A 57,671-nucleotide genomic window follows, 5' to 3' on the forward strand; every position below is an offset into this window, starting at 1 on the left:
CCCGGCGGCGGGGGCGGCGGTCCCCACGGATTTCCCGGTCCTCCCGGGCGCGGTCCCGGCGGCGGACTCCATGGACGGCGCTCCTGCGCGGTCAGATTCGGCTCATCCGCCTCCCACACCATATATCCAGCGTTTCCGCCCTTCTGTTCGCCCCGAAGTGGTCCATACCATACATCATTTCCAGGAAGATGCGGCTGTATGCTGGTTCCCGCCAGATTCTCTTCTCTTTCTCCACCAGGAGAATCTATTTTCAGGGAATTTTCCACCATCGCCGTTCCTTCTTCTGTGGATACGGTGCCCACGTCCGCCGCCTTTATATAGGTCGTCAGTGTATCCGTCCTTTCCGTTGCAGCCGGATAAACCTTCTGCCATTTTTCCAGTGCCCGTTTTGTCAGTTTTTCCAGAAAGATCCGATCCGGATATTCATCATAGATGGGACTCCCCTCATACTCCAGCTCATCACAGACCGCTTCCACGCAAAGCTGCATCTGCTTACATGCAGCCGGATAAAGACTCTTAAAATATGCAAAATCCTGCATCGGACTGCCATTCCCCCTTAATTCAAGGCTTACATGGTATCCTATGCAGGATTTATGCGTATCATGTTATTCTCACGTACCGTTTTTCACGTTATCCTCTGCACAGCCGAATCAACTGTTCCTCAAATTATCAAAACAGTTTTTCCGGGTACACGCCCTCACGGATCAGCGCCCGGATCGACTCCGTCACGCTCTCCTTATCCTCACGGTAGGTCACACCAAACCAGCAGTCGTGCGTCTCCAGAAGTTTCACCCTTGCGCGCCCGTCGTGGATCATCTGATCGATGATCGTCGGAAGCAGGTACTCCGACTTCACGTCGCCCTCTTTCAGCCCCGCAAGAAACTCTGGAAATCCTTTTTCCAGCTCCTCCACAAAGCCCGGTGTGAGTCCCCACATATTCATCGATACATGCTGGTTCTCCTGAACCGAAACCGGATTCCCCTCTTTGTCCGTCGCCGTCATGCCGTCCGCTGTCTTCTGGATATTGTAGGTTTCGGTTACGCGTTTTAAAATCTCTCCCTCGCCCACCTCACAGACGCCGCGTGTCACGCCGCCGTTCTCGCTGAGCGTATTTGCCAGAATAAAGCCGCCCATGCAGATATCATACACCGGTGCGTTCACGTCCATCTGTTCCACCATGTATGTATGAATCTTTCGGAACACTTCTTTTCCATAATAATCATCCGCATTGATCACCAGGAATGGCTCTTCGACCAGTCCGCGGATGCTCAAAATCGCCTGTCCAGTTCCCCACGGTTTTTTCCGGTCTGCCGGGACACTGAATCCCTCCGGTACATCCGAAAGCTCCTGGAATGCGTATGTCACCGGCGCAATCTTCTCAATCCGGTTCCCGATCACTTCTTTGAAGTCCTCCTCCAAATCATGACGGATCACAAAGATAATCCGGTCAAATCCAGCTTCCAGCGCGTCATGGATAGAGTAATCCATAATGATCTCCCCATTCGGACCCACTGGCTCCAGCTGTTTGATCCCTCCGCCAAAACGGCTTCCGATTCCGGCTGCCATAATGACAAGTGCTGTTTTTTTCATCTTCCCTCTCCTCGTCTGTATATTTGCTGCCATCTGAACATTATGTAAACAACAACATTTTTACTGCAATCGTATGTCCAGTATAGCACAGAACCCCTGTGGTTGCAATCATCCACAGGGGTTTCCATTTCCCCAACAAGGTATCATGGTTACCGTTCACGGGTAGGCACTTTTGGAACTGAAAGTGCCGTAAGAAAACGTGGTGGCAGCAGGAATTTGCCGTATTTAAATGCGAAGCCACGGCAAATTCCGTTACTGGGCACGTATGCGTGAACAGTAACTATCTGGGAGCACTTAATGGAACAGCGCCGTCACATTCGCCACTTCCTCCGCTGCCGCCGCACGCGTCAGGGACGATAAATCATAGAAGCAGTAACCGCTCACCTGTCCGGTTGCCCGTCCAGCCTGCACCTCGCGCTTCATGATATCATGATACCGCTGCCACTCCGGCACCTCGTTGCCGTCCACTGCATCTGTTCCGGTCTTATAGAGCGCCAGACCGACATACAGCTTCACATTGCCCTTCTTTTTCAGCGTCACCCACTCATTCAGGCAGTTTGCAAACGCATAGCCCGCTGCCTGGCCGTTCTGCTTCGCCTCAAATCCCCAGTAAATCTGCGGCATCAGGTAATCCACATAGCCGCTCTGGGTCATCCACGCATCCACATCTGTAAACTGGCGGGTATCTTTTCGGAGGTTCTGTAAATATCCCTCCGGGCTGATACCGAACAATGCCTGCGGACGGATCGACTTGACCGCACTATAAACGCCCCTTACCAGCTCATTGACATTATTCCGTCTCCACGCCGCCACACTCAGCGATGTGCCGCCCGCCTGGTACTCTGGATAATCAAACCATGTTTCCGCCTTGCTGTCATCGAGATTCGGATAGAAATAATCATCAAAATGGATGCCGTCCACCTCATAATTCGTCACGATCTCTTTCACACCGTCAATAATCAGCTGGCGCACCTGCGGAATCGCCGGATTGTAATAATACTCACCATTCTGGCACAATACCCACCGGTCATTCGAACTGTCCCCGTCCTTCGCCCACGCGATCGCCGGATTTGACGCACACAGATCCGAATAACGGTTCAGATACCCCGTGATCCGGTACGGATTGATCCACGCATGAAGCTGCAAGCCCCGCTGATGCGCCGCCTGCACCGCATATGCCAGCGGATCATAGCCCGGATTCTTTCCCTGTTTTCCAGAGGCAAATTTCGACCACGGGAAATACTGTGACGGATACATCGCATCTCCATCCGGGCGAACCTGTAGGAAAACCGCATTTAACCCCTTCTGTACACAGAGATCCAGTGTCTGATCCATCGCTTTCTTATAACCAGCCTCATCCTTCGCCCATCCATTCCAGTCCAGATACGAAACCCAGACACCTCTCATCTCTCCACTTCCAGGACTGCCGCCCGATACCGGACCCGCATACGCCTTCGAAACCGGCAGGAACAACATCCCCACCGCCAAAAGAAATGCTGCCACCCAGCCGATCGCCCTCTGTACCTGCTTTGCCATGCAAAATTCCTCCCCTCATTTCCTCCTATTCTACCAAATATTTCCAATAAATACTTTACTTTTTTCTGTCTCTTTTATTTTTCCAATACACAGGGACGAGCCCGCGAGGTCCGAACCGCCTTTCATATATCTTTGTACGCATCTTGAACACAGGTGTCCGAACAGGGCGGACGCAGTCCGTCATGGGCGAACATCTGTAGTGAAAGCAAGCGAACAAAGGTATATCGAAAGGGCGGTTCGAACCTCGTGGGCTCGTCCCGTCATTTTCACAACTATGTGCAAAAAGCCTCCCCTGACAGCCCTAAAGCCGCCAGAAGAGGCATTTTCATCATCACGAACAAAGCTCCCGCTTCTCCTTATAATGATGCTTCTCCTCCAGCATCATATCCTTCACCTTCATCAGGCGGATCTGCGTGCTTCTCTCATTTTCATCCAGCTTCATCGTAATATATTTGATATTTTTGCGCGCCTCCGGAATAATTACGTGTTCCAGCGCATTGACTCTCCGGCGCGTTTTCTCGATCTCGGCAGCCATGAGCTGGCAGGCTTTCTCTGTCTCGGACAGCCGCAGCATATCCGGCAGAATGTCCGCCAGCGACTTGACTGCCCCGTCCAGATCGCTCGAAGTAAACGCAAATCCATACGAGTAAATATCGTTCTCATCCGCCGTCCGGGTCTTATAATGGAACACCGGAATATCGACGCTCATTACATTTTTCTTGTCTGCTTCCAGATAAACCGCCTGTTTCGGCGCGGCAAGCGCGGTATTTAACGCCTGCTCGGACATCCCGGCTTTGGCGATGACGAAATTCACATTCGCACTCCGGATACCCGCCTCCACTTTCTGGCGCAGCGCCATATTTCCCGGACCAGATCCAGGAACTGCGCATCAGCTCATCCCGCTTATCCTTCAGCAGTTTATGTCCCCGCGTGGCTGTCGCCAGCTTCTTTTTCAGCCTCGTAAGCTCCATTCGGGTCGGGTTGACCTGTGTCGATGCCATGCGTACCACCTCTCTCCTGCAATCACTTTGTCACAACAGATCCGCCAGCTCCCGCAGCCGCGTTATGACACGCCGCTTTCGTTTTCAAGCGCATCCGCCATGCACAGGCATTTTTACTCTTTCCCATAATACAGATCCAGATACTTCTCATCGATACGTTTCAGCTCGCTTCTCGGCAGGATGGAAAGCAGTTTCCAGCCAATCCGCAGCGTCTCCTCGATATCGCGGTCCGTATTGTAGCCCTGGGAAACATATTCTTTTTCAAAGGCGTCCGCAAATTTCGCATAGATTAAGTCAACATCGGACAATGCCGCCTCGCCCAGGATCACCATGAGTTCCTTCGCTTCCTTGCCGCGCGCATACGCCGCAAAGAGCTGGTTTAAGGTGTTCGAATGGTCGGCACGCGTCTTGCCCTCGCCAATTCCCTTATCTTTCAGACGGGACAGCGACGGAAGTACGTCAATCGGCGGTGTGATGCCCTTGCGGTACAGATCACGGCTTAAGATAATCTGTCCCTCGGTAATATATCCGGTTAAGTCCGGAATCGGGTGCGTCTTGTCATCCTCCGGCATGGTTAAGATCGGAATCATCGTGATCGAACCATTCTTGCCTCTCTGGCGTCCGGCTCTCTCATACAGGGATGCAAGATCCGTGTACATATAACCCGGATAACCACGACGTCCCGGAACTTCCTTGCGGGCAGCCGAAATCTCTCGCAGCGCATCCGCGTAGTTTGTGATATCCGTCAGGATAACGAGAACGTGCATATTTTTCTCAAATGCCAGATACTCGGCAGCCGTCAGCGCCATACGCGGGGTCGCGATACGCTCAACCGCCGGATCGTTTGCCAGGTTGATAAACAGGACGGTACGGTCGATCGCGCCCGTCTCCTTAAAGCTCTCGGTAAAGAAATGCGCTTCCTCAAAGGTGATACCCATCGCCGCGAAGACAACGGCAAACGGTTCGTCCGTGCCGCGCACCTTCGCCTGTCTCGCAATCTGGGCTGCCAGATTCGCATGCGGCAGACCGGACGCCGAGAAAATCGGCAATTTCTGACCGCGAACCAGTGTATTCAGACCATCGATCGCGGAAACACCCGTCTGGATAAACTCCTGCGGATAGCTTCTCGCCGCCGGGTTCATCGGCAGACCATTGATATCGCGGCGTTCCTCCGGCAGGATCTCCGGACCGCCGTCGATTGGATTGCCCAGACCGTCAAAGACGCGTCCCAGCATATCCTCCGATACGCCAAGTTCCATCGTTCTGCCTAAAAAACGCACCTTACTATTTGAAAGGTTGATACCCGTGGAACTCTCAAAAAGCTGTACCAGCGCATTGCCGCCGTCGATCTCCAGCACCTTGCAGCGTCTCTTTTCGCCGCTCGCCAGCTCGATCTCACCCAACTCGTCATAGGTAACATTTTCCACGCCCTGCACCAGCATCAGAGGACCTGCAACCTCCTGTATGGTTCTATATTCTTTCGGCATTTAGAATGCCCCCTTTCCAGCCGCATCGGCAACCTCTTTCGCAAGTTCATCGAGGACCGCCTGATACTCTTTCTCCACGTCTTCTGCTTTCGTATATTTAAAACGTCCGATCTGCTCGCGCACCGGCATCTTGATGAGATTCTGGATGGAAGCGCCGCCTTCCAGCGCTTTCTTCGACTGCTCATAGAACGCCAGCACCAGCTTCATCATGCGGAACTGTTTCTGCAATGGTGTATACGTGTCAATCTCATGGAAGGAGTTCTGATGCAGGAAATCCTCACGGATCGAGCGCGCCGCTTCCATTTTCAGGCGGTCGATCGGGGACAATGCATCCATGCCGACCATCTTTACGATCTCCTCCAGCTCTGCCTCTTCCTGCAGAAGGCTCATAAGACCCTGGCGGCAGCTCATCCACTCATCCGATACATTCTCATCAAACCATTTTCCCAGATTGTCCACATACAGGGAATAGCTGGTCAGCCAGTTGATCGCCGGGAAATGGCGCTTGTATGCCAGCGCTGAATCGAGTCCCCAGAATACCTTGACGATACGCAGCGTCGCCTGGGAAACCGGCTCGGAAATATCGCCGCCTGGCGGGGATACGGCTCCGATTGCGGACAGGGCGCCCTCGCGTCCGTCCCTGCCAAGGCAGATGACATGACCTGCACGCTCATAGAACTGTGCCAGACGGCTTCCTAAGTAGGCCGGATAACCTTCCTCGCCTGGCATCTCTTCCAGACGGCCCGACATCTCTCGCAGCGCCTCCGCCCATCGGGAGGTGGAATCCGCCATCAGTGCCACCGAATAACCCATGTCGCGGAAATACTCTGCGATCGTAATACCCGTGTAAATTGATGCCTCGCGGGCTGCTACCGGCATATCCGAAGTATTGGCAATCAGCACGGTCCGCTGCATCAGGGAGTGCCCGGTCTTTGGATCCTTTAACTCCGGAAACTCATTTAAAACATCCGTCATCTCGTTGCCGCGCTCACCGCAGCCGATGTAAACAACAATGTCCGCTTCCGCCCATTTCGCCAGCTGGTGCTGGATGACGGTCTTGCCGCTTCCGAACGGTCCCGGCACGGCTGCCACGCCGCCCTTGGCGATCGGGAAGAATGCGTCAACGACACGCTGTCCGGTGATCAGCGGTTTTACCGGCGGCAGCTTCGTCTGGTACGGACGTCCGCGCCGAACCGGCCATTTCTGCATCATTGTAAGCTCTTTTTCGCCGTTTTCCGTCTCAATGACCGCTACAGTTTCCTCCACCGTAAATTCACCGCTCTTGATCTCTTTGACGGTACCTTTTACACCATACGGCACCATAATCTTATGCTCAATGATCAGCGTCTCCTGCACGGTACCGATGATGTCGCCTGCTTCCACGCTGTCGCCCGCTTTCACGGTCGGCACAAACTGCCATTTCTTATCACGCTTTAAAGACGGAACCTCAACGCCGCGCTTTAAGTTGTTGCTGCCCGTCTCCTTCATGATATCGTCCAGCGGCCGCTGGATTCCATCGTAGATACTCGTCAGGAGTCCCGGTCCCAGTTCAACCGAAAGCGGCACATCCATCGACTCTACCGGCTCGCCAGGTCCTAAACCGGAAGTCTCCTCATATACCTGAATCGACGCTTCATCTCCGTGAATCTCTATGATCTCGCCAATCAGACGTTCGTCGCTAACGCGGACGACGTCAAACATATTGGCATCCCGCATCCCGCTGGCGATAACCAGCGGTCCTGCTACCTTCTTTATCGTTCCTTTGCTCATTGGAAGGTTTCACCCACCTTTCTATCATGCATCTCCAAACAGAATATCCGATCCAACTGCCTGTTCCACCGAATGCTTGACCGACTCCACGCCTTTTCCCGTATTCCCGGAAATCCCCGGAATCAGGATCACGGACGGAAGCGGCTGTTCCCGGTAGCGTCGATGGCTGTCTCAATCCCGGCAGCCGCCGCCTCGGTGATATAGATCACCGCGTAGGAACCAGAAGCCAGTTCCAGAAATACTTTCTCCGTCTCTTTTACATCGGACACCGGAAATGTCTCCAGTCCCAGCGCCGCAAATCCGTAGATGCTGTCGTAATCTCCGACTACTGCAACCTTATACATACATCTCCCTTATCCTTTCTCGAATCTGTTCCTCCTCAAGACCGTTCAGACGGGCGGTCAGGATGATACGGACCGTTTTAATCTCATTTTCCTTCGCCAGCACATAGGCAACCAGCGGTCCCGCCGTAAACGGGTTGTATTTCTGCGGCTTGATCGTCTCGATCAACTGATTGTCACACCACCGCTCAAACGCCGACGGCGATTCCTTTAATGCCTGCGCGCCGCCCGCATAGCGGGTTCCTTCCAGATACTCGCAGATCGCGCCGGCGCCGCCAAGAGCTGCCTGTGACAGGCGCTCGATATTCAAGCTATCGCACGGTGTCATCGCGCGCCGCATAAAATCCAGATGTTTTCCTGTCTTCTGGGATCGCACCGCTATCTTGATATCCGCCACCGCGACCGTCGTCTCGGCATAATCGCGGATGATCGCGTCGGACGCATTCTTTCCGCACTCATAGATAGCTGCGAGCGCCGCCCGGTCAACGATGATATCGCAGAGCTGCCCGTCGCTCGTGTGCAGAAATGTCTCGCTGGCTTCCTTCGCCGCCTCCCGCATATGTGCCGGAAGCGCCTGCCAGTCCTTCTCCGCCACGATCTTCGCCATCCGCACGCCGTCCACCTCGCAGTCGTCAAAATAGACATTGCCGTGGCTGCCCGGCGCCGCCGCATCCTTGATCGCCGCCTTTAAATTGTGGTAGAGATCCCCGTAGGAAAGCACTGCCAGGATCGCGTCGTCGCCCTTCAAAAGGTCGCGGACCGTCTCCCAGGTTTTCGTCTTCTCCCGGGTCAGGATCGCCTCCGCGCTGAGCGGTGTATCTGCATCCCCCCAGCCGTGTTCGGTCAGGAAACGCAGCGCCCCCTCGTAGCTTTTTACGGACAGCAGCTGTTCAATCTGTGCGGAGGAAAAAAGCCCATTTTCCAGTGCCCGGATCCGCGACCGCGTAGGCATATTTTGTATCAGACATATAAGCCCTCCTTACCTTCTCCCGCCGTTATCCAAACAGCATCGCATGTACCTTGTCCGCCAGCTCATCCCGCTGCGACGCAAACAACGCCCCGGCAGAACAATTTTCCTCGACGCCGCCGTACACCAGAACAAAGCCCCCGTCGATCTCCCTCGGTTCTTTTTTCAGTACCAGCTTCCGCCTTTTTCCTGCGCCGCCTTCTCTATCTTTGCCGGAAAATCATCCGGCATCCGCTCTAAATCACGTTTTGAAACATAGATTTCTCCTGCCCGATCCGTCACGAACCGGGAAAGAAGCTGCTCCATCCATGCAAAATACGCCTCATCCGGCTTTGCCAGCAGCTCCCTGTGTGCCGCCGCAAGCATTTCCTCGATGATCGCCTGCTTTGCCGCAAGGATCGCCTGGCGCTTCTTTAGCGCCGCCGAAGAACGAAGCCGTTCCTCATAGCTTTTTTCACGCTGCGCCGCCGATTTCGCCTGCTCTTCCTCCAGCTTTTTTACCTTTTCACCGGCTGCCGCAAGGGTCGTCTCCGCTTCACCGGCTGCTTTTTCCTGAATCGCAAGCGATTCCTGCTTTGCATCGTCAAGGATCTGAGCAATAATCTTATCTAATCCATTCATACGCTTCACTCCTTAACTGATTTTGATTCTTTCCGCCGTGCCAGATTACAGTGCATTGATTGCCAGAATCGAAACCAGAAGTGCCAGAATCGCATAGGTCTCAACCATCGCCGGGAACAGCATCGCTTTACCAAACTGTTCCGGTTTCTTCGCTACGATACCGATGGAAGCAACCGACGTTCTTCCCTGATGTCTCGCCGATACCAGGCCAACCACGCCGATCGGAAGGCATGCTGCCAGATATAAGAGTCCCTGGGAGATCGACATGCTCATGTCAGCGCCGCCGCCAAGAAGACCAATCTTAGAAAGAGCGATGAAACCAACCAGCAGACCGTAGATACCCTGGGTACCCGGAAGCAGCTGGAGCAGAAGCACCTTCGCGAATTTATCCGGATCCTCGGTTACGACTCCGGCTGCTGCCTGACCTGCCACGCCTACGCCGTAGGCTGAACCCATACCTGCAAGAATAACCGCCACTGCAACTCCCAACAATGCAAATACAATTCCGCTCATATTTAATCCTCCTTGATTTCCACGTATTTTGTTATCTGCTTAAACGGACGGAACGCCTTTCCGCCACCCTCATAGAACTTTCCGAAAAACTCGACGTACTGCAGACGGCAGGTATGCACATACGCGCCGAGCAGGTTGATCGCCAGGTTAAACAGGTGTCCGAAGCAGAATACCAGTATAAATACAATAACGCCAAATACATTATTTCCAACCATACTTCCCATCTGGTTGATAACCGATGCGATAACGCCGGTTGCCAGTCCGAGCGCCAGAAGGCGCGAATAGGAAAGCACATCCGACACCCATCCGGTAATATTATACAAATCATATGCGCCAAGCGCCAGCCGCAGGATCGGATTCTTCTTGTCGCGCGCCGACATCACCAGAATTCCCAGCGCGCCCACGATCGCCATTCCCTTTGCCAGCGAATTAAGCACCGGCGGGAATACGATATTCATCTGCGCGATGGAACCAAACAGTTCCGTCGGAAGCAGCATCAGGATCAGCCCCAGAAGCAGGAGGTACCAGAGTACCACGTCGCAGATAAAATCCACAACCTTGCCATCCTTTAAGAGCATATATCCTTTCAGTCCCAGCCCCAGGAATAAGTGAATCACGCCAAATAACATCGAATAAACCAAAAGCTTCATCGGGTCATTTAGCGGGACAAACCAGAGCGCCGGTATCGTCACCGTATGTCCAAAATACGTCCGGCTCACGATGTCCACCGCATCTCCGAAATAACCGCCGAACATGACGCCCCAGAACAGGGTCGAAAGTCCGCAGTACATAAAGAGCCGCAGTGATTTCCGCAGGTTTTCTTCCATCCTTGGAAATTTCTTAAGTGCCAGGAAGCACATCAAAAATACAATAAATCCGTATGCCGCATCTGAAAGCATCAGACCAAACAAAAATACATAGCACGCTGCCATGATGCCGGTCGGGTCCATCTCCCCCTTCGCCGGTAAGCCAAAGGACGCGGTCACGCCCTCCGCCGACGCCGCGAAGGTTCCGTTGGAGAGAAGCACCGGTGCTTCCTCATCCTCCGGCACATCCGAACTTTCCACTGCAAGTTCAAACCGGCTATTCAGCTTCTCCTCCAGTCCTTTCGCATCGCGCTTCGGGATAAATCCCGTGATCATACACGTTTTTTCCGACTGTAAGATCTCGCCGAGCGCCTCATACTTCTGTGCCCTCAGGCGGTAATAGTCGGATAACAATTTCAAATCTTCCCTCGCCGGAGCGCACTGTTTCAGTTCTTCTTCCGTCGCTGCCGCGCGTCCCTCATGCTCTGCCGCCTGCGCTTTGAGTTTCTTAGCGTAAGCTGCCGGAACTTCCTCCACCGGACGCGCCGGACGGGCAAATCCAATCGACCGGAGTGCTGTCTCCAGCTTCTCCTCGTCCTCTTTCAGGCAAATTACCGCAATGCAGGTCTGGTCGGCATCGCTTCCGACAACCTCCAGCTCCCATTTTTCAAGCTGCGGCTCCTGTTTTGCCACCGAAGCGTAAATTTCTTCCTGCGTATAAGCGCCTCCGCCGACCGCGCCAGCTAAGATAGCACACCGTTTCGTCTCCTGATACGCAAGTGGAATCTCCAGCTTCTGCCACGGTTTCAGGCTTTCCGCCTCCGCCAGCAGTCTAAGCGCCGCAGTCTTTTCCTCCGTGATCTGCTTTTGCAGGTTCAAAATGCGTTCCGCCTGACCTAAAAGCGCCTCTGCGTTCGCCTCCGTCTCCCGGTACGCGCCTGCCTTTGCAAGCGGCTTTCCGGCAAGCCCAGCAAGCTCGATGTTTCCTCCGGAACCACCGCGGCAAGCACTTCCAATGCGCGATCCGCCGTCGCCGCATTTCGCTCAAACTTCTGCCGATCCTCCAGCGTGTCCGTCCGCTTAAATACCTCGTCCGGCTCCGCCTCCGCAGAGAGCTCCATCACTCCGGCAGCCTGCAGAAACTCCATCAGGGACTTACGGTCCTTCTTCAGGGCACAGATACATAGCTTTTGCATCTGCAATACTGCCATATCTACATCCCTCCATTCACTAGACCAGTTCCGCTATGAGCCGGTCAACCACCTCCGGTTTCCGTCTGTCCGCCGTCTCTCTGAGCGTCTGACACTCCGCCTCGGCTTCTGCCAGTGCCTGTTTTACGTACTCCTCCCCTCTGAGAGTCAGTTCTTCTTCCTGCTTCACAGCTGCTTCTTTCCCCCTTTTCTGTGCATCTGCGAGCATTCGATCCGCTTCTGCCTCCGCCTCCGCTTTAACGCGGCGTGCATCCTCCGAAGCCTGCGCGACCAGTTCCGATGCCTTCGCCTCTGCGTCCTCGACCGCCTGGATCGTCTCCTTGATCATTGAACCACCACCTTTTCCCCTAATTTTTTTCAACAATAATGCAATATCCTTATTATGTTTCACATCCTCCCATTCCATACAATTCGCTGATTCGAAGCATCAAAAGCACATGGAAAATAAATAAGTTTTCTCGCATTTGTATACTATTATAACTTTTTCAATCAGTTTTGTCTATTAAATGTTTTAATTTTGAAAAGATTATACATACATCTTAATTTATGAAAAAAAATTTCGGTTCTCATGAAAAACAGTGTTTGTTTCCACAAAAAAAGCTGCCAGACAATTGTTGCTCTTCCACAAACCACTGTCTGGCAGTCCCCTATTATATATTTATTTTTATGCGAGCCACCCGATCGAATTAAGGAAATAGACCCACAAAAAGATCGTCACAACCGAGGCGACCGTGCTCAACACGACAAACTGTCCCGCCAGCTCGCCGTCGCCGCCCATGTTCTGCGCCATCGCATAGGACGCCGTCGCAACCGGAGTCGCGTACATTTCAAAGTAAACAAAACGTTCCACACCGGAAAAGCCGAGCAGCGTCGCAACCGCCAGAATCACTGCCGGCAGGATCACCATCTTGACGGTCATCGACGGAACCACATATTTCAGATTGCCGCCGATCGCATTGAAATGCAGCGTTCCGCCCAGTACGAACAGTGCCAGCGGCGTTGTCAGATTGGCAAACTGCTTGATCGGTCCTTCCACGGAAACCGGAAGTTTAATCCCTAACATATGGAAGATAAAGCCCAGGAGCGCGCCGCGGATCATCGGATTTTTCAGGATATTCTTAATCAAAACAGAAACCGGGACCTTGCCGCCCCGGAACAATTCCAGAATCACGACCGCCGTTATGTTGTAGACCGGAATCACGATCGCCACCATCATCGTCGCCAGCAGTGTTCCCTCCTCACCGAACACGCTGGTTGCCAGCGGAATGCCGAACAGGACGAAATTGCTGCGGTAAATCGCCTGGATGATAACGCCGCGCCGCTCATTTTCCTTTACCAGACGCGGAACCACAGCAAGCAGAACCGCCTGCAAAAGCAGCACGCTGATAATGGCGACTGCCACCAGACGCAGATTTAATGTCATTCCCTCCGGAATGGAATACAGGTTGTTAAACATCAGAATCGGAAAGAATGCCTGAAAGATCACTTTATTCAGGCGCTTCATAAAATCCTCATCCGCCAGCCCCGACATCCTGACTCCATATCCAAATGCGATATAGAGCAGAAACGGAAGGACTGTATTAAGTGCAAATAAAAAATTTTCCATATAATTCCTGCCACTTTCTTCTTAATTGCTTTGTTCTGGACGCGGTTTCTATCCAGTCAGACCGCACCCCTTTAATCACCAGATTTATTATATACCCCATCCAAGAAATCGACAAGAAAAATTCAAGCGCGCCAGCCTCATAAACAGTTCCGAAAAAGTTTCGAATTATGTAATACTCGTTTAGATTTATTTTAGATATTGGTCAAAATATGGACACAATTATCCAGTATTATAATGGCATAACATCAATGAGGCAGATGACACTACAAGATGCGCGCAATCGTTATCTGGCTCGACTAACAACAATTTCCTTTATATAGATATTTCTTCGCAGTCTTTTATCCCCCTTCGGCTGTGAAGAACACCCACCTTGGGTACAAAAAAGAGACGGTTTGACGCCGTCTCTTTTTATGTACTCTGCAAACTACCAGGAAAGCACCTCATGGCCATCCTCGGTTACCAGCACCTGAATCTCCCACTGGGCGGATGCTTTTCCATCCTTCGTGTATACACTCCAGTCGTCATCGCCGTCCACGAATACTTCCTCGGTTCCCTCGTTGATCATCGGCTCGATCGTGAACATCATGCCCGGTGCAAACATCATGCCGGTGCCTCTCTGACCAATATATCCAACCCACGGGTCCTCATGGAACTCGATGCCAACGCCGTGACCGCCGATCTCACGAACCACAGAATAGCCATTTTCTTCCGCATGCTTCTGGACCGCTTCCGCCATATCGCCCATGAAGCCCCACGGTTTTACCTGCTCCAGACCTAATTCCACGCACTCTTTGACAACATCCACCAGTTTTTTATGTTCCGGGCTGACATTTCCGATGCAGAACATACGGGAAGAATCCGCATAATAGCCGTGATAAATGGTCGAAACATCCACGTTGATGATATCGCCATCCTTTAATACGACATCTGCTGACGGAATGCCGTGGCAGACCTGAGCATTGATGGATGTGCACACGCTCTTCGGGAATCCTTCATAGCCAAGCGGCGCCGGGATTCCGCCCATGCGGGTCGTCTCATTATATACCCACTGATCGATCTCCTCGGTTGTGACGCCAGCCTTGATATGCTCAGCCACATAATCCAGAACTGCCACATTGATCTTGCAGCTCTCGCGGATCCCCTCGATCTGCTCCGGGGTCTTGATCATGTCGTGATCCGGAATCTGGTGTCCGGCATCCGCCGCCTCCATCAGCTTCTCATCAAATGCCTCATGGCAATGTTTGTACTTCTTTCCACTTCCACACCAGCACAGATCATTTCTTCCTAATTTTTTCATCTTATTTTCATTCCTTTCGCCCTGCACTCCGGCAGCCCGTTTGTCACTCTCTAACAGGCGGGTCAGCCTGCTTCCCTCAATCGGGAGACTGTTTGGAGTTTAACACACTGACGCTGAAAATGCAATGAAATCACCCTTATCCAGCCAGATTCTCAATAATTGTGTTACTGTTTTTATCCCAAATTTTCACGATTTTTTCAACTTTTTAACAGTCTTCCTCTCTATTTTTCAGAAGAAACATTGTATAATAGAAGCATCCATATGAATTTTTTGAAAGGAGACTTTCTTTATTTAAATGAAACATTCAAGTAAATCTTCTGTTTCTGGAACTTCCAATGAAACTTTCCTGAAAACAGAATCAGCCAGCAGCCTTCAAGGTTCAGCCGAACCCAACTCTCCGGACACCAGCATTTCCAATGGTGGCAAAACACATCCACACAAAATTGACGCCTTAAAAAATTGGTTCCGGACCCGCCCGATCGTTGAAAAATTCTGTGCGCTTCCGACATACATACAGAGCTGGGGACTTACCCTGTTTTTCATGGGTACCGCCACGATCATCGCGTTCTGCTTTTTTCATGCGCTCAAAAATCCGACTGCCAACATCGCGCTAACCTACATTCTGGCGGTCTTTTTGGTAGCGCGTTTTACAGACGGATACAGCTTCGGCCTGTTCTCCTCCTTTGTCGGCGTTGTCTGCGTCAATTTTCTGTTCACGTATCCGTATTTCGCGCTGGATTTCACGATGGCCGGCTATCCGATTACCTTCGTGGCAATGTTTTCAATTTCCAGCATTACAAGCGCCATCACAAGCAACATGAAAACACAGGCGCGCGTGCTGGCAGAACGTGAAAAGATGCTGATGGAAGCGGAAAAAGAAAAGATGCGGGCGAACCTGCTGCGGGCAATCTCCCATGACCTCCGCACCCCGCTTACCAGCATCATCGGTTCCAGTACCGTATATCTGGAAAATGGCAGCAGCCTCCCGGAGGTTGAGAAAAATGCGCTGGTGCGCCATATTCTTGAGGATTCCAACTGGCTCTTAAACATGGTTGAAAACCTGCTCTCCGTCACGCGTATCAACAATGAGACGGCAAAGGTAACTAAGACCTCGGAACCAGTCGAGGAAGTTCTCTCCGAGGCGATGATCCGCTTAAAAAAGAGACTTCCAGACGCCAATATCCATGTGCGCGTGCCGGAGGAATTCCTGATGGTCCCGATGGACGCCGTCCTCATCGAACAGGTTCTCATCAACCTGCTGGAAAATGCCGTTGTCCATGCTGAAAGCACCGAGCCGATCGAGTGCTATGTGGAATCACTTTCCGACTATGCGATTTTCCACGTGCGCGATTACGGCGTCGGCATCCCGCCGGAGAAGCTGGCAACCATCTTTGACGGCTCTTCTTCCACGACCAGCACTTCGCCGGATGGACGAAAGGGCATGGGAATCGGGCTTTCCATCTGTAAAACGATCATTCTCGCCCACGGCGGCGAAATCAAGGCAATCAACCACACGCACGGTGCCGAATTTTACTTTACCCTTCCAAAGGAGGACAAATAACATGACACATAAACTTTCTATTTTATTAGTAGAAGATGAAAAAAACATCTGCGACTTCATCTCCACTTCCCTGTCCGCACAGGATTACCGCATTTCCACCGCACACACGGGAAAAGAAGCTCTTCCGATCATCACGTCCCAGTGCCCGGATCTGATTCTCCTCGACCTGGGGCTTCCAGACATGGACGGCATGGAGATCATCCGCCAGGTCCGCACCTGGTCCAGCGTCCCGATCATCGTCCTCTCCGCCCGCACGCAGGAACAGGAAAAGGTACGTGCGCTCGACCTCGGCGCGGATGATTATCTGACCAAGCCGATCGGCACCTCCGAGCTTCTCGCGCGCATCCGGACTGCCCTGCGCCACAGCAACCGCTTAAACACAGCTTCTCCGCTTTATAAGCGCCCATTCCATGCAAAGGGACTGACGATCGATTTTGAAAAACATCTGGTATCGGTTGATGGAAGGGATGTCCATCTGACGCAGATCGAGTTTAAGATTATCTCCCTGCTGGCGCAGAATTCCGGCAGAGTCATGACGTATGATACGATTATTTCGAATATCTGGGGTCCCTATGCGGACGATGATAACAGTATTCTGCGCGTAAATATGGCACATATTCGAAGGAAACTGGAGCAGAATCCGGCGGAACCGCAGTATGTGTTTACGGAGATCGGGATTGGATATCGGATGATTGAGGATGAGATGCAGTAATAGATAGATTGATTGATTGTCGTGATGCGGAAAGAGGCGTCCGGGAATCTGCGCCGCCTGCGTCTCCAATTATCATTGTTCGCTTGCTTTCGCTACATCTGTTCGTCTGGATCGGACAAAAATGTCCGCCCCAGCCGGACAGCTGGCGTGGGATGCGTACAATCGATAATTGGAACGCTGGCTTTTGATTGTCTATTTTTGTTTTTGTCTGTTTTTTTATTCTACTTCGCTTTCAATGACTCCATCGTATAAACCAATTAAGTCTTCATAGCCATCCGTGGATGGAAGGGTCACTACGACCGGCTCGCCCGGGTTCTGGACTTCGGTCTCCATCAGAGTAATGCAGGTCATTGGCTGGTCGAGGACTTCCATGTTGTATACGATATAGTTTGTCATATAGATAATGTAATCGTTGTCATCCAGCACGTAAGCGCCTTTCATTTCCTGGATGTTCATGTCCAGATTGACATCGGTGCCGAGTGTGTTCATCACGGTTCCGAGGGCTTCTTTGACGTTCTTGTTTAGCTTCTTTGGATTTGCCTCATATGCCAGCACACGTTTTCCATTGACCTCGTTTAAGGAAATGCCCTTCATATAGCTGGATTCCATATTGCTGGTGTTGACTCCGGTCTGGACGGAGGATATGATCTGCTCTAATGGCATCGGGTATTTCAGTTTGACACCGTTGGCATCTACGTAATAGTAGCCGTCCGTATAAAAAACCTGTGAATAGCTGTCCTGTCCCAGAATCGAGGAAGCGACCTGTGCCAGGTACTTGAGATCGGTGGTATCCTGCATATCCATCTCTGCATGCATCGCCATATCAACTTTCATCTGACCGTCCGGAATGACATCCTTTGCAAGTATGACCGAATGGACGCCGCTCTGAATCTCCGCGGACTGAATCGTATTGTTCTTCTCCATCACCCGGTCAAATACCTCCGCCGGATTTTCGGCTGCAAATGCGGTTGTTGACATCGTCATAATGGCTGCTGCACTCACAAGTGCGGTTGCTAATTTTTTCATCCCTGTTTCCTCCTGTCTGCTGCCGGGCTTATGTCGTATTTCCCTATATAACTTTCTGCCCTATCTATAACCCATTTTCGAACTGTGTCGGCAACCCAGCTTTTGTTCCTGAAATTCACGTTTCTGGACACGAAAACCACTCCGACTTTATCTTCAGTATATATAATTTGGCATCGCTTGTAAACCATATCGGCGGATACTTTCCCTTACATTTTTATTACATCTGACGGCTCTTTCGATTCCAAAAGTGCCTGCTTTTGAGTATTCTTTCTTTTCCGGTTATTATATACAAACATGAAAATTGCCATCAGGCAGATAATTCCATATCCGAGGAAACTCCAGCCGTCCGGCACCTGCCCGAAGATAAAGAAACCGAGCATCGTCGAGAAGATCAGCTGCGAATAATCGTAGATGGAAATACGGCTCGCCGGGGCATAGCGGTATGCCGCCGTGATCGCAAACTGTCCGCCCGCCGCCGCGCAGCCCGCCAAAAGCAGGATCCCCATCTGCTGCCAGGTCATCGGATGATAGTCAAAAATCAGCCACGGCAGCACAACCACACAGGAAAATACCGAGAAAAACAGCACGATCACCGGTCCCTTTTCTCCTGCCTCTCCCAGTTTCCGCACCATCGTGTACGCCGCGCCCGCGCAGATGCCGCCGAAAAAGCCCAGCAGCGACGGCACAAGTGCCAGATTGGAGAATGTCGGCTTTACCACGAATATACTGCCGAGAAACGCACCGAAGATCAGCGAAAGCTGAATTGGCATAACTTTTTCCTTTAAGATCAGCCAGCTGAACAGCACTGTAAAAAACGGCGACATTTTATTTAGAATCGATGCGTCCGCCAGCACCAGATGATCCACCGCATAAAAGTTACACAGCACTCCCATCGTGCCGAAAATTGACCGCATCAGAAAATACGGCAGATTTTCCCTGCGGATACGAAACGGCTCTCCCGCCCGCAAAAGCAAAACAACCGCTGCCAGCGCCGCCACAAGATTGCGAAAAAAACTCTTCTGCATCGACGGCAGATCGCCCGCCAAATGTACAAACATACTCATCAGCGCAAAACAGAACGCAGACAGCACCAGGCAAGCAATTCCGCGGTATTCCTGCTTCCGGATGTCCGGATGATTTTCTACCATGTTTTCATTCCCCTTTCCGTCTTCCTATCTTCCAGTATACGCACATCCCACATTTTTGTCTATTCTTGACACAAATTTGTTTCCATACTAAAATAGAGAAACCATTAACAACACTATCATTTGTAAGGAGCCTGTTATTTTGCTGAAATTATTCCATTCCCTCGATTTAAAACTAAAATCCTGCCTGATTGCACTGTTTGGAAGTGCATTTCTGGCATTTGGCCTGTACCATGTCCATTCCTTTTCCGGTGTCACCGAGGGCGGTGTCTTAGGAATGACGCTTCTGCTTGATCACTGGTTCCATATCTCCCCATCCGTGTCCGGCTTCATCATGAACCTCGCCTGCTACGCGATGGGATGGAAACTTCTGGGGCGGCAGTTCATCGCCTACTCCATTCTTTCCAGCGCCAGCTTCTCCCTGTCTTACCGGATCTGTGAGCAGTTTCCGCCCCTGTGGCCGCAGCTTGCCGATATGCCGCTTACCGCATCCCTGCTCGGCGCGGTCTTCGTCGGCGTCGGTGCCGGGCTCTGCGTGCGGATCGGCGGTGCCCCGGGCGGGGACGATGCGCTTGCGATGAGCCTTTCCCACGTGACGCACATCAAAATCCAGTGGATCTACCTCCTGTCCGATTTTGCTGTACTGGTGCTTTCACTGAGCTACATTCCGTTAAACCGCATGGTATATTCCATCCTCACGGTACTCCTGTCCGGACAGATCATCGGGTTTGTGCAGACCGCGGGAACACATCCAGTGGAAAATATGGAACTTGATCGTTTTCATACGGTTCTCCCGGTTTCAAACGTGCCTACCCGTGAACAGTAATGAATTTTCTATATTTTTTGATTTTTTTAAAAAAACGCTTGCCAAATCAACCGACCTATGATATTATATAACTCGTTGAAGCGATGCTTCAGAAATGCGCGAGTGGCTCAGTTGGTGGAGCGCGACCTTGCCAAGGTCGAGGCCGCGGGTTCGAGTCCCGTCTCGCGCTCTCTTTATTTTATAGCGGAAACCTTTTCATTTTCATGAGGGTTTCCGCTATTTTCGTTACTGGTCACAGTTACACTTTTTCTTTTCAAGGGAGTATTTTACCATGATACAAAAAGTAAGTTCTTTTCTCAAAAAGGATACCGTTTTAACCATCGCCCTGGCTCTGGCTGTCCTTTCCATGTTTATCATACCACCGTCCGCCGGATACCTGAAATATCTGGATCTGCACACACTGATCCTGCTCTTTGGCCTGATGACAGCAACCACAGGCCTCCAAAACATCGGTTTCTTTCGACAGCTCGGGGAATTACTGCTGCTTCGAATCCATTCACTCAGGCAGCTGGAACAGCTTCTGATTCTTCTGTGTTTCTTTTCCAGCATGCTGATCACCAACGATGTGGCCTTAATTACCTTCGTTCCATTTGCTCTGGAACTACTGCGGATGGTAAACCGCAAAGACCGGATCGTTCCGGTTGTCGTCTGCCAGACACTGGCAGCCAATCTCGGCAGCATGACAACTCCGGTGGGGAATCCCCAGAACCTGTATCTGTATTCCCACTTTGAGCTTTCACTTGATACATTTATCCGGAGCATCGGTCCATTTTCGCTGCTTTCATTGGTTTTGCTGCTGCTCGTCACAATGTTTACACCAAGGGAGACTATCTCACTAGATACAGCCGGTAGAGATACACCTCCGATGAGACCTTTCCTAAACGCTGCCTTTTCTGCTGTCTGGGAATGTTTTTCCTGTGCCTTTGCACCGTAGCCGGTCTTCTGCCGCTTCCAATCCTGTTTATCTGCATTCTGGCGATTGGCTGTCTGGCAGACCCGAAGATCTTCTGTCAGGTGGATTACTCTCTCATCCTGACTTTTATCGGATTCTTCATCTTCATCGGGAATCTGAAACACATTCCTGCGGTAAGCTCCCTGCTTTCCAGTATGATCACGGGACACGAAGTGATAGTCTCCGTTCTGGCCAGCCAGGTAATCAGCAACGTTCCGGCCGCCATCCTGTTGTCCGGATTTACCGAAAAAGGAGTTTCCCTTCTGATCGGAACTAACCTCGGCGGTCTCGGCACCCTGATCGCATCCATGGCGAGTCTTATTTCTTACAAATATATCGTCCGCTCCTGCCCAGAGAAAAAAGGAATCTACTTCCGCTGGTTCACGATTGCAAATGCGGGATTTCTAGCAGTCCTGATGGCGGTATATTTTCTGGTTTTTTATAGCATCTGATAAAAAAGAATGTGCCTTGGCACATCCGGGCGTCTCGCGCGGTCGCTTGCGACATGTTCCTGCTTCGCGCGAGTGCACATCCTCGCGGAGCGTTTTTTGTTTCATAGGACGTAATTTCCTATGAAACAAGAAAGCCCCCAGAGCGGCAACTCTGGGGGCTTTCTTAATTTTAAACAACAAAAAAGCGGGTGATGGGAATCGAACCCACGTATCCAGCTTGGAAGGCTGGTGTTCTACCATTGAACTACACCCGCATGATAAATTATGAAATTGTAATGCCCAGAACCGGAATCGAACCAGTGACACGAGGATTTTCAGTCCTCTGCTCTACCAACTGAGCTATCTGGGCATCCTGAGGAATCCTGTGATTCTCATGTTCGCTCTTGTTCAGCGACATGAGTTATTATACTAGAGAGTCTTTTAAATGTCAACTATTTTTTTCTACTTTTCTAAATTTTTTCAAAAACTTTTTCAACTTGCTGTTCCTGCCGCACAGCCAGCGTCCACATCTTCATCTCCAAATTTTCCGTAAACAATGGAAAAACCGACTCTTTTTCATTTTCCTGCATCTTTTTGATTTTGATGGTTGACAAATCCTTTTGGGTGTGTTTATAATGCATGTAACGAAGAACACAGATAAACCGATGAGGAAGAGGAGTATCTGACCTATGTATCGCCACAGAGAGTTCCGGATGGTGGAAACGGAACGCCTTACCGTCAGTGAATGGACTTCCGAGGGCAGCCTTGAACGATTGTTTCAGTAGGGGCTGACGGGACCCCACCCGTTATCCATCGGGGCACGTATGATGGTACGTGTAAGCGAGTGGACATTTTCACAAATGTCAATTTGGGTGGTATCGCAGAAGTTTACGCTTTTGTCCCATGTATGGGGACAGAGGCGTTTTTTAGTTTCTGGAAACATTCTCAGTAAAATCTTTCATCACGGCGCGCGGCGCCAAACCAAAGAGAATCTTCTTTCCAGACACATTCTTTACTCTGCTCCGGCAAGGCAGACTGATACATCTGCCATCCAAAACAAATATCAAAATAAGAATAAAGAATGGAGAAAATGACTATGAAAAAGAATCTGAAAAAATTATTTGCACTTGGATGCACCGCAGCCCTGACACTGACAACCGCAGGATGCTCTTCCAGCACATCCAGCAACGCTTCCGAAGCAGACACCACCGCCGAAACCTCTCAGGAAGCTTCCGCGGACAAAGAAATTTATAATGTAGCGATTGTCAAACAGCTCGACCACGCTTCCCTTGATGAGATTGCAAATGCAGTCGAGGCAGAGTTAGATAAAATCGCCGAGGATAACAATGTAACCATTCACTACGAACTGTACTCCGGCCAGAATGACCAGACGACCTTAAAGCAGATTGGTGATCAGGCGGTTGCTGACGGCGTTGATGCCATCATCCCGATTGCAACCCTGGCTGCACAGGTAGCGACCGTATCCGCACAGCAGACCCAGACACCGGTTGTCTACGCCGCTGTTTCCGATCCGGAAGCCGCTGAGCTGACCGGCATCGACTATGTAACCGGTACCAGCGATGCGCTGAACACCGAGAAAATCATGGATATGATTTTTGCCGCAAACCCAGATGTTAAAAATGTGGGGCTTTTATATTCCTTATCCGAGGCAAACTCAACCAAACCGATCGCGGATGCAAAGGCATACTTAGACGAAAAAGGCATCTCCTACACCGAGCAGACTGCAAATACCAACGACGAAGTAATTACCGCTGCCTCCTCCCTGGTTGCTGACAAAGTAGACGCTGTCTTCACTCCTACCGACAATGTCATCATGGCAGCTGAGCTGGCTATCTTCAAGGATCTGGCCGATGCAGGCATCCCGCACTATGCCGGCGCTGATTCCTTCGTCCGCAATGGCGCATTTGCCACCTGCGGCGTCAACTACACGGCTCTTGGTACACAGACCGCTGACCTTGCTTATCAGGCAATCACCGAAGGCATGGACGGCATGGAAGACTACTACACCGCAGAAGGCGGCATCGTAACCGTAAATACCGAGACTGCAAAAGCCTGAATATCGACACAGCTGTATTCAAAGATTTTGGCGATGTTGTAGAGGTTAGGACCACCGAGGACTAATACACCCTCATCCGGCAGCACTTTGATTTTCATTTGACTGACTTTCATGTACTCTCAGAGCCGTAAGACAGACCAGACGCCAGCCGCATCCCCCGCTTACCACGCGGCTGGCGCATCTGCCTCATGAACGCCCTGGGAGTACCGATCATTCTACGGAGGTAATTTCCCATGCTTCATATTTTACAAACCGCTCTGGAACTGGGATTTCTGTATGCGCTGGTGCCGATGGCGCTGTTCTTGAGTTTCCGCATACTGGACATCGCGGATATGACGACGGACGGCTGTTTCGTCCTCGGCACGGCGGTATCCGTCACAATGGCTGCGGCAGGGCATCCATTTCTCGCGGTTCCGGCTGCCATGCTTGCAGGCATCTGCGCCGGATTTGTCACCGCATTTCAGCAGACCCGTCTCGGCGTGCCGTCCATTCTCGCCGGTATCATCACCAATATGGGACTCTACACCATCAATCTGATGGTAATGGGCTGGAGTGCCAATGTGAGTCTTTTAAAGACAGAGACCATCTTTTCCCTGCTTCAGAAAACCGGTATCGGGGGTGACTGGTATGAAGCACTTCTGGCAATCTGCGTAACTGTGCTTGCGGGCGCACTGCTCGTCTATTTTCTCGGTACCCGTCTGGGACTCTCCATCCGGGCAACCGGCAACAACATTGACATGGTGCGCGCCTCCTCGATCAACCCGACATTTACCATTACAGTCGGCTTATGCATCGCCAATGCGCTGACCGCACTCTCCGGCGCAATGGTCGGTCAGTACCAGAATACCGCCGACATCAACGGCGGCACGGGTATCGTCGTGATCGGTCTTGCCTGCCTGATCATCGGTGAAACCGTCCTCGGACGCCGCGGCGTAGCAAGAGGTGTCATCGCCACCGTCATCGGTTCGATTATTTACCGTTTTATCTACGCTATCGTCCTGTATACAAAAATCATGCCTGTACAGGGGCTGAAACTGGTCACCGCTGTGATCGTAGCGCTGGCAATCGCATTTCCGACGATCCGGAAATGGGCGGCATTCCAGACACGTAAAAATGCAGCGGCACGCCGGAAGGGAGGACACGGAGCATGTTAAATATTCAGTCGATATCAAAAACCTTTAATCCGGAAACTGTCAACGCCAAACAGGCGCTCTCCGGGCTGTCCCTGCATCTGGATCACGGCGATTTCGTGACAATCATCGGTTCCAACGGCGCCGGAAAATCGACCCTGTTCAATGCGATTGCCGGCAGCTTCTACGTCGATGACGGCTTTATCGAGCTGGACGGCGAGGACATCACCTATATGCCGGAGCACAAGCGCAGCCTGATGGTCGGCCGCCTCTTCCAGGACCCGTTAAAGGGAACGGCGCCGGGCATGACGATCGAAGAAAATCTTGCCCTCGCCTATCTGCGGACCGCAAAGGGGAAATCGCCATTTTCCCGCATTTCCAAGAAAGATAAGGATGCGTTCCGCGAACGCCTCTCCCTCTTAAATATGGGGCTTGAAGACCGGATGACCCAGCCGGTCGGACTTCTCTCCGGCGGTCAGCGCCAGGCGCTCACCCTGCTCATGGCAACCCTCATCACGCCGAAGCTTCTGCTGCTCGATGAGCACACTGCCGCCCTCGATCCGGGAACAGCTGAAAAAGTACTGGAGCTGACGAAAAATATCGTTGCTGAGGAGAAAATCACCTGCCTGATGATCACCCACAATATGAACCAGGCTCTGGAGCTCGGAAACCGCACGCTCATGATGGCAAACGGAAATATCGTGCTCGACGTCGGCGGCGCAGAGCGCGCTTCCATGACTGTCGAGGATCTGATCGCCCGCTTCAAGACCGGCGCAGGCCACGCGCTGGATAATGACCGGATTTTATTGTCGGAATAATTTTAAAAAAGCAAAAAATTCAAAAAGTCCCATCCTTTCAGATTTGAATCTGCATAAGGATGGGACTTTTTTATATTTCTCTTATCCAATTTCTATTTCCCAAGCACATCCGAAAGCGCTGCAAACTGCGCCAGCGTCAGCGTCTCGCCGCGCACGGACGGGGAAAGTCCCAGCGACTCGATTGCGGCTGCGATCTCTTCCTTGCTAAAGGAGAGATCCTGCGCGTTGGAAAGCCCGTTCTGCAGGGTTTTCCGGCGCTGGTTGAAGGACGCGCGGATGAGACGGAACATTAAATCTTTATCCTTTACCTCTACCGGCGGCTTCGCATGGCGGGTCAGACGGATGACCGCTGAGCCGACATTCGGACGCGGAATGAAACAGTTCGGCGGCACATTTGCCACGATGTATGGCTCGGCATAATACTGAACTGCCAGCGACAGGGCGCCGTAATCCTTCGAGCCCGGACCAACCTGCATCCGGTCTGCGACCTCTTTCTGCACCATAACCGTAATATTGTCGATCGGCGCGCCGCTCTCAAACAGCCCCATGATGATCGGGGTCGTGATATAGTACGGCAGGTTCGCCACGACCTTAACCGGACGTCCGCCGCCTTTTTCTTCCGCCATTTTTTTTATGTCAATCTTTAAAATATCTTCATTGATAACAGTTACATTTTCGCAGTCCTGAAGCGTATCTTTTAAGATCGGAATCAGATTTGTGTCGATCTCCACGGCGATGACCTGTCCTGCCGCCTGTGAAAGGCGCTGTGTCATCGTACCGATGCCAGGACCGACTTCCAGGACGGTGTCCTCCTTGGTCATGCCCGCCGCTGAGATAATCTTGTCCAGCACGTGCGTATCAATCAGAAAATTCTGACCGAATTTTTTCTGGAAGGCAAAATTGTATTTCTGTATTACTTCGATTGTATTCTTCGGGTTTCCAAGATCCATTCCGAAAATCCTTTCCCGGAGTCCGGAGCCTGACCGAGACACCACCCAGCCAGATTCCTCCTCTCTTCTTTACATTAACCGGTACAGCCTCCGCGCATTCTCTTCAGTCGCACGGACGATCTCTTCCGGTGTACATTTCTTGATTTCTGCCAGCTTTTCCGCCACATATGGCAGGTTCAGTGAGGAGTTGCGTTTGCCGCGGTTGGGAACCGGAGCGAGGTAGGGGCAGTCGGTTTCGAGTACCAGACGGTCGAGCGGCGCCATCTCGGCTACTTCCAGAAGCTTTTTCGCGTTCTTGAAGGTCAGTACGCCGCCGATGCCTAAGTAAAAGCCCATCTTTAAATACTCTGCCGCCATCTCTTTTCCATAGGAGAAGCAATGAATCACACCGCCTATCTCCCCGGAGTGCTCCTCCTTCATGATATCGAGCGTATCCTTCGCCGCGTCGCGGCTGTGGATGATGACTGGAAGTTTTAATTCCCGCGCCAGATTTAACTGGCGGTGGAACCATTTCTTCTGGGTCCCATGATCCGGCTCTTCCCAGTAATAATCCAGACCAATCTCTCCGATTGCAACAATCTTATCCGACTGTGCCAATACACGGAGTTCGGCAAATTTTTCCTCGTCAAGCTCCGCCGTGCTGCTGGGATGAACACCGGCCGCGCCGTAGATAAAGGGATATCTCTTCGTCAGTTCAATGGTGGTCTTTGTGCTCTCCATATCGGCACCCACATTGACAACCGTTCCGATCCCGCCTGCTGCCAGACCGGAAAGCAGCGCCTCCCGGTCCTCATCAAATGCCTCATCATCATAATGGGCGTGTGTGTCAAATATCATATAACTTATATTTCTCCATTTCCATTCAAGAATGTCTCAATATTCTTGCTGCAAGATGGGAGTCATCTCACATCTGATATTAGCAGATTTCTGCACCCGCCGGCATATCCTTCTCGGTGGTCATCAGAGACAGCTTGCCTTCAGCGTCCTCCGCACAGAGAATCATGCCCTCAGACAGGATACCTGCCAGCTTCGCCGGTTTCAGATTTGTCACAACCATAACTCTCTTACCTACCATCTCCTCCGGAGAATAAGAATGTTTGATTCCGCTGACAATCTGACGTACCTGGCTTCCGACCTGAACCTGGGAGCAGAGAAGCTTCTTGGACTTCGGAACCGCCTCGCAGGAGAGGATCACGCCAACCTGGAACTGCAATTTTGCAAAATCATCGTAGGTAATTTCTGCCTTCGGCTCGATATCGATGCCCTCGGCTTTCTCGTTCTCTTTCTTCTCCGGCTCTGCCTTTGCAGCAGCTACCTTCTTCTGCTCTTCCTGGATAACTTTGACTTTCTTCATCACATCGTCGAGTTTCAGGCGGGCAAAGAGAACCTCCGGCTCCTCAGTTACCTTATTTCCGGACGGATAACGACCAAATGCATCCATCTGTGACAGCTCACGTTTTACGGTATTTAATTCTTTTAAGATCTTCTCGGAGGTCTCCGGCATGAAGGATTCAAGCAGGGACGCACCGATCGTGATAGACTCAACCAGGTTGTAGAGAACAGTCGCAAGACGATCCTGCTTGTCCTCTTCCTTTGCCAGAATCCACGGGGTTGTCTCGTCAATGTATTTGTTGCTGCGGCGGAAAATATTGAAGATCTCGGTGATCGCATCGGCAACACGCAGCTTATCCATCTTCTCATCGACCTTGCGGACTGCTTCCAGCACTACCTTCTTCAGATCCTCGTCCACCGGCTCCGTCACGCCCTTGTCGGCTACTACGCCGCCAAAGTACTGGTTCGTCATCGATACCGTTCTCTTTACGAGGTTGCCGAGGATATTTGCCAGATCCGAGTTCAGTCTCTCTACCATCAGCTCCCAGGTAATAACGCCGTCGTTCTCAAACGGCATCTCATGCAGAACGAAGTAGCGGACTGCATCCACGCCAAAGAAATCAACCAGTGTATCGGCGTAAATCACATTTCCCTTGGATTTACTCATCTTGCCGTCGCCCTGTAACAGCCACGGATGACCAAATACCTGCTTTGGAAGCGGCAGGTCGAGTGCCATCAAAAAGATCGGCCAGTAAATGGTATGGAAACGGATAATATCCTTACCAATCAGATGCAGGTCTGCCGGCCAGTATTTCTTGAACAGCTCGCCGCTCTCACCGTCGCAGTCATATCCAAGACCGGTGATATAGTTGGTCAGTGCATCCAGCCATACATATACAACGTGCTTCGGGTCGAAATCAACCGGAATCCCCCATTTAAAGGAAGTACGGGAAACACACAGATCCTGCAGGCCCGGAAGCAGGAAGTTGTTCATCATCTCATTTTTACGGGAAACCGGCTGGATGAACTCCGGGTGCTCATTGATATAATCGATGAGTCTCTGCGCATATTTGCTCATACGGAAGAAATACGCCTCTTCCTTCGCCGGCTGCACCGGGCGTCCGCAGTCCGGGCATTTTCCGTCTACGACCTGGGACTGGGTCCAGAAGGACTCGCACGGGGTACAATAAAGTCCCTCGTAGCAGCTCTTGTAAATATCGCCCTGATCATAGAGCTTCTTGAAAATCTTCTTTACCTGCGCTTCATGATCCTCGTCGGTGGTGCGGATAAATTTGTCGTAGGATGTATTCATCAGATCCCAGATCGTCTTGATCTCACCCGCCACGTTATCGACAAACTGCTTCGGCGTGATGCCAGCCTCAGCTGCCTTTAACTCGATCTTCTGACCATGCTCATCGGTGCCCGTCTGGAAACGCACATCGTAGCCCTGCGCTCTCTTGTAGCGCGCAATGCTGTCCGCCAGCACGATCTCATAGGTATTTCCGATATGCGGTTTGCCCGATGTATAGGCAATCGCAGTTGTTATATAGTAAGGTTTCTTACAGTTCTGACACATTTATCATGCCCTCCTTATTAAAATTGCGCTTTAAATTGTGTTCTTCACAAAAAAAGCCTCTAACCGCCCATGGTTTTCCATCTGCGATTAAAGGCAAGCCACCTTCTTTTCTCTGCCTTTTCTTCATATATAAATATATAGATTAAGTCTATCTGTTTTGCATCCCTTTGTCAAGTATGGTATACTTGCAGACATATATATTTGTTTTGGAGGTATTATATTATGCAGAAACGCTTTTCCTTCCCGCCCCTGCCGCGCACAGCGCTCGCGATCGCTGCAGCTGCTGCCCTGGCGCTCTCCGGATGCGCTGGTTCTTCCGGCTCAGGAACCCCCGCCGAATCCTACGCCGCTTCCGGGCAGACTGGTTCTCCTTCCAATGCATCGTCCGATGCTGCCAGCGAACAGGCGCGTTTTGATGCGTTTCTGGCACACCAGTTTCAAGAAAGCGTGCAGGACGATCCGCTCTCCCTTCATTTTCTTGTCCGGAATCCGGAAAATTACGGTATCACCGAACCGGAGATGAAATTTCCAGAATATTCCCTGGAACAGCTTCAAAAAGATTCCGAGGAAAACGCGGCCGTTCTTGAGGAACTTTCTTCCTTCGATACCTCTCTCTTGACCTCCGACCAGCTCTTCACCTACCGGATGATGAAGGACACACTGGAGACGGAAGCCGGCTCGAAGGGACTGGAACTCTACAATCAGCCGTTAAGCGCCCTGATCGGCACGCAGGCGGAACTTCCGACCTTATTAGCCGAATATACATTTTACAACCGTGCCGACATCGACCATTACCTGGCACTGCTTTCGCAGATCGACACATATTACAAGCAGCTTGCAGCGTATGAACAGGCGCAGGCAGACGCCGGTCTCGCACCGTCCGACGACACCATCGACCGGATTTTAAAATCCTGTAAAAGCTACCTCATCCGCCCGGAAAACAGCCTGCTGACGGAAACATTTGCCTCCCGCTTAAATGCGGTTGAGGGCTTAAGCAATGCAGAAAAGGCGTCCTACAAAGCAAAACATCTGACCATTTTAAAGGAACACTTTATCCCGGCATATACAAACCTCTCTAAAGCACTGGAATCGCTCAAGGGCTCCCATCCGGAGGCAGGAGGACTTAGCACCTACGAACACGGCAGGGAGTATTATGCCTATCTTGCGGCGGCGCTGACCGGCACAGATTCTTCGGTCGATGCGCTCAAAACGCGGATTGAGAAGCAGATGCAGGCAGATTTATCCGAAATCCGCGTCCGCTTAAAGGAACATCCGGAACTCGTCCGGCAGATGACCGACTCTGCCATCACACTCTCCGATCCGGATGAGATCCTTCAGAATTTACAGACGCAGATTCAGGATGATTTCCCGGCGCTTACAGATACCTCCTACGCGATCAAATACGTCCCGGAAGCGCTGGAATCTTCCCTGTCCCCGGCGTTTTTCCTCGTACCGCCGATCGATTCCGACGGTTCCAACACCATTTACATCAACGAAAAAGCAAGCACTGAGCAGAACCTCTACACCATGCTGGCGCACGAGGGCTATCCGGGGCATCTCTACCAGTCGGCTTATTTCAATGACCGGGAGCCGGTTCCGGTACGGCGGCTTCTTGCCTGCGGCGGCTACAACGAAGGCTGGGGACTCTACAGCGAACTGTACGCCTACTCCTTCGACAACGGACTGCCGGAAGCGGTCAAACCGCTGATGCGCTGCAGCGAAGCCAGCAGCTACGGGCTGTACGCGCTTCTCGACATCTGCATCCACTATGATGGCTGGGATCTCGCCACAACCACCAGTTATCTGGAAAATTCCTACGGATTTACGGATCCGGAATCCGCGCGCGAGATATACCTGGCAATCATTGATAATCCGGGCAATTACCTGAAATACTATACCGGCTATCTGGAAATCCTGACCATGCGCCAGGAAGCCGAGGAGGTACTTGGAAACAAATTCAACGCCAAGAGCTTCCACCAGTTCATCCTGAACATGGACGGCGCTTCCTTCCGGGTCATCAAACCGTATTTTCAAACATGGCTGATGACGGAGAAATTGCACGTATAAGAGAAAAAGAGCGGTATCTCCCTGTATGCATCCGCAGACTTCAGGGATCCCGCTCTTTTCGCATTTTCATGCTTTAGTTTACTTTCTTGTAATTCTTCTCAAAGCTCATCGGACCGTCGCCGATCTTCTCGCCTGCTACGCTCAACTCCAGCGTCTTTGCCTCGTAGTTCTGGATAAATGTATTGGCAATGGCCATGACAACCAGCTTGTCAGAGGACTCCTTTAAGGAGGAGAGATCCAGCGTCAGGGCGCCGTCCTTCTGCTCAAATTTATCCACGGTGATTCCCTCTTCAATGACGCCCACCTCTGCCATCTTATCAAGCAGTTCCTGTGCATCCAGCTCATCGCCGTCAATGCCATCCATATTCTGTTTTAAGCCGCTCTTATCAGATTTTACAGAATATACGCAAACGGTTACCGTCGGATCTGCATCCGTTACCACCATGCTTTCTTTCTCAGCCACGCCGTCTACAGTCTCCTGCTGCGCCGCACCTGCCGGGGCAGTTCCATGTTCGCTGGTTTCTCCTGTATTTCTTGCCGTCGGCGCACATGCGCCCAGAACAGCTGCCATCATAAGACCAGCTGCCATTACCATAAATTTCTTCATAATGTACCTCCTTGTATTCTCCTCGCAGCAGTTGCTTCACGGTTTTCGCAACCGTTTTTGTCTTTCACACCTGTTTCCATCCAGTGCAGACTACATCCATTCTTTTTACCGCTGCCCATCCTTACTCCTAAACCACTGATTCAGCTTCATCAGCGCCTTTACCAACGTCTGCATCTCATCTTCCGACAGATCGCTTGTCAGGCTCTCGATCATCTCCCGGTGGAACCGGGCGTGATGCCCATACGCTTTTCTGCCCCGCTCTGAAAGAGAAATATATACAACCCGCCGATCCTCGAGTCCCCGGCTTCGTTCCACATAGCCTTTTTTGACCAGGCTGTTCATGGCAATCGTGAGCGTTCCCACCGTAACGGACAGTTCTCTGGCAATCGATGACATATTTTTCGGTTCACCAATCCCGATCGCTTCGATCACATGCATATCGTTATTCGTGATGTCTTTAAACTCCGGCGTAATGATTACCTTCTGTTCTATGTCCATCACATCGCGGAACAGCGTCACCAGAAGCTCATTCAGCGTCTCATAATTTCCCACAGTTTTCCCTCTCATCCTTGGTTTCAGCGCGCAAAACGGCAATTTACCCTACCGATTATACAATATTCTGTGCGGCAAGACAACTAGCAAATTTCTTACATCTTCTCTTATACCATAGCACTTGTTACTGTTCACGCACACGTGCCCAGTAACGGAATTTGCCGTGGCTTCGCATTTAAATACGGCAAATTCCTGCTGCCACCACGTTTTCTTACGGCACTTTCGGTTCCAAAAGTGCCTACCCGTGAACAGTTACCATAGCACTACATAAGATACTCGCCACAAGCCCCGCGAACGTTGCAATCAGCGCCCCCGCAAGCGTCCATCGCGTCTTTGAGATCCGCACGGTCAGATAGTAGACACTCATCGTATAAAAAACCGTCTCCGTGCAGCTCTCAAGAACCGACACCATCATGCCGAGCCGCGAATCGGTCCATACGTTTTAAAAATATCTAAGAGCAGCCCCGTCGCCGCCGAACTGGACACCAGGCGCACCAGAAGCAGCGGAACCACCTGTGCCGGTATATGAAGAAATGCCGCCGGTCCCGCCAGCACCCCGGAGAGGAAATCGAGAAAACCGGAGGTCCGAAGCACGCCGACCGCCGCCATCAGTCCCACCAGCGTCGGCAGGATTCCAGCCACCGTTCTAAGCCCCGCAAGCGCCCCTTCGATAAAATCATCAAAAACCGGGCGTTTCTGAAGCACCGCAAACCCAACGATATAAAACAAAACAACCGGAACCAGGTATTCAGAGAGGTAATTGATGCAGCGCATTCGACGGCTCCCGTGTCTATACTTGTTTTATATGTATGGTTTGAATCCGCGTTCTATGATAACGGATCTGTTTCCAGAGCCCCTTATTTTAACAAGGGCATTATAGGGGATAAATTTGTTTTTTGTGTGAAATTTTTCCCCTACATGACGCCAAATTGCGTTTTCTATTTCCAGCCATCCTTTTTTATTGATTTATATTGCTTTCTCCTGCACATCACGCGGCACACCGCCACTCCTGCCAGAGTGCTGACACAAGTCGCCAGGAACGCCGGACCGGCCACTGCCAGCGGGTGCGCCGATCCGTACTGGCTCCGGTAGGCAATCATATTGATAGGAATGAGCTGCAGCGATGAAATATTTACGACCAGAAACGTACACATTTCATCGCTCGCCGTTCCCTGTGTGACCGCCGCCGGATCCCCCGCCGCTCTCCGTTCCTCCTCCAGTTCTTCCAGCTCCTTCATCGCCGTAAGCCCCGCCGGGGTCGCCGCCCAGCCAAGCCCCAGCATATTGGCAATCATATTGGCGGCCATCGAAGAAAGCGCCGGATGCCCCGCCGGAATGCGTGGAAAGAGGAAATGAAGCACCGGCCGCATCCCCGCCGACAACTGCTCAATTAGCCCCGCCCGCCGTCCGATCTCCAAAATTCCCGTCCAGAACGCCATCACACCCAGCATCGTGATTCCCAGCGAGACTGCATCCCCCGCCGCTGCAAGCATTCCCTCCGTCACCGCCCCCAGCGTCCCATGCACCGCCGCCCAGCCAAGCCCCGTAAGCATCATAAACGCCCAGAGTGCATTTAACATGCATCTACCTCCCTGCTGTCATATGGTACGCTCAGAACATTTTATACTCAGACAAGTATAAAAAGACGCCAAACATACACCATCATAAATAGATACAATTATATCGTTTCTTTTCGTCCATTCCGCTTGCATTTCAGAATTTGGATCTTTAAAATAAGAACTATCATCTCCTTCACATGACAGACATTCTTTGAAAAAGGCCATTTTATATGGATTCTCCTGCCAAAAACCGTGAAGACATTGAAATATGATTTAATATTATGAAAACGAGGTATTCAAAATGAAACAATCCGCAGATTTAAAGCGTCTCCTCACCTCCATCGATCACAAAAGCTATCCGGCTTACAAGGACGTGCGCGGCGCTTATGATTTTAATACGTATATTTTATCCATCGACCATGTACAGGGTGACCCGTTTGCGTCCCCTTCCAAGGTCAGTATCCAGGTCCGCCACGCGAAAGCCGGATTTCCGGCAGAGCTCTTTGATACGCCGTGGAAAAAAACAGCGCTTGAAGATTACCTGCTCCGCTGTTTTTCCCGTGAAATCGGTCGTCTTTCTTTCAAGGCAAAAGGTTCTGGAAAAAGTGGTCTGATCGCCACCAGCCGCCCCGGTCAGGAGATCCTCTCCCGGACCGCCTGCGAGATCGGGAGAAATGAGATTACAGCCCGTTTTGAGGTTGGTTTCCCGGCATTCGGGCGCACCATCAACTCCGGTGAACTGATCCGGATTTTCTTTGATTTTCTTCCAGGCTGTGTCGAAAACGTCTTTTTCTACCGCCGCCAGAACACCGCTGAAATCAAAAAACGCATTACGCTGGCAGACGATCAGCATTTTATCCGCAATGAGCTGAAACGCTTAGACCTCATCTCCTTCGTCGCAGACGGCTCAATCCTGCCGCGTGAAACCGGCGTCTCCGACCGTCCGATGAAGGGCAGTGTGGCGTTCCATTCCCCGGATTCTTTAAGAATCACTCTGAATCTTCCGGGACACGGTCCGATCTCCGGCATGGCAATCCACCGCGGCATCACCCTGATCGTGGGCGGCGGCTACCACGGCAAATCCACACTGCTAAAAGCGCTGGAATCCGGCGTCTACAACCATATTCCAGGGGATGGACGTGAATATGTCATCACCGATGAAACCGCAGTCAAGCTGCGCGCCGAGGATGGACGCAGCATCAACCACGTTGATATTTCCCTCTTTATCCGGGATCTGCCGAACAAAAAAGACACCACCTGCTTTTCCACCGCCGATGCCAGCGGCAGTACCTCCCAGGCGGCAGCGTGATCGAAAGCATTGAAGCAGGAACCCGCGCTTTCCTGATCGACGAGGACACCTCCGCTACCAACTTCATGCTGCGGGACGACCTGATGCAGCGCATCGTCAGCCGCGATAAAGAGCCGATCACCCCGTTCATCGAACGCGCCCGCGATCTCTACAAGCAGGCAGGCATCTCCACCGTCCTCGTAGCTGGAAGCTCCGGCGCCTACTTCTTCATCGCAGACACTATTATCCAGATGGATGCATACCGCCCGTTTGATATCACGGAGATGGTAAAAAATGCCTGCGAACAGGAGGCTTCCAAACCCGCCATCCAGGCACCTGGGTTCAAGCTCCCGACGGCTGGACGGAAGCTGGCGGCTGACGGAACAGGACGGGCTGTGGGCGCGATGGCGCTGAATTTTGGCGACAGCCGCGCAGAAGCAGGCGGTGAATCTCAGGAAGAGGGCGAAAACAGCGGTCGTTCCGGACGGTTTGGCAATCGCGGCGGCAGCGCCTCCGATGCAGGACGCTTTGAACGCGGTCGCGGAGGACGCCGCGAAGCTGACCGAAATTCCGACCGGAACACGCGTATCAAAGTCCGTGTCCACGACAAACACTCTTTCCAGGTTGCCAAAGAGCCGGTCGATCTGCGCTTCGTCGAACAGCTTGCCGACAGCGAGCAGACCGCCGCACTCGCCCAGATGGTGCGCTACTGCCTGGAAAAAGGCCTTCTGGAGCGCTGCACCGTACAGGAAACGGTTGCCACACTCTTAAAAGCCTATGAAGCAGACGGGCTCTCTGTGTTCAGCGATGCTTCATATGCCGCCATGGGACTGGCAATGCCGCGCGTGCAGGAAATTTATGCTTGTTTGAATCGTTTTAGGGGATGATTGGATACACAAAAGAGGGCTGCATTTTGCAAGCCCTCTCTTTATATTTTTGCATTTTATATCAAACTATTTGCAAGTTTCATCTTGGCTTATCCCTGAACTCTGCCAAAATCTATGGTGCCAAAATCTATCCTACCCTTCGCACAGCGCCCGCATCACGCCCTCAACCGTCTCTATCTTCTCTGCTCTCCACGCGTTTCCGCCGCAGAAAATCAGAGCATGATCTTCATCACCGCGGGCGGCATTGACGAGTGCCTGCGTGATGCAGTATGGGATCTTCGCCGGATCACAGTGTTCCAGACACTGGTAACAGTGTGTCACTGCCTGTCTTCCTTTTTCCAGTTCTTTTAAGAACGCATTCTTGATCGCGCGTCCCGGCATGCCGACCGGACTTTTGACAATCACGATGTCCTCTTCCTTCGCATCCAGATATGCCTGCTTATATGCCATCGGTGCATCGCATTCCTCGGTTGTCACAAAACGGGTTGCCACCTGCACGCCGTCCGCGCCAAGCTCCATCTGGTGCATCACATCCGCATGGTCGTAGATGCCGCCAGCCATCACAACCGGAATCGATTTTCCATATTTCTGCGCGTATTTTTTAACCAGCGCGATAATTCCCCGCACTTCCTCGTCATATTCCGCCTGATGGAATGTCTCGGCTGCGTGCGGCGTGTCTACCTCCAGCTCGGTCAGCTTCTCACGGTCAAATCCCAGATGTCCGCCCGCCAGAGGTCCCTCAACGACCACCAGATCCGGTGCGGTCTGGTACTTGCGGTCCCACATCCGACAGATGACCGTCGCCGCCTTAACGGAGGAAACGATCGGCGCAATCTTCGTCGCCGTCCCTTTCACATACTCCGGCAGGGAAACAGGAAGTCCTGCGCCCGATATGATCAGGTCAGCGCCCGCCTTGACCGCCGTTTTAACGTACTCCGCATAGTTTTTCGTTGCCACCATGATATTAAAGCCCACGATGCCGCCCTTCGCGATCGCGCGCGCCTTCTGTAACTCTGAACCGATCGCGCGCAGGTTTGCCTCCTGCGGATGTTCGGCAAAATCCGGCTCCCGGAAACCGATCTGGGCAGTGGAAATAATGCCGATGCCGCCAGCCCCCGCCACGGCTCCTGCCAGCGAGGACAGGCTGATGCCAACCCCCATACCGCCCTGGATGATCGGAAGCTTCGCCGTCAGATCACCAATTTTCAGCGGTTTTAACTGTGATAAAATTGTACTCATACGATCTCCTATATTCACAAAGGGGACCGCCGCGCGGCAACCCCCTTTCAATATCTATTTTTTAGATTTTTCTAAAACGTTCATACCGCTGCTCCGCGATCTCATCCGGTGTCTTTTCCGCGCAGGACTGGAAGAACTCACGCATATGGCGGTCGATGATGCGTCCGATCTCCTCGATGTTGTCATCGGTTGCCGGCTCATCCTCGCAGATAATGCGCTCGATCATGCCAAGCTCATACAGATCCTCTGCCGTCATCTTCATGACCTTCGCCGCCTCGCTGGCTCTCTTGGCATCTTTCCACAGAATCGAAGCAAAGCCCTCCGGAGAAAGGATCGAGTAGGTCGCATTCTCCATCATCCATACCTCGTTGGAAACCGCCAGCGCCAGTGCGCCGCCGCTACCGCCCTGACCGGTGATAATCGCCAGAATCGGCACCTTCATATCCGACATTTCAAAGAGGTTGCGGGCAATCGCCTCGCCCTGGCCTCTCTCCTCTGCCTCCATACCCGGGAATGCACCTGGCGTATCGACAAAACAGATGATCGGACGGTTAAATTTCGCCGCCTGTTTCATCAGACGGAGCGCCTTTCTGTATCCTTCCGGAGACGGCATGCCGAAGTTGTGCTTCATGCTGTCTTTCGGGGATTTACCTCTCTCCTGTCCAATGACTGTGACCGGCATTCCATAGAAGGATGCCACACCGCCGATGACCGCCATATCATCGCCATAATACCGGTCGCCGTGGAACTCGGTAAAATCGTCAAACAGGATCCGGATATAATCGCTGGCGTTCAGACGTCCGGCGCTACGGGACTGGCGTACTGCCTCCCAGGCGTCTCTCTCTCGGCCTGCGATCTTATTTAAGGTCTTCTGGCGCATGATACCGGAGAACGGTGCTTTCCGGCTCTTTAACTTGCCTTCCTCCACAGAAGCTGCTTTTTCTGCCTTGGATGCAGATGCCGCTTCTGTGTGGTTCTCCGCCTCGTCGTTCCATTTCTCCCAGCCATGCTCCTGGCTGTGAAGCTTCAAAATCTGTCCCAGAACACGCTTCTGATCTTTTCTTTCCACGATCTGATCCACAAAACCGTGTGTCAGCTGGAACTCGGCTCTCTGGAAGCCCTCCGGGAGCTTCTGGCCGATCGTCTGCTCGATGACACGCGGACCCGCAAATCCAATCAGCGCTCCCGGCTCTGCCAGGATGATATCGCCCAGGGACGCAAAGCTTGCCGTTACGCCGCCGGTGGTCGGATCCGTCATAAAGCTTATGTAGAGAATTCCCGCCTCGGAATGACGTTTTAAGGCTGCGGAAGTTTTCGCCATCTGCATCAGGGAGATCATGCCCTCCTGCATTCTCGCGCCGCCGGAAGCCGCGTAGATGATAACCGGAAGCCGTTCCTCGGTCGCACGCTCTACCGCACGGGCAATCTTCTCTCCCATGTTGTGACCCATGCTGCTCATCAGGAAACGGGAGTCGCAGACCGCAATCACAGTCTCATAACCGTGAATCTTTCCCTTACCAGTGACAACCGCCTCATTTAACTCAGTTTTCTCTCTGGCTGCCTCAACCTTGCCTCATAGCCCGGAAATGCAAGCGGATTGACCACAGACATCTCCTTATCCCACTCTTCAAAGGTACCTTCATCGATCAGCATCTCAATCCGGCGGTACGCATGCATCCGGAAATATCCGCCGCAGCGCGGGCACACATACAGGTTGTCCTTGACATCCTGCACCAGAATCGGTTTCTCACATTTATTACACTTACGCCATAAAGAACGCAGACTTTCCGGCGTCATCGCCGTCGGACGGCTCGGAATCTTCTCCGGTTTTTCCTGTGCTGCCTCTGCCGCCCTTTTATCTGCTTTCGCACTCTCCGCACGGCTTACGCCGGCAGAACCGTGGTCGTTTGTATTGATCGAAGTATACGATTTCTTAAACAGATTTTTAAACATCTCTTATTCAACCTCACTTATTAGCCAATCATAAACGTCAGCTCTGCGGAAACAGCCAGCTTGCCATCGACGGTTGCCGTCGCACTTCCGATGCCGACCGGTCCTTTTCTCTTGATGATATGGCACTCCAGCTTTAACTTGTCGCCCGGAACTACCTTTTTCTTGAATTTTGCGTTGTTGATTGCCCCGAAATATGCCGTCCTGCCCTTATTTCCTTCTTCACTTAAAATCGCAACCGCGCCGACCTGCGCCAGCGCCTCCACGATCAGGACGCCCGGCATGACCGGCTCCTGCGGAAAATGACCTGCAAACCACGCTCGTTGTATGTTACATTTTTATATCCAACCGCGCCCTCGCCCGGTGTCACTTCCTCGATACAGTCGATCAAAAGAAACGGATGACGGTGCGGGATGATCTCCTGGATCTCTTTAATTCCCATCATAATTTCAGTTACCTCTTTCGCTTTCCCAGACATCCTTTTTGTATGCTGCAAGTCTCTTCCGCCAGCTCCAGTGCGCTGCTTCCAATCATTCAATCATCCACACAAAAACGTCCTCAAATTATATTTAGTCCTCAAATTTCTTGATTACCAGGCTGGCATTGACACCACCAAATCCCAGGGAGTTGGTCAGGGCATAGTGGATATCCATCGGAACACCCTCGCCCATCGTGTAATCCAGATCGCAGCCCTCGCCTGCCTCTTTTAAACCTGCGGTTGCGTGTACAAATCCATCCTCAATGGATTTCACGCAGGCGATAAACTCAACACCGCCCGCTGCACCTAAAAGATGTCCAATCATCGACTTAGTGGAGTTAATTTTTACCTTGTAAGCGTGGTCGCCCAGCGCTTTTTTCACTGCCATCGTCTCGAAGAGATCGTTATGGTGTGTACTGGTTCCATGTGCATTGATGTAATCAATCTTCTCCGGTGCGATACCTGCATCCTTGAGCGCCATCTCCATCGCATACGCTGCGCCGCTTCCATCCTCTGCCGGGGAAGTGATGTGGAATGCATCGTTGCTTCCGCCGTAGCCGACTACCTCTGCCAGAATCTTTGCGCCACGCTTCTGCGCGTGCTCTAAGGACTCCAGAACTACGATACCAGCGCCCTCGCCCATGACGAAACCATCGCGGTCCTTATCAAACGGACGGGATGCCGTCTCCGGGTCATCATTGGTAGAAAGAGCCGTCAGAGCCGCGAAACCTGCCATACCGAGCGGTGTGATCGCAGACTCGGTACCACCGGCTACCATCACGTCTGCCTCGCCGTACTGGATCGAGCGGAACGCCTCACCGATAGAGTTCGTACCGGTCGCACAGGCAGTTACCACGTTGATGGATTTGCCCTTTAAACCATAATGCATTGCCACATTGCCGACTGCCATGTTGCTGATCATCATCGGAACGAGCAGCGGGTTCACGCGGTTCGGTCCTTTTTCCAGCATTTTTTTGTGCTCACGTTCCATCGCCTGTAAGCTTCCGATACCGGAACCGATGCTGGTTCCCACGCGGAACGGATCCTCTTTTTCCATATCCAGACCCGCCTGTGCGATCGCCTCACCGGCTGCCGCTACCGCATACTGGGAAAACGGCTCCATACGTCTCGCTGCCTTCGGATCCATGTATTTCTTCGGATCAAAATCCTTCACCTCGCCTGCCAGCTTTGCCTTATAATCGGTTGTATCAAAATATGTGATCGGCGCGATACCGACTTTTTTATCCTTTAATCCCTGCCAGAAGCTTGCTACGTCATTTCCAATCGGAGTGATCGCTCCCAGACCGGTTACTACTACACGTGTCTTATTTCCCATCTAAAAACCTGCCTTTCTATCGTCACAGTTCACACGTTGTGCAAACTGCGACACGATTTTGCCGATGCTTCGCATTCCAAATCGGCAAAATCTGCTGCCACTACGTTATCGTACGCCACTTTCGGTTCCAAAAGTGCCTATCTGTAAAGCACCCTTTCCCTACATCGCCATTCCGCCGTCCACGCACAGAACCTGTCCTGTGATGTAAGCTGCGCGGTCAGAAGCCAGAAATACGGCTGCCTGCGCTACATCCTCGGTCGTACCGAAGCGTTTTAACGGAATCTGCTCGCCCATCGCCTTCTTCACATCCTCCGGAAGAACGGCGGTCATCTCCGTATCAATAAATCCCGGTGCAATCGCGTTGACTGTGATGCCGCGGCTTCCGATCTCTCTTGCCACGGACTTGGTCAGTCCGATCACGCCCGCCTTGGACGCACAGTAATTGGCCTGTCCCGCATTTCCCATCACGCCGGAAACGGAGGAAATATTGATGATGCGTCCGCCCTTCTGCTTTAACATCTGGCGGGATACGTGCTTAATGCAGTTAAATGCGCCCTTTAAGTTCGTATCGATAACAGCATCAAACTCTTCCTCGCTCATCTTCATCAGAAGATTGTCACGGGTGATACCCGCATTGTTTACCAGAATATCAATTCTCTTATAGCGGCTGATAATGTCCTTTAAGAACGCCTCTGCCGCGCTGTAATCCGAAACATTGCACTGAACGGCTTCCGCCTGTCCGCCTGCCTCGGTAATTTCCTTTACGACATCCTCTGCTTTTGCCGCAGAGCCATTATAATTGACGATCACCACAGCGCCCTCTTTCGCCATCGAAATAGCGATCTGACGGCCAATGCCGCGGCTGGCACCTGTCACAACTGCTACTTTTCCATTTAACATCCAAGCGCCTCCTTTACTTTGTCGATATCTTCCAGTTTCTCTATATTGAACGCCTTCGCGTTTTTGTCGATTTTACGCATGAAACCAGTCAGGGTCTTACCCGGTCCGATCTCAATAAATGTGTCCACACCGTCTGCCAACATCTTCCGGATCGTCTGCTCCCAGCGGACGGAGGAAGAAACCTGCTTCATCAGAAGCGGCTTTACATCGGCTGCATCGGTCACATAATCTGCCGTCACATTCGCAATATACGGAATCTCCGGTGTATGAATCTCAACGGTATCGAGTACCTTTCCAAGCTTCTCGCCAGCTCCCACTAACATCTTGGAATGAAACGGTCCGCTTACCTTTAACGGAAGAACGCGTTTTGCGCCCGCTTCCTTCAATTTCTCTCCTGCCTCGGCAACCGCCTCTGTCTTACCAGAGATAACAATCTGTCCCGGGCAGTTATAGTTGGCAATCTGCACGCCCTCGATCGGCGCGATCACCTCTTCGATCTTCTCTGCATCCATCGCCAGTACGGCAGACATAGCGCCCTGACCAACCGGGACTTCGCCCTGCATCAGGATACCTCTCTGCCGCACGGTACGGATGGCATCTTCGTCAGACATAACGCCTGCAGCCGCCATTGCAGGATACTCTCCCAGGCTCAGGCCCGCAGCCACATCCGGGCGGATTCCAGTACGTTCCATAAATACACGCATCATCGCAAGGCTGGCGGTTACCATCGCCGGCTGCGTATACTCCGTGATATTCAGACAGTCCGTCTGCGCCGGATCAAAGCAAAGATCGGTCATTGAAAACCCAAGGATCTCGCTTGCTTTCTCAAACATCCCGCGTCCCGTTTCCGTTTCCTGATAAAAATCCTGTCCCATGCCAGTGGTCTGTGCGCCCTGACCCGGAAAAATAAATGCAATTTTGCTCATAGCGTTACACTCACTCTCTACTTTCTGCCCAAAAGCGCCTCCGCCTGGGCCATCATTTCTTCAATCATTTCCTTACAGGTCTGCTCTTTCTTCACCATACCTGCAATCTGTCCAGCCATCACGGTTCCGTTGTCCACGTCACCTTCCATGACTGCCTTCCGAAGCGTTCCAAGTGTTAAATACTCCAGTTCCTCGAACGGGCGTCCCTCTTTTTCCAGCTTCAGATACTCTCTCGTCATCTTATTTCTAAGACAGCGGATCGGATGTCCGTGACTCATACCGGTTACGGTCGAATCAATGTCTTTCGCCTTGATGACTCTGTCCTTGTAAGCCTGGCTTACGATAGATTCCTTCGATACGACGAAGCGGGTTCCCATCTGGACCGCCTCTGCGCCCAGCATAAATGCCGCCGCAATGCCGCGTCCATCTGCGATACCTCCAGCCGCAATCACCGGAATCGAAACCGCATCAACCACCTGCGGAACGAGCGTCATCGTCGTCGCCTCGCCAATGTGTCCGCCGGACTCCATGCCTTCTGCAACGACTGCATCTGCGCCGCTCTTCTCCATCAGACGTGCCTGTGCAACCGAAGCGACAACCGGAATTACCTTAATGCCGGCTTCCTTCCACATGCCCATGTATTTGCCTGGAATACCGGCGCCGGTCGTTACGACCTTGATGCCTTCTTCTACAACTACCTTTGCCACGTCATCCGCATACGGGCTCATCAGCATGACATTGACACCAAACGGCTTCTTTGTCAGCTCTCTCGCCTTGCGGATCTCCTCGCGTACAACCTCACCTGGTGCATTGGCGCCGCCAATTAAGCCCAGACCGCCAGCTTCAGAAACGGCTGCTGCCAGATGATGTTCTGCCACCCATGCCATGCCGCCCTGAATAATCGGGTATTCAATCCCCAACATTTCTGTGATCTTTGTTTTCATTATGCCTCTACACCTTTTTCTTTTAAGTAGTTCATAACATCGCCTACCGTTGCCAGGTTCTGCAGATCCTCAGCCGGGATCTCTACGGAGTACTCGTCCTCCAGAGCCATAACCAGCTCAAACAGATCCAGGGAATCAGCACCCAGATCATCCTTGAAAGAGGAAGCCTCGGTAATGGAATCTGCGTCTACGCTCAGCTGCTCTGCAATAATTTCTTTCATTTTCTCTAACATCGTTTCAATCTCCTTTTTAAATGAATTTTCTTTTTGTGACCGCAAAAATGCAATCACTGTTCTTATATTTTATCAAAAAATGGAATAATGTACATTAGTTTTGCTATATATTTTTTGCTTCTCCAGGCACCTACCAGGTCATCAATGCCGCGCCCCAGGTAAGACCCGCGCCAAAACCTGCCATCACCAGCGTATCGCCGCGTTTTAAGCGTCCGTCCCGGTGCATTTCATCCAGGAGAATCGGAATCGAAGCCGCCGACGTATTGCCGTAGCGCTCGATATTGACCGGAATCTTGTCCATCGGAACCTTCAGACGGCGCGACGCCGCTTCCAGAATCCGGATATTCGCCTGATGCAGCAGATAATGCTGTACCGCCTCGCGGTCCGTTCCGGTCTCCTCCAGAATCGCATTCACAATCTCCGGTACCTTCTTCACCGCAAACTTGAAGACTTCCTGACCGTCCATCTGCATAAAACCAAGCTCGGGTCTGCCGCCCGTCAGGCAGTTTTCAAGACTTCTCGCCTGGCAGTACAGAACGTCGTTCTTCGTTCCGTCGCTGCCGACCAGCGTCTTCACCACACCCGTCTCGTCCGCCCGGACAACCGCCGCGCCCGCTCCATCGCCAAACAGGATGCAGGAACTGCGGTCCGTCCAGTCTAACACCTTGCTCAGTGTCTCCGCACCGATGATCAGCGCCGTCTTATAGATGCCCGCCTGAATAAATCCCTGCACAATATGTAAGGCGTAAATAAATCCGGAACATGCCGCCGTGATGTCAAACGCCACCGCGTGTTTCGCCCCGATGGCTCCCTGTACATCCGCCGCCGCACTCGGGAACGCCCGATCCGGGGAAGAAGTCGCCACAATCACGATCTCAATCTCCTCCGGAGAAATGCCCGCGTCCGCGATCGCGCGCTTCGCCGCCTCTGTCGCCAACGCCGAGGTTCCCTCGCTCGTCGAGACATGTCTGGCTCCAATACCCGTCCGTTCCCGGATCCAGGCATCATTTGTATCAAGAAATTTCGTCAAATCCTGATTCGTCACAACCTGCTCCGGCGCATACGCGCCGATTCCAATGATTCTAGCTGTCATTTTCTCGTTTAACTCCGCTTCTTCTATAAAAGATAGTTTTAATTTCAAATGGTTTGATATTCAAATTAATTTAGAGTGTAGCGGAGAATCTGGGGTTTGTCAAGGATAACTTGTAAATGAACGGCAGGATTCTGGTGAGAAGACGCAACCCGGACAGAGAAGAGCCGCCCCCAATCTTCCGGAAAACGCTCTCGCTCTTGCACTCGCTGCAGCGGACACTAAGCTCGAAAAAACCTCGCTAAGTGCCGGCGCGAGTGATGTTTCCTACAGATTGGGGGCGGCTCTTCTCCTGAAATACGCATCACTTGAAATACATAAAAATTAGGATACCGCGGTTTCCTTTTTCGTTGTATAATTATAAGACATAGGTATCTTTATTGTATCTATACAGAAATTTGTATACTATATTATCTATATATTACCCTATTAAAAGGAGGAGTTGCTATGCAGAGTATTCTTGTATGTGACGATGACAAACAGATCGTGGAAGCGATTGACATATACTTAACCGGTGAGGGATTTGAGGTTATCAAGGCATATGACGGCGCGGAGGCACTGGAACTTTTAAAAACGCACACCGTGAATTTGATGATTCTGGACGTTATGATGCCAGGGTTAGATGGCATCCGGACGACGCTGAAGGTGCGTGAAACCAGCAGCATCCCGATCATTATTCTTTCCGCGAAGTCTGAGGATGCGGACAAGATTCTGGGCTTAAATATCGGGGCAGATGATTATATCACGAAGCCGTTTAACCCACTGGAACTGGTCGCCCGCGTGAAATCTCAGCTCCGCCGCTACACGCAGCTGGGAAATATGAACAATCAGATGGGCAACCACGTATTCAAATGCGGCGGCTTGCAGATCAACGATGAAAATAAGGAAGTAACCGTGGACGGCGAACTCATCAAGCTGACACCGATCGAGTACAACATCCTGCTTCTGCTCGTTAAAAACGCCGGAAAAGTCTTCTCCATCGACCAGATCTACGAGGCGATCTGGAATGAGGAGGCGATCGGCGCGGACAATACAGTTGCGGTTCATATCCGCCATATCCGCGAAAAGATCGAAATTAACCCGAGGGAGCCGCGCTATCTGAAGGTTGTCTGGGGTGTTGGATATAAAATTGAGAAGCAGTAAAAATGTGAATCATCCATCTAACAGAAGTTAGGAGTTGCAAAATTTATGACAAAACTCTCACATATTCCGATGCAGATCCAGAAATGGATCGCCAGCCTCGCGCATCTGTTTTTCCTGATTCTGGGACTCATCGGTATCAGCCTCATGTATATCAATGGAAATTTCGGGCTGGGGCTGACCGGCATTGGCTCGGTTCCTTATGAGGACACCGCGGAATTTAACACACAATTTAATAACGATCTGAACGATATCTTCCTATATATGGAATATCAGGACGTCTTCGGTGCCGACAGTTCGATCGACCTCTCGCGCCGGATGCTCAAAATGACCTTTGGACCAAGCGAGACCGAAAATTTCTCCCTGTCCTCCCTGATTTCCTATCTGGAATCCATGGGGTACCAGCTCGACGACGACTTTAACTGCCAGAAGGTTTCTGAACCGGCAGACGGCGTCAAGAGCCGCGAAGGCTACGTCGAATGGTCGGTTCAAGAGCCGCAGCGGATCTACAGCTACCGTTCTGCCAGCCGGAAGCGCAGCACATTGGAGGATGCGGCGGTCGAGATCATGGACACACTGCATCGTTATTACACAGTGTATAACCGTTTCGTCGCCAATCCATCCAACCTGCATTTTAAAATCCAGTACACGGAGCCAGATTCGGATCAGAGCGAAACAACCCAGTTTACAAACACCGATTCCCTGACACCGGAAAATGTCAAGGAATACGGGCGCTACGCGTACCTGCCGGGCAATTCCGTTTTCTACGACACCAACATGAAAGCGATCCCGCTCAGCAGCATTTCCGCACTGGCATCCAATAACCCGTACACCGGCAGCGACTATTATCTGCTGATCGGAATCGATACAAATTATCCAGTCACTGACCTTTACGCGCGCACGCATACCGCATACCTGCACCGGCAGCACCTGTATCTGACCGGATTTGCACTGACAATCTTTGCAACGATCGGACTGCTTTTAAGCTTCCTGTTTCTGTTCCGGGTGTCCGGCTACCAGAGTTACCGCAGCTTCGACGTGACGCTGCACGGCTTCGACAAGAGCGGCACTGAAACCGGCATCGTCTTTTTTGCCGCCATGACCGCGATCGCCCTGGTTGTAAGCGACCTGATTCTCATCCGCATCCTGCATCTGGTCATTCCATCGCAGTATTGGTACTTCTCCGATCACAGCCTGCAGGCGCTGGTCCTGTATCTGGGCGGACTGCTGCTCTTTTTCAGCCTCCTGCGCCGCTACCGCGCCGGTACCCTGTGGACCTCCAGCCTGATCTGCCGGATTCAGAAGAAAATGTTGATCCTCAAAACACGGCAGAACTTCCGCAGCCGCCTAGGCATCGGATTTGTTCTCTATCTTGCAATCAACACAGCGCTTATCAGCCTTGCCTGGTATTTCTGGGACCGCGTGTATGCAAATTTATACGTTGTTTACCTGCTGACAGGTCTGACTGTGCTGGTATTTCTGCTGTTTAACCTGTGGATCTTTTACATACTGTTCCGGCAGGCAAGCGAACAGGAATCCATCCGCGATGCCGTCCGCCAGCTCTCCGCCGGGGAGACCAGCTATCAGCTTGATCTCGATGAATTTGACGGTCCGGAGCTCACGCTGGCAGAGGGACTCAACAACATCAGTTCCGGTCTTGAAACCGCCCTTCAGGAGAAAATGAAGAGCGAACGCCTCAAAACCAACCTGATTACCAACGTTTCGCACGACATCAAAACGCCGCTGACCTCGATTATAAATTATGTAAACCTAATGAAACGGGAACATATTGAAGATGCGCGGATCAACGCCTATCTTGATGTGCTCGACCAGAAATCACAGCGTCTCAAAACACTGATTGAAGACCTCGTCGAGGCATCCAAGGCAAGCTCCGGCAATGTGAAGCTTGAATTTACCGACATTGACCTCGTCCAGATGGCATTTCAGACCAACGGCGAATTTGAAGAAAAACTGGATGCCAGACATCTGCAGCTCATCATCAATGCCCCGCGGGAACCGCTGATGATCCGCGCCGATGGACGCCGCCTGTGGCGCGTACTTGAAAACCTGTACAACAATGTCTGCAAATATGCGATGGAGGGCAGCCGCGTCTACGTAGACCTCGCCCGCGTTCCCGGAAATCCAGAAACCGGTACTGCTGGCCAGGCAGTCTTCACCATCAAAAATATATCTGCCAATCCGCTCAACATCCGTGCCGACGAGCTGACCGAACGTTTCGTGCGCGGCGACGTCGCCCGCACCACCGAGGGAAGCGGGCTGGGACTATCGATCGCCAAAGATCTGACGGAATTGCAGAACGGGCAGTTTAGTTTGTATATCGATGGGGATCTGTTTAAGGCGCAGGTAACGTTTGATTTGGTGGAGAAAACGACGGAGAAGGCGGTGGAGGACGCAGAAATAATAGAAGAAACCGATGCTTCCGAAGCGGCTGAAAAGCCGAAAAAGGACGATGAACTGAAAAAAACAAATATACCGGAAGAAGCTACTATTCAAAAAGAGGTAAACGGCGAATCTTCCGAAAATGCTATCAATGAAACCATAAACACTACGGAAAATTCAAGAAATGAATAAAAATTTATGAATTGAGGACTTTATCCTATGAAACGCACTCATATCATGATCGCAGTCTTCTTCGCCTGCATCCTCTCCCCCAACCTGCTGTTCCTATCCTGAAAACCACAGCCGATGAGGGCACCGGCGAAAACCGCAGTCTGGCGGCATTTCCAACTCTGTCGCTGGAAACCATCGATACCTTTCCATCCGGTGTTGAGGACTGGATCAACGACCACGCGGCGTTCCGCAACCGCTTCTTAAGCCTGAACGCCCGCTTAAACCTCTCCTTATTCCAGTTCGGAGACTCGCAGGACGTCATCACCGGAAAAGATGGCTGGTACTTTTACACGCTCGGAAGCTCTGTCGAGGACTTCCTCGGCACCAACCGTTTTTCCGCCGGGGAACTCCAGATGCTGGCACACAAACTCCAGACCGTCCACGACGCCTGGAAAGAAAAAGGCACCGAATTTATCTTCCTGTGTGCTCCCAATAAAGAAGGCGTATGCAGCGAATTCCTCCCGGATGGCTTCACCGCACCGGACGGACCTACCCGCCGCAGTGAACTGCTCGATTATCTGGAAATACACACAAATGTCCCAGTTGTCAATCCATACCCGGAGCTCAAAAACCGCCGGGACTATCAGTGGTATTTCAAAACCGACACCCACTGGAACGATGCTGCCGGATTTCTCGTCTCCGGGCAGATCATCGATGCCGCTGGCGGCACCTCCACGCCGATCGAGGACGTCACTGTCACCTATGAGCCACGCGATCCGGGCGATCTGGCAAACCTGTTCCACATGCCAGAATCCATGTGCGACGATACCAAAGCAGATGTATCCGGTTACCGAAACAATGTAACCATCCACTACGACAGTGCCTCCGACGATGGCAACATCGCCCACATCTCAGCAGACCAGGCGCCCGACCCGCGACGCATCACGATCTACCGCGACTCCTTCGGCACCGCCCTGCTGGTCGGACTGCCAAAATACTTTGCGTATACCGATTTTTACCACTGGCAGGCATTCGAGCCGGAATTTTTGAACGAAAATAAGCCGGATGTGCTGGTGTATGAGGTGGTGGAACGGGATTTGGGGAGAATGATGGAGGATTTGGAGAAATTGATGCCGAATCAATGACGTGCATAGTTTGTGCATTTTCAAAAGTATCATTTGCACAGTTTAGATGTGTTTTTTTATTGATCTCACATTATAATTATGATAAATTAAAATTATGGAAAGTCAGAGCATATGAAAGGCGGCCTGCCCCTACTTTTGGAGGGCTTCCCCTCCAGCATCTCGTCATACCAATGACAGAAAGGAGGGCGATAACAATGTATATTACATATTCGGATTTAATTCAGTCTGGAATATTCATTGTCGCTCTCGTAGGATTGTGTTATACAATCTTCACGAGAAGAAAATAGCCGCCACTACTGCAATAGGGGCGGCTGGTCTCATAAGAGATTAACTGTTTCATTTCGGCAGGCCGTATGTCTCTGGCTTTCCTATTTTTACTATAGCATATCTTTTTTCTGTATTCAAGATGTTTTATTATGCCTTATTTTTGAAATACTAAATTTTGCAATTTTCATTTCACCATTTTATCTGAATCAGCAGGTAGCTTCCCATCTAATCCATGATTCCGAAACCATCCGCCGATCCGAATAAAAATCAAAAATTCTCCTACAGCTCTTTCTTCACCAGCTCCAACGCCGAAGCAATCACCGCATCCATATCATAATACTTATACTCGCCCAGACGTCCGCCAAAGATTACCTTCTCTTCCTTCTTGGCCAGCTCTTTGTACTTCTCATACAGCGCACCATTCTTCGCATCATTGACCGGATAATACGGCTCATCGCCTAACTTCCACTCAGAACTGTACTCACGGCTGATAACCGTCTTTGGCAGATCATTGCCATCCGCATCCTTGCCAAACTCAAACCATTTATGCTCGATAATACGCGTCCACGGAGTCTCCGCATCTGTATAGTTCACTGCCGCATTGCCCTGGAAATTCGGGATATCCAGCACTTCGGTATCAAAGCGCACAGAACGATACTCCAGAACGCCCAGCGAATACTCAAAATACGCATCGATCGCGCCGGTGTAAACTACTTTCTTTGCCATCGCATCCCAATCAGCCTTATTCTCAAAATAATCCTCTTCCAGGCGAACCTCGATGCCGTCCAGCATATTGGCAACCATCTTCGTATAGCCGCCAACCGGGATTCCCTGATACAGGGCGTTAAAATAGTTGTTGTCAAAGGTCAGACGAACCGGAAGACGCTTGATGATAAAGGACGGAAGATCCTTGCACTCTCTTCCCCACTGCTTCTGTGTATATCCCTTGATCAGCTTCTCATAAATATCCGTACCAACCAGGCTGATCGCCTGCTCTTCCAGGTTCTTCGGCTCGGTGATGCCTGCTGCCTTGCGCTGTTCCTCGATCTTCGCCGCTGCCTCCTGCGGAGTCACGACACCCCACATCTTGTTGAAGGTGTACATATTAAACGGCAGGGAATACAGCTCGCCGTGGTAATTCGCCACCGGAGAGTTCGTAAAACGGTTAAACTCCGCGAACTGATTTACATAATTCCAGACTTCCTTATTATTCGTGTGGAAAATATGCGCGCCATACTTGTGAACCTGGATGCCCTCCATCGGCTCTGTATACACATTTCCTGCAATATTCGGGCGGCGGTCAATCACCAGAACCTTCTTGCCCGCTTTCTTCGCCTCATGGGCGAATACGGCACCGTAGAGACCGGCGCCTACTATTAAATAATCGTACATGTTGGTTTTCTCCTTGTTACGTGTTGTTATACTTGTGATTTATTTATAACATACAACGACAATTTAAACAAGAATATCCCGTCAGCTTCAAGCATTCCCCAAAACAAACTCTCAATTTGGACACAATACCTTATTAATACTCCATTAGGATACATGAGTCCTATGGAGTACAGACGTAGACTTGGATTGGCTGTTTAACCTGTCCAAGAAAATGTCCGCACCCTCCCCTCTCAGGGCGAGTCCAAAATCTTCAAGAACACTTTTACTATGTATTATCCTTCAACCCATAACACTGGTACAACATATCTGTCATTTTCTTCTTATCTGTTCCTCTTATACCCAAGGACTTTAAATCCACTGTTTCATCAGCTATTTCAGATAAGAACTTTTTCATATCCTCTGCTATTTCCGGACTGAGAACTTGCCTTGTATTGGCTGTGATTAACTGTGCTAATCGGAACACATCATTTTTATGTTTCTTTATATTTTTGCTGTCAACCTGCTCTCCATTCAGCTTGCGTTCCTTTAAATCCAGCCACGCTTTCGCCTTAAATGGTATCAGACAAGTCGGACTTAATACCGGAATGCCATCAACCATCAATTGTCCGGTTTTTAGCAATTCATAATACGCTTCATTTAAAAGGATTGCCGACAAGCTGGAGATTTCATCGTCTATCGGAAGCGGTGTGAGAACTGCATCATCTTCCAATATAACAAAATCCGGATTTCTGGAAAATATTTCTATCATATATGGATATTCTTTGCTTTTCGGAGATGTGAAACGATAAAACTGTGTATTTCCGGTACTTTTATTCAAATGCTCATATCCTGCTTCCTTGACATACTCCCAGAACTGCCTGCCGAACTCCGCTGTTATGGATTCGACAATCAATACAATATCTACATCTTTTGTAGCACGAAACGGTAATTCTTCATTTTCCATAATCAAATCACAAGCTGTCCCGCCGATGATAACATATTGATTTTCAAAACCCTGAAATCTTTCCTTAAATTTTGTAAATCCGCTGACCATTACTCCTTCAACCTTCTTTCCTGCAATTCATCTACTGCTTCTTCAATTCTCTCATCGTTTGTATCTCCAAAAGATAAAACAATGGAAATATCGTCAGCACTGTTATCCTCTGAAAATTGTTTCGGGTTGTATGCCCATAATTCAAGTCTTACCTGCTTATCCGGGTCTATCAATTCATCGGTCAGCAAAGTTTTATCATAATCCCTCTCACTGATTGCATAGGTAGCAACTCGGCTTGGATTTAGCATTGTTTTTTCAGAAAGTGCCGTCCCCCCTGCAAAGACCATATTTTCTGTAACTTGCGTCTTATCTATATATCCTGCTTTGCGGACAGGTGTTGTCAAATATACTTTTGCTTTTTCAAATAATTCATCTCTGTTATATTTTGACTCAATAAACTTGTTGACACCGTCTTTTGCTACAAGAAACAAATCCGTCGCTTCCAACTGCTTTACTGCTCTGGTCAAGGTCATTGCTGTAAATGGAAGCACTTTTCCGGCTTCTGAAATATACAATCGTTTTTTCTTACTATACAGATAAAACAAAAACAACTGCTGTGTTGAGCAAACAAACTTACCTGTCAGCTTTTGGGGTTCTTTCTCATCAGAAAGCATTGTCCCGATGAAAGGAAGAAAGACCTGCTTATCAGTAATAAACGGTATATTATTTTCTATAAGGCTTTTTCTTCGATAATTAGATACCGACGCAAGTTCAAATACGACTGGTACATTATCAATCTGCTGTATTTTTGTAATCTGTTTTTTCAATGCCGGAAGTGTGGCAAGTTCTTCTGTCGGAGTAAGCATTATACAGCGTCTGTTTCCAATATATGCTGTGTGAAAATTATAACTTCCCGCAATATAAACAGGCAAAGAATCCTGATGATTCCATGCTTCATATTTTATAGAAATCCCGAATACGCTTGTAAGCATATTTCCCATTCCCCTTTTAACTCAATTTCTTTCATTTTAACTTAGTCAATGTTAAAAATCAAGTTTTTGAGTTGTTTTAAGTTTATTGCTAATTTCAATCCTCAAAAAAAATCAACTAGGAGCAGCAAATTTTAAATATTTCCAAATGTAAATTTTTTCCTAACCACATTTGTTAAGAAAAAAGCCTACCTTCACTCTCCTTCTCCCTTATCACACTCCCATACACCAAAATCATCCAAAACATCGGCTGCCGGTAATTCACCAAAAAGAAACTCTCCGCCAAAATCCCTGCCACCGCACACATCATCGCCGCATTCATATACCGCAGATTCCGGACCAGCCAGATAAGTAGGAAAACCGTCGGGATTATTCCATAGCAGAATAATACACTGAACAGGCAGCAATGAATCTCATTGATCTGGCTGGTCAGCGTGAAACGGTCAAATCCGCCCTCGCCTGCGCCGTATAACAGGTATTGTGGGTAAAGCACCAGCTTCTCCATGCCGCGATCCAGAAACAGTCCCAAAAGTCCGCCATGTGCAACTTTCCAGATCTTCTCCTGAATCCGGGTCAGCATATTGTAATCCACGGTCTTCACATCGAAATCCGCCGCTGGCCATATCCACCACAAAAACACGCCCAACAAAAGAAATCCACCACAGATTCCCACGATCCACACCTTCGACGGAACCTTTCTCCTGCATCCCTCCAGATAGAGTGCATGCGCTCCTGCCAGCAAGGTAAAAACCAGAAAGCCCAGCAGAATTCCCGTCGATTTCGATGCCGCCAGCACCGGTAAAGCCAGCAAGTAAAAAATAAGAAAGCTCCGATCGCCGAACCGACACCGGTACAGGTACAAAAGCAGCACCATCATAAATAAGAAAAACGCCAGCTGATTCGGATCATTAAACGTTCCCTGGTACCGCACCGCGCCCCAGTATTCATGAAAAATCCGTCCATGGCCCGATGCATATACCAGAAGCTGCAAAACGATATTTACCTTCACCACCCGGTTCATCCACAATAAAAACGTTTCATTCTCCTGATCCACCAGCTTCCGAAACGTCCATATCGCACAGGCATTATAAATCCAGAAAAACGTATACCGGAAAAACTCATTCCGCCCCAGCCGTATACCATAATATGCATTAATCCCTATCACAAACAGCAAAAACACATAGAAAAAACCATCTTCCCGAACCCGTCCGATTCGTTCCTTCTTTTTCAAGCATCCAGCCAGTAAAATAAAAAAAGAGAGCAGCAGACAAACATCCGCCGCTCCCATTCCTCCCGAAGGAAATAGATAAAACTGTTTCAAAAAAACAAACAATAAAAACAATACGCTGGCTGGCGCAAATACCATCTTCTCCTTCATGACTCCTTTATCCTCTCTCCGACTCTCTTCCCAGCAGTCTCTTGTAAATCTTCTCCATCTTTTCCCCCACTGCATCCAGGCCAAACAGACGGCTTCGCTTTCTGCACACCTCGCCCATCCGGTCCCATTCATCCATATGTTCCAGCATATACAAAAGTGCCCGCGCCCAGACTTCTTCATCCTGCATCTTCTCAATCATCATTCCGCCCGGACAGATTTTCTGGCTTCCATCCTCAGATAAAGTCCACTCCTCTCCCATCAGGTCCGTATTGCCCCGGATCTCCGAACAAACCACCGGCAGTCCGCTCGCCATCGCCTCCAGCATCGCACGCGGCAGTCTTCCTGGAAAGACGGAAAAAGGAAGATATCCGAAGCACCAAAAATCTCCGCCATATCTTCCCTATAACCCAAAAATGATATATGATCCGCTATCCCAAGCTGCGCTGCCAGATCCTGCAAATACTCCTTCAATTCGCCATGTCCGCATAATAAAAGATGCAGCCGTTCATAGCTGCATCTCTCAACTCGCCTGCCTGTTCCAGCATCCTCCTGCTCATCTGCCGTTTCATTTCGTTCCAACGATAAAACTGACTCCTTTTCCGAATCCTTCAGCTTCGCCAGCATCCGAAACAGCACTTCCTGATTTTTCCTCGGAATCATCTCCCCGGACGTCAAAAGCACTACCCGTCCCGGCGGCACGCCCAGACTCTCTCTCTTCTTTTGACGTTCCTTTTCCCCCATTTTAAAAAAATTATCTTCCTCTATCCCCACACCCGGCACATAATCCACATACCTCGCATGGAATTTCCGTTTCGCAAGTTCATAATCCTCTCGGTTAATACAGATCTGCTGATCCGTATACCTCGATAAAAACTTTTCCATCGGATAATAAAACAGCCAGTTCTTCCACGACGCCCCTTTAAAAAAATGGAATCCATGCGCCGTATAAATCACCGGGCCAGTCCCCGTCGCATGGGCCGCCAGGCGCGCCATCACACCTCCCATCGGTGTGTGGCAGTGCACCAGCGAAAAATTTTCCCGGCGCATCAGCTCAACCATCTGACGGTACACCTGAAAATTCCGCTTATCAAACGGACTCCGTACAAAATCAATCTGGTGACAGATAATCCCGGTTCCATCCAGACGGTGATTATCCGTTCCATAGGACGGCGTATGAAAATTTGAGGCATAATGAACCTCGTATCCCATTTTCTGTAAAATATGGACATTGTTCATCTCAAACTGCGGGACAAAGCCGCTGACATGGGTAACCAGAAGAGCCTTCCTGCGCTGCTTTCCTTCCATTTCCTGTCTCTCCATTCAGGCACCCCCCAGACTTAATAGTGAACCTTCTTATGTGAATTAGAAGTATCTTTTACTTCTGTCCGTTCACTAATAATATATCTCGGCCGATGCTTGACTTCCATATAAATCTTTCCGATATATTCACCTAAAATCCCTAGACAAACCAGCTGCACTCCGCCAATCAAGCAAATAATACATGTCATGCTCGACCATCCGGCAACTACATTTCCCATGAAACGCATCACGATCGACCAAATAACTCCAAGAAAACTGAGTCCTGCAATCACCGTACCAAGCGCTGTAATAATTCGAATAGGTTTTATGCTCAAGCTCGTAATACCATCAAACGCAAGGCTCAACATTTTCGTCAATGGATAATGGCTTTCTCCTGCAATTCTTTCATGACGCTCATAATAAACACTTGTGCTCTTAAAGCCAACCAGCGGAAACATCCCACGCAAAAAAAGATTTACCTCCTTGAAATTAGCAAACTCCTTTAACACCCGACTTGAGACAAGGCGATAATCCGCATGATTATAGACAACCTCCGCACCCATCCAGTTTAAAAGTTTATAAAATCCTTCTGCTGTAAAACGTTTAAAAAATGTATCTGTATCACGTTTACTTCTGACGCCATAGACAATTTCACATCCCTGCTTATACTGCTCCACCATCTCGTCCATAGCATTAATATCATCCTGACCATCACAATCAATGGAAATTGTAATATCACATTTATCTTTCGCTTCCATCAAACCCGCAAGAACCGCATTTTGATGGCCTCGGTTACGGCTCTGAGAGATTCCTATAAAATGTTCATCTTGTTTTGCCAGATTGCAAATGATTTCCCATGTCTTATCCTTACTTCCATCATTCACAAAAAGGATACGGCTGCTGTTAGAAATCGTATTAGACTGAATCAAAGAAGTCAGCTTATCCAAAAACATCTTTGATGTAATTGGAAGAACTGTTTCCTCATTGTAACAAGGAATAATAATGTATAATATGGTATTCATTTTAAATTTTACCTTTCCGATCTTTTATATCGTTCTCTAAAAGTATTTAATCTTGATCTTATATATTGGAATCCATAGAGAGACAATATAATATATAGTGGAATATATGTGAATAAATATCTTGCACGTGCTTCGAAAATTAATTCAAACAGTGTCA

Annotated in this window: 49 protein-coding genes, 3 tRNA genes, 6 pseudogenes and 1 other annotated feature (1 of these 59 running past the window's edge); of the genes and pseudogenes, 14 read left to right on the forward strand and 44 right to left on the reverse strand. The window is 50.6% G+C overall.

Translation table 11 applies throughout. The annotated features are described in order from the left end of the window. The 15 genes and pseudogenes from DWX91_RS16675 to DWX91_RS11630 form a co-directional block, all read right to left on the reverse strand. A pseudogene (locus DWX91_RS16675) lies at positions 1–539 on the reverse strand (hypothetical protein); the annotation flags it as partial. 130 nt (positions 540–669) lie between these two features. Continuing rightward, a complete protein-coding gene (locus DWX91_RS11570) occupies positions 670–1,590 on the reverse strand; it encodes a nucleotidyltransferase family protein (protein WP_022358659.1) in 921 nt (306 codons plus the stop codon). Positions 1,591–1,884: 294 nt separating this feature from the next. Then, a complete protein-coding gene (locus tag DWX91_RS11575; protein ID WP_117796524.1) occupies positions 1,885–3,126 on the reverse strand; it encodes a glycoside hydrolase family 10 protein in 1,242 nt (413 codons plus the stop codon). A 331-nt stretch (positions 3,127–3,457) separates the two neighbouring features. Next, positions 3,458–4,127 (reverse strand): annotated as a pseudogene (locus DWX91_RS11580) (V-type ATP synthase subunit D). Between the two features lie 113 nt (positions 4,128–4,240). After that, positions 4,241–5,614 carry a V-type ATP synthase subunit B gene (locus tag DWX91_RS11585; protein WP_022358662.1) on the reverse strand — a complete coding sequence of 458 codons (1,374 nt, stop codon included), beginning with the start codon at positions 5,612–5,614 and terminating at the stop codon, positions 4,241–4,243. Continuing rightward, positions 5,615–7,384, reverse strand: a complete 1,770-nt coding sequence (locus tag DWX91_RS11590; protein WP_107000825.1) for a V-type ATP synthase subunit A — start codon at positions 7,382–7,384, stop codon at positions 5,615–5,617. 24 nt (positions 7,385–7,408) lie between these two features. Further along, positions 7,409–7,728: pseudogene (locus DWX91_RS11595) on the reverse strand (V-type ATP synthase subunit F). Continuing rightward, entirely contained in the window at positions 7,721–8,677 is a 957-nt protein-coding gene (locus DWX91_RS11600) for a V-type ATPase subunit (protein WP_412693897.1), read from the reverse strand. Before DWX91_RS11600 ends, DWX91_RS11595 begins: the two are co-directional and overlap by 8 nt. Before the next feature lie 180 nt (positions 8,678–8,857). Beyond that, positions 8,858–9,313: a V-type ATP synthase subunit E gene (locus DWX91_RS11605; protein WP_243024481.1), complete on the reverse strand. Its 456-nt coding sequence runs from the start codon at positions 9,311–9,313 to the stop codon at positions 8,858–8,860. Positions 9,314–9,358: 45 nt separating this feature from the next. Next, complete coding sequence (locus DWX91_RS11610; protein WP_022358667.1) at positions 9,359–9,826, reverse strand: V-type ATP synthase subunit K; 468 nt, start codon at positions 9,824–9,826, stop codon at positions 9,359–9,361. Positions 9,827–9,828: 2 nt separating this feature from the next. Next, complete coding sequence (locus DWX91_RS11615) at positions 9,829–11,511, reverse strand: V-type ATP synthase subunit I (protein WP_412693898.1); 1,683 nt, start codon at positions 11,509–11,511, stop codon at positions 9,829–9,831. Between the two features lie 17 nt (positions 11,512–11,528). After that, positions 11,529–11,843, reverse strand: a complete 315-nt coding sequence (locus tag DWX91_RS18190; RefSeq protein ID WP_412693899.1) for a hypothetical protein — start codon at positions 11,841–11,843, stop codon at positions 11,529–11,531. A gap of 19 nt (positions 11,844–11,862) precedes the next feature. Further along, positions 11,863–12,234, reverse strand: coding sequence for a hypothetical protein (locus tag DWX91_RS11620; protein WP_147354401.1), 372 nt, complete (start codon positions 12,232–12,234; stop codon positions 11,863–11,865). A gap of 273 nt (positions 12,235–12,507) precedes the next feature. Beyond that, a complete protein-coding gene (locus tag DWX91_RS11625) occupies positions 12,508–13,449 on the reverse strand; it encodes an AEC family transporter (RefSeq protein ID WP_118471572.1) in 942 nt (313 codons plus the stop codon). 424 nt (positions 13,450–13,873) lie between these two features. After that, complete coding sequence (locus DWX91_RS11630) at positions 13,874–14,746, reverse strand: methionyl aminopeptidase (protein ID WP_118471574.1); 873 nt, start codon at positions 14,744–14,746, stop codon at positions 13,874–13,876. 295 nt (positions 14,747–15,041) lie between these two features. Between DWX91_RS11630 and DWX91_RS11635 the strand changes: the two genes are divergently transcribed. Both DWX91_RS11635 and DWX91_RS11640 read left to right on the forward strand, forming a co-directional pair. Continuing rightward, positions 15,042–16,307 carry a DUF4118 domain-containing protein gene (locus DWX91_RS11635; RefSeq protein ID WP_118471576.1) on the forward strand — a complete coding sequence of 422 codons (1,266 nt, stop codon included), beginning with the start codon at positions 15,042–15,044 and terminating at the stop codon, positions 16,305–16,307. Between the two features lies 1 nt (position 16,308). Beyond that, positions 16,309–17,019 carry a response regulator gene (locus DWX91_RS11640; protein WP_118471578.1) on the forward strand — a complete coding sequence of 237 codons (711 nt, stop codon included), beginning with the start codon at positions 16,309–16,311 and terminating at the stop codon, positions 17,017–17,019. Positions 17,020–17,235: 216 nt separating this feature from the next. Here DWX91_RS11640 and DWX91_RS11645 read toward each other — a convergent pair whose 3' ends face one another. Beyond that, the gene (locus DWX91_RS11645) at positions 17,236–18,045 is read right to left on the reverse strand and encodes a hypothetical protein (protein WP_107000835.1); all 810 of its coding nucleotides are present in this window, start codon (positions 18,043–18,045) and stop codon (positions 17,236–17,238) included. A 206-nt stretch (positions 18,046–18,251) separates the two neighbouring features. Beyond that, on the reverse strand, positions 18,252–19,193 hold the full coding sequence (locus DWX91_RS11655; protein ID WP_118471582.1) for a DMT family transporter: 942 nt from the start codon (positions 19,191–19,193) through the stop codon (positions 18,252–18,254). A 139-nt stretch (positions 19,194–19,332) separates the two neighbouring features. Here DWX91_RS11655 and DWX91_RS11660 point away from each other — a divergent pair, with 139 nt between their 5' ends. The 4 genes from DWX91_RS11660 to DWX91_RS17510 all read left to right on the forward strand — a co-directional run bounded on the left by DWX91_RS11660 (position 19,333) and on the right by DWX91_RS17510 (position 21,420). Beyond that, positions 19,333–20,016, forward strand: a complete 684-nt coding sequence (locus DWX91_RS11660) for a YitT family protein (protein ID WP_243099038.1) — start codon at positions 19,333–19,335, stop codon at positions 20,014–20,016. A 96-nt stretch (positions 20,017–20,112) separates the two neighbouring features. Further along, positions 20,113–20,185: transfer RNA gene (locus DWX91_RS11665), tRNA-Gly, on the forward strand. Between the two features lie 102 nt (positions 20,186–20,287). After that, on the forward strand, positions 20,288–20,950 hold the full coding sequence (locus DWX91_RS17505) for an SLC13 family permease (protein ID WP_243034064.1): 663 nt from the start codon (positions 20,288–20,290) through the stop codon (positions 20,948–20,950). Next, positions 20,923–21,420 carry a hypothetical protein gene (locus DWX91_RS17510; RefSeq protein ID WP_243034065.1) on the forward strand — a complete coding sequence of 166 codons (498 nt, stop codon included), beginning with the start codon at positions 20,923–20,925 and terminating at the stop codon, positions 21,418–21,420. Before DWX91_RS17505 ends, DWX91_RS17510 begins: the two co-directional genes overlap by 28 nt. 183 nt (positions 21,421–21,603) lie before the next feature. Here the strand turns inward: DWX91_RS17510 and DWX91_RS11675 are convergent. Next, a tRNA-Gly gene (locus DWX91_RS11675) sits at positions 21,604–21,674 on the reverse strand. A gap of 22 nt (positions 21,675–21,696) precedes the next feature. After that, positions 21,697–21,769: transfer RNA gene (locus DWX91_RS11680), tRNA-Phe, on the reverse strand. A gap of 286 nt (positions 21,770–22,055) precedes the next feature. Continuing rightward, positions 22,056–22,306 (forward strand) — a binding site (T-box leader). A gap of 189 nt (positions 22,307–22,495) precedes the next feature. On the opposite strand from DWX91_RS11680, the gene DWX91_RS11685 reads away from it, so the two are divergent. The 3 genes from DWX91_RS11685 (at position 22,496) to DWX91_RS11695 (ending at position 25,424) form a co-directional block, all read left to right on the forward strand. Then, positions 22,496–23,476, forward strand: a complete 981-nt coding sequence (locus DWX91_RS11685) for an ABC transporter substrate-binding protein (protein ID WP_243022419.1) — start codon at positions 22,496–22,498, stop codon at positions 23,474–23,476. A 233-nt stretch (positions 23,477–23,709) separates the two neighbouring features. After that, the gene (locus DWX91_RS11690) at positions 23,710–24,630 is read left to right on the forward strand and encodes an ABC transporter permease (RefSeq protein WP_022358461.1); all 921 of its coding nucleotides are present in this window, start codon (positions 23,710–23,712) and stop codon (positions 24,628–24,630) included. Further along, positions 24,624–25,424, forward strand: coding sequence for an ABC transporter ATP-binding protein (locus DWX91_RS11695; protein WP_118538951.1), 801 nt, complete (start codon positions 24,624–24,626; stop codon positions 25,422–25,424). The genes DWX91_RS11690 and DWX91_RS11695 overlap by 7 nt, the downstream gene beginning before the upstream one ends. Positions 25,425–25,516: 92 nt before the next feature. Here DWX91_RS11695 and rsmA read toward each other — a convergent pair whose 3' ends face one another. The 3 genes from rsmA to metG all read right to left on the reverse strand — a co-directional run bounded on the left by rsmA (position 25,517) and on the right by metG (position 29,282). Then, on the reverse strand, positions 25,517–26,374 hold the full coding sequence (gene rsmA, locus DWX91_RS11700; protein WP_118522242.1) for a 16S rRNA (adenine(1518)-N(6)/adenine(1519)-N(6))-dimethyltransferase RsmA: 858 nt from the start codon (positions 26,372–26,374) through the stop codon (positions 25,517–25,519). A 69-nt stretch (positions 26,375–26,443) separates the two neighbouring features. Further along, a complete protein-coding gene (locus DWX91_RS11705; RefSeq protein ID WP_118538953.1) occupies positions 26,444–27,211 on the reverse strand; it encodes a TatD family hydrolase in 768 nt (255 codons plus the stop codon). Between the two features lie 79 nt (positions 27,212–27,290). Next, on the reverse strand, positions 27,291–29,282 hold the full coding sequence (gene metG / locus DWX91_RS11710) for a methionine--tRNA ligase (protein WP_118538955.1): 1,992 nt from the start codon (positions 29,280–29,282) through the stop codon (positions 27,291–27,293). A 222-nt stretch (positions 29,283–29,504) separates the two neighbouring features. Here metG and DWX91_RS11715 point away from each other — a divergent pair, with 222 nt between their 5' ends. Then, positions 29,505–31,349 (forward strand): DUF885 domain-containing protein, encoded by a 1,845-nt coding sequence (locus tag DWX91_RS11715; protein ID WP_118524374.1) that lies wholly within the window; start codon positions 29,505–29,507, stop codon positions 31,347–31,349. Between the two features lie 73 nt (positions 31,350–31,422). On the opposite strand, the gene DWX91_RS11720 is transcribed toward DWX91_RS11715, so the two are convergent. The 5 genes from DWX91_RS11720 to DWX91_RS11735 form a co-directional block, all read right to left on the reverse strand. Then, entirely contained in the window at positions 31,423–31,956 is a 534-nt protein-coding gene (locus DWX91_RS11720; protein ID WP_022358467.1) for a GerMN domain-containing protein, read from the reverse strand. Between the two features lie 105 nt (positions 31,957–32,061). Further along, positions 32,062–32,508, reverse strand: a complete 447-nt coding sequence (locus DWX91_RS11725; protein ID WP_022358468.1) for a MarR family winged helix-turn-helix transcriptional regulator — start codon at positions 32,506–32,508, stop codon at positions 32,062–32,064. A 238-nt stretch (positions 32,509–32,746) separates the two neighbouring features. Further along, positions 32,747–32,923, reverse strand: a complete 177-nt coding sequence (locus tag DWX91_RS18195) for a hypothetical protein (RefSeq protein WP_412693900.1) — start codon at positions 32,921–32,923, stop codon at positions 32,747–32,749. Further along, positions 32,920–33,282, reverse strand: a complete 363-nt coding sequence (locus DWX91_RS11730) for a hypothetical protein (RefSeq protein WP_412693901.1) — start codon at positions 33,280–33,282, stop codon at positions 32,920–32,922. The genes DWX91_RS18195 and DWX91_RS11730 overlap by 4 nt, the downstream gene beginning before the upstream one ends. A 164-nt stretch (positions 33,283–33,446) precedes the next feature. Then, entirely contained in the window at positions 33,447–34,088 is a 642-nt protein-coding gene (locus tag DWX91_RS11735) for a nucleoside recognition domain-containing protein (RefSeq protein WP_117796537.1), read from the reverse strand. A 280-nt stretch (positions 34,089–34,368) separates the two neighbouring features. On the opposite strand from DWX91_RS11735, the pseudogene DWX91_RS11740 reads away from it, so the two are divergent. Continuing rightward, positions 34,369–36,242 (forward strand): annotated as a pseudogene (locus DWX91_RS11740) (ABC-ATPase domain-containing protein). A gap of 132 nt (positions 36,243–36,374) precedes the next feature. Here DWX91_RS11740 and DWX91_RS11745 read toward each other — a convergent pair. The 9 genes and pseudogenes from DWX91_RS11745 to DWX91_RS11785 all read right to left on the reverse strand — a co-directional run bounded on the left by DWX91_RS11745 (position 36,375) and on the right by DWX91_RS11785 (position 45,341). Then, on the reverse strand, positions 36,375–37,481 hold the full coding sequence (locus DWX91_RS11745; protein ID WP_118538957.1) for an NAD(P)H-dependent flavin oxidoreductase: 1,107 nt from the start codon (positions 37,479–37,481) through the stop codon (positions 36,375–36,377). Positions 37,482–37,542: 61 nt separating this feature from the next. Beyond that, positions 37,543–39,434: pseudogene (gene accD / locus DWX91_RS11750) on the reverse strand (acetyl-CoA carboxylase, carboxyltransferase subunit beta). Positions 39,435–39,454: 20 nt separating this feature from the next. Beyond that, positions 39,455–39,879 (reverse strand): annotated as a pseudogene (gene fabZ, locus DWX91_RS11755) (3-hydroxyacyl-ACP dehydratase FabZ). Between the two features lie 121 nt (positions 39,880–40,000). Beyond that, positions 40,001–41,245, reverse strand: a complete 1,245-nt coding sequence (gene fabF / locus DWX91_RS11760) for a beta-ketoacyl-ACP synthase II (protein ID WP_107000851.1) — start codon at positions 41,243–41,245, stop codon at positions 40,001–40,003. 159 nt (positions 41,246–41,404) lie between these two features. Continuing rightward, a complete protein-coding gene (gene fabG, locus DWX91_RS11765; RefSeq protein ID WP_118538959.1) occupies positions 41,405–42,145 on the reverse strand; it encodes a 3-oxoacyl-[acyl-carrier-protein] reductase in 741 nt (246 codons plus the stop codon). Continuing rightward, positions 42,139–43,071 carry an ACP S-malonyltransferase gene (gene fabD, locus DWX91_RS11770; RefSeq protein ID WP_118538961.1) on the reverse strand — a complete coding sequence of 311 codons (933 nt, stop codon included), beginning with the start codon at positions 43,069–43,071 and terminating at the stop codon, positions 42,139–42,141. Before fabD ends, fabG begins: the two co-directional genes overlap by 7 nt. A 17-nt stretch (positions 43,072–43,088) precedes the next feature. After that, positions 43,089–44,015 carry an enoyl-[acyl-carrier-protein] reductase FabK gene (fabK, locus tag DWX91_RS11775; protein ID WP_022360534.1) on the reverse strand — a complete coding sequence of 309 codons (927 nt, stop codon included), beginning with the start codon at positions 44,013–44,015 and terminating at the stop codon, positions 43,089–43,091. Continuing rightward, positions 44,015–44,248: an acyl carrier protein gene (gene acpP / locus DWX91_RS11780; RefSeq protein WP_022360533.1), complete on the reverse strand. Its 234-nt coding sequence runs from the start codon at positions 44,246–44,248 to the stop codon at positions 44,015–44,017. Before acpP ends, fabK begins: the two co-directional genes overlap by 1 nt. 130 nt (positions 44,249–44,378) lie before the next feature. Next, entirely contained in the window at positions 44,379–45,341 is a 963-nt protein-coding gene (locus DWX91_RS11785) for a beta-ketoacyl-ACP synthase III (RefSeq protein ID WP_022360532.1), read from the reverse strand. A 444-nt stretch (positions 45,342–45,785) separates the two neighbouring features. Here DWX91_RS11785 and DWX91_RS11790 point away from each other — a divergent pair, with 444 nt between their 5' ends. The 3 genes from DWX91_RS11790 to DWX91_RS11800 are packed head-to-tail and all read left to right on the forward strand — an operon-like array spanning position 45,786 to position 50,194. Further along, complete coding sequence (locus DWX91_RS11790) at positions 45,786–46,481, forward strand: response regulator transcription factor (RefSeq protein WP_022360531.1); 696 nt, start codon at positions 45,786–45,788, stop codon at positions 46,479–46,481. 45 nt (positions 46,482–46,526) lie between these two features. After that, complete coding sequence (locus DWX91_RS11795) at positions 46,527–49,070, forward strand: sensor histidine kinase (protein WP_118471600.1); 2,544 nt, start codon at positions 46,527–46,529, stop codon at positions 49,068–49,070. Positions 49,071–49,081: 11 nt separating this feature from the next. Then, a complete protein-coding gene (locus DWX91_RS11800) occupies positions 49,082–50,194 on the forward strand; it encodes an alginate O-acetyltransferase AlgX-related protein (protein ID WP_243099039.1) in 1,113 nt (370 codons plus the stop codon). A 546-nt stretch (positions 50,195–50,740) separates the two neighbouring features. Here the strand turns inward: DWX91_RS11800 and glf are convergent. From glf to DWX91_RS11840, 8 genes are all read right to left on the reverse strand, one after another. Continuing rightward, positions 50,741–51,853 (reverse strand): UDP-galactopyranose mutase, encoded by a 1,113-nt coding sequence (gene glf, locus DWX91_RS11805; RefSeq protein ID WP_107000857.1) that lies wholly within the window; start codon positions 51,851–51,853, stop codon positions 50,741–50,743. 265 nt (positions 51,854–52,118) lie between these two features. Next, positions 52,119–52,886, reverse strand: coding sequence for a hypothetical protein (locus DWX91_RS11810; RefSeq protein WP_118468888.1), 768 nt, complete (start codon positions 52,884–52,886; stop codon positions 52,119–52,121). Further along, positions 52,886–53,818, reverse strand: a complete 933-nt coding sequence (locus DWX91_RS11815; RefSeq protein ID WP_118468890.1) for a MarR family transcriptional regulator — start codon at positions 53,816–53,818, stop codon at positions 52,886–52,888. Before DWX91_RS11815 ends, DWX91_RS11810 begins: the two co-directional genes overlap by 1 nt. Before the next feature lie 172 nt (positions 53,819–53,990). Beyond that, complete coding sequence (locus DWX91_RS11820) at positions 53,991–55,103, reverse strand: hypothetical protein (RefSeq protein WP_147354402.1); 1,113 nt, start codon at positions 55,101–55,103, stop codon at positions 53,991–53,993. A 97-nt stretch (positions 55,104–55,200) separates the two neighbouring features. Further along, a complete protein-coding gene (locus tag DWX91_RS11825; RefSeq protein ID WP_118538963.1) occupies positions 55,201–55,518 on the reverse strand; it encodes a glycosyltransferase in 318 nt (105 codons plus the stop codon). Beyond that, complete coding sequence (locus tag DWX91_RS11830) at positions 55,452–56,513, reverse strand: glycosyltransferase (protein ID WP_118538965.1); 1,062 nt, start codon at positions 56,511–56,513, stop codon at positions 55,452–55,454. The genes DWX91_RS11825 and DWX91_RS11830 overlap by 67 nt, the downstream gene beginning before the upstream one ends. Positions 56,514–56,530: 17 nt before the next feature. Then, positions 56,531–57,514 (reverse strand): glycosyltransferase family 2 protein, encoded by a 984-nt coding sequence (locus tag DWX91_RS11835; RefSeq protein ID WP_107000862.1) that lies wholly within the window; start codon positions 57,512–57,514, stop codon positions 56,531–56,533. Positions 57,515–57,522: 8 nt separating this feature from the next. Further along, on the reverse strand, positions 57,523–57,671 hold the 3' portion of the coding sequence (locus DWX91_RS11840) for a hypothetical protein (RefSeq protein WP_107000863.1). The gene runs 1,441 nt beyond the window's last position; only the last 149 of its 1,590 coding nucleotides appear in the window; its start codon lies beyond the right edge, outside the window; the stop codon is at positions 57,523–57,525.

This window comes from Clostridium sp. AF22-10 (assembly GCF_003478725.1).
Lineage (GTDB): Bacteria > Bacillota > Clostridia > Lachnospirales > Lachnospiraceae > Otoolea > Otoolea fessa.

Excerpts from the sequence above, each read along its gene's own strand:
- DWX91_RS11570 (WP_022358659.1), bottom strand. The coding sequence starts at position 1,590 with ATGAAAAAAACAGCACTTGTCATTATGGCAGCCGGAATCGGAAGCCGT.
- DWX91_RS11575 (WP_117796524.1), bottom strand. The coding sequence starts at position 3,126 with ATGGCAAAGCAGGTACAGAGGGCGATCGGCTGGGTGGCAGCATTTCTT.
- DWX91_RS11585 (WP_022358662.1), bottom strand. The coding sequence starts at position 5,614 with ATGCCGAAAGAATATAGAACCATACAGGAGGTTGCAGGTCCTCTGATG.
- DWX91_RS11590 (WP_107000825.1), bottom strand. The coding sequence starts at position 7,384 with ATGAGCAAAGGAACGATAAAGAAGGTAGCAGGACCGCTGGTTATCGCC.
- DWX91_RS11600 (WP_412693897.1), bottom strand. The coding sequence starts at position 8,677 with ATGCCTACGCGGTCGCGGATCCGGGCACTGGAAAATGGGCTTTTTTCC.
- DWX91_RS11605 (WP_243024481.1), bottom strand. The coding sequence starts at position 9,313 with ATGAATGGATTAGATAAGATTATTGCTCAGATCCTTGACGATGCAAAG.
- DWX91_RS11610 (WP_022358667.1), bottom strand. The coding sequence starts at position 9,826 with ATGAGCGGAATTGTATTTGCATTGTTGGGAGTTGCAGTGGCGGTTATT.
- DWX91_RS18190 (WP_412693899.1), bottom strand. The coding sequence starts at position 11,843 with ATGGCAGTATTGCAGATGCAAAAGCTATGTATCTGTGCCCTGAAGAAG.
- DWX91_RS11625 (WP_118471572.1), bottom strand. The coding sequence starts at position 13,449 with ATGGAAAATTTTTTATTTGCACTTAATACAGTCCTTCCGTTTCTGCTC.
- DWX91_RS11630 (WP_118471574.1), bottom strand. The coding sequence starts at position 14,746 with ATGAAAAAATTAGGAAGAAATGATCTGTGCTGGTGTGGAAGTGGAAAG.
- DWX91_RS11635 (WP_118471576.1), top strand. The coding sequence starts at position 15,042 with ATGAAACATTCAAGTAAATCTTCTGTTTCTGGAACTTCCAATGAAACT.
- DWX91_RS11640 (WP_118471578.1), top strand. The coding sequence starts at position 16,309 with ATGACACATAAACTTTCTATTTTATTAGTAGAAGATGAAAAAAACATC.
- DWX91_RS11645 (WP_107000835.1), bottom strand. The coding sequence starts at position 18,045 with ATGAAAAAATTAGCAACCGCACTTGTGAGTGCAGCAGCCATTATGACG.
- DWX91_RS11655 (WP_118471582.1), bottom strand. The coding sequence starts at position 19,193 with ATGGTAGAAAATCATCCGGACATCCGGAAGCAGGAATACCGCGGAATT.
- DWX91_RS17505 (WP_243034064.1), top strand. The coding sequence starts at position 20,288 with ATGATACAAAAAGTAAGTTCTTTTCTCAAAAAGGATACCGTTTTAACC.
- DWX91_RS17510 (WP_243034065.1), top strand. The coding sequence starts at position 20,923 with ATGTTTTTCCTGTGCCTTTGCACCGTAGCCGGTCTTCTGCCGCTTCCA.
- DWX91_RS11685 (WP_243022419.1), top strand. The coding sequence starts at position 22,496 with ATGAAAAAGAATCTGAAAAAATTATTTGCACTTGGATGCACCGCAGCC.
- DWX91_RS11690 (WP_022358461.1), top strand. The coding sequence starts at position 23,710 with ATGCTTCATATTTTACAAACCGCTCTGGAACTGGGATTTCTGTATGCG.
- DWX91_RS11695 (WP_118538951.1), top strand. The coding sequence starts at position 24,624 with ATGTTAAATATTCAGTCGATATCAAAAACCTTTAATCCGGAAACTGTC.
- rsmA (WP_118522242.1), bottom strand. The coding sequence starts at position 26,374 with ATGGATCTTGGAAACCCGAAGAATACAATCGAAGTAATACAGAAATAC.
- DWX91_RS11705 (WP_118538953.1), bottom strand. The coding sequence starts at position 27,211 with ATGATATTTGACACACACGCCCATTATGATGATGAGGCATTTGATGAG.
- metG (WP_118538955.1), bottom strand. The coding sequence starts at position 29,282 with ATGTGTCAGAACTGTAAGAAACCTTACTATATAACAACTGCGATTGCC.
- DWX91_RS11715 (WP_118524374.1), top strand. The coding sequence starts at position 29,505 with ATGCAGAAACGCTTTTCCTTCCCGCCCCTGCCGCGCACAGCGCTCGCG.
- DWX91_RS11720 (WP_022358467.1), bottom strand. The coding sequence starts at position 31,956 with ATGAAGAAATTTATGGTAATGGCAGCTGGTCTTATGATGGCAGCTGTT.
- DWX91_RS18195 (WP_412693900.1), bottom strand. The coding sequence starts at position 32,923 with ATGATGGTGTCGGTTCTTGAGAGCTGCACGGAGACGGTTTTTTATACG.
- DWX91_RS11730 (WP_412693901.1), bottom strand. The coding sequence starts at position 33,282 with ATGCGCTGCATCAATTACCTCTCTGAATACCTGGTTCCGGTTGTTTTG.
- DWX91_RS11735 (WP_117796537.1), bottom strand. The coding sequence starts at position 34,088 with ATGTTAAATGCACTCTGGGCGTTTATGATGCTTACGGGGCTTGGCTGG.
- DWX91_RS11745 (WP_118538957.1), bottom strand. The coding sequence starts at position 37,481 with ATGAGTACAATTTTATCACAGTTAAAACCGCTGAAAATTGGTGATCTG.
- fabF (WP_107000851.1), bottom strand. The coding sequence starts at position 41,245 with ATGGGAAATAAGACACGTGTAGTAGTAACCGGTCTGGGAGCGATCACT.
- fabG (WP_118538959.1), bottom strand. The coding sequence starts at position 42,145 with ATGTTAAATGGAAAAGTAGCAGTTGTGACAGGTGCCAGCCGCGGCATT.
- fabD (WP_118538961.1), bottom strand. The coding sequence starts at position 43,071 with ATGAGCAAAATTGCATTTATTTTTCCGGGTCAGGGCGCACAGACCACT.
- fabK (WP_022360534.1), bottom strand. The coding sequence starts at position 44,015 with ATGAAAACAAAGATCACAGAAATGTTGGGGATTGAATACCCGATTATT.
- acpP (WP_022360533.1), bottom strand. The coding sequence starts at position 44,248 with ATGTTAGAGAAAATGAAAGAAATTATTGCAGAGCAGCTGAGCGTAGAC.
- DWX91_RS11785 (WP_022360532.1), bottom strand. The coding sequence starts at position 45,341 with ATGACAGCTAGAATCATTGGAATCGGCGCGTATGCGCCGGAGCAGGTT.
- DWX91_RS11790 (WP_022360531.1), top strand. The coding sequence starts at position 45,786 with ATGCAGAGTATTCTTGTATGTGACGATGACAAACAGATCGTGGAAGCG.
- DWX91_RS11795 (WP_118471600.1), top strand. The coding sequence starts at position 46,527 with ATGACAAAACTCTCACATATTCCGATGCAGATCCAGAAATGGATCGCC.
- glf (WP_107000857.1), bottom strand. The coding sequence starts at position 51,853 with ATGTACGATTATTTAATAGTAGGCGCCGGTCTCTACGGTGCCGTATTC.
- DWX91_RS11810 (WP_118468888.1), bottom strand. The coding sequence starts at position 52,886 with ATGGTCAGCGGATTTACAAAATTTAAGGAAAGATTTCAGGGTTTTGAA.
- DWX91_RS11815 (WP_118468890.1), bottom strand. The coding sequence starts at position 53,818 with ATGCTTACAAGCGTATTCGGGATTTCTATAAAATATGAAGCATGGAAT.
- DWX91_RS11820 (WP_147354402.1), bottom strand. The coding sequence starts at position 55,103 with ATGGGAGCGGCGGATGTTTGTCTGCTGCTCTCTTTTTTTATTTTACTG.
- DWX91_RS11825 (WP_118538963.1), bottom strand. The coding sequence starts at position 55,518 with ATGCTGGAGGCGATGGCGAGCGGACTGCCGGTGGTTTGTTCGGAGATC.
- DWX91_RS11830 (WP_118538965.1), bottom strand. The coding sequence starts at position 56,513 with ATGGAGAGACAGGAAATGGAAGGAAAGCAGCGCAGGAAGGCTCTTCTG.
- DWX91_RS11835 (WP_107000862.1), bottom strand. The coding sequence starts at position 57,514 with ATGAATACCATATTATACATTATTATTCCTTGTTACAATGAGGAAACA.